This is a genomic window from Streptomyces sp. NPDC088116 (assembly GCF_044741745.1).
GTDB lineage: Bacteria > Actinomycetota > Actinomycetes > Streptomycetales > Streptomycetaceae > Streptomyces.
Map to the genome: position 1 here is coordinate 1 of NZ_JBIUTF010000015.1, position 43,722 is coordinate 43,722.

At 69.2% G+C, this 43,722-nt stretch carries 37 protein-coding genes, 1 tRNA gene and 2 pseudogenes; 17 read left to right on the top strand and 23 right to left on the bottom strand.

The features are described 5' to 3' along the window. Nucleotides 1–272 precede the first annotated feature (272 nt). The 3 genes from ACIOJD_RS34080 to ACIOJD_RS34090 form a co-directional block, all read right to left on the bottom strand. Nucleotides 273–989, bottom strand: a complete 717-nt coding sequence (locus ACIOJD_RS34080) for an NDP-sugar synthase (RefSeq protein WP_401920395.1) — start codon at nucleotides 987–989, stop codon at nucleotides 273–275. A gap of 38 nt (nucleotides 990–1,027) precedes the next feature. Further along, nucleotides 1,028–1,450: a hypothetical protein gene (locus ACIOJD_RS34085; RefSeq protein WP_401920397.1), complete on the bottom strand. Its 423-nt coding sequence runs from the start codon at nucleotides 1,448–1,450 to the stop codon at nucleotides 1,028–1,030. A gap of 327 nt (nucleotides 1,451–1,777) precedes the next feature. Next, complete coding sequence (locus tag ACIOJD_RS34090; protein ID WP_401920399.1) at nucleotides 1,778–2,902, bottom strand: ABC transporter ATP-binding protein; 1,125 nt, start codon at nucleotides 2,900–2,902, stop codon at nucleotides 1,778–1,780. A 314-nt stretch (nucleotides 2,903–3,216) separates the two neighbouring features. Between ACIOJD_RS34090 and ACIOJD_RS34095 the strand changes: the two genes are divergently transcribed. Then, nucleotides 3,217–3,290, top strand: a tRNA-Thr gene (locus ACIOJD_RS34095). Nucleotides 3,291–3,305: 15 nt separating this feature from the next. Here ACIOJD_RS34095 and ACIOJD_RS34100 read toward each other — a convergent pair. The 4 genes from ACIOJD_RS34100 to ACIOJD_RS34115 form a co-directional block, all read right to left on the bottom strand. Then, on the bottom strand, nucleotides 3,306–3,428 hold the full coding sequence (locus ACIOJD_RS34100; RefSeq protein ID WP_401920400.1) for a hypothetical protein: 123 nt from the start codon (nucleotides 3,426–3,428) through the stop codon (nucleotides 3,306–3,308). A gap of 279 nt (nucleotides 3,429–3,707) precedes the next feature. Continuing rightward, a complete protein-coding gene (locus ACIOJD_RS34105) occupies nucleotides 3,708–4,172 on the bottom strand; it encodes a hypothetical protein (RefSeq protein WP_401920403.1) in 465 nt (154 codons plus the stop codon). 491 nt (nucleotides 4,173–4,663) lie between these two features. Next, nucleotides 4,664–4,882, bottom strand: coding sequence for an Rmf/CrpP fold protein (locus ACIOJD_RS34110; protein WP_401920406.1), 219 nt, complete (start codon nucleotides 4,880–4,882; stop codon nucleotides 4,664–4,666). A gap of 122 nt (nucleotides 4,883–5,004) precedes the next feature. Next, entirely contained in the window at nucleotides 5,005–5,394 is a 390-nt protein-coding gene (locus ACIOJD_RS34115) for a hypothetical protein (protein WP_401920408.1), read from the bottom strand. Between the two features lie 70 nt (nucleotides 5,395–5,464). Here ACIOJD_RS34115 and ACIOJD_RS34120 point away from each other — a divergent pair. Further along, nucleotides 5,465–6,377: pseudogene (locus ACIOJD_RS34120) on the top strand (IS982 family transposase). Nucleotides 6,378–6,695: 318 nt separating this feature from the next. On the opposite strand, the gene ACIOJD_RS34125 reads toward ACIOJD_RS34120, so the two are convergent. Beyond that, entirely contained in the window at nucleotides 6,696–7,370 is a 675-nt protein-coding gene (locus ACIOJD_RS34125) for an HAD family hydrolase (protein ID WP_401920470.1), read from the bottom strand. Nucleotides 7,371–7,508: 138 nt separating this feature from the next. On the opposite strand from ACIOJD_RS34125, the pseudogene ACIOJD_RS34130 reads away from it, so the two are divergent. From ACIOJD_RS34130 to ACIOJD_RS34140, 3 genes and pseudogenes are all read left to right on the top strand, one after another. Beyond that, nucleotides 7,509–7,646: pseudogene (locus ACIOJD_RS34130) on the top strand (helix-turn-helix domain-containing protein); the annotation flags it as partial. A gap of 524 nt (nucleotides 7,647–8,170) precedes the next feature. Further along, nucleotides 8,171–8,722, top strand: coding sequence for a hypothetical protein (locus ACIOJD_RS34135; RefSeq protein WP_401920480.1), 552 nt, complete (start codon nucleotides 8,171–8,173; stop codon nucleotides 8,720–8,722). Between the two features lie 651 nt (nucleotides 8,723–9,373). Further along, complete coding sequence (locus ACIOJD_RS34140) at nucleotides 9,374–9,661, top strand: hypothetical protein (RefSeq protein ID WP_401920409.1); 288 nt, start codon at nucleotides 9,374–9,376, stop codon at nucleotides 9,659–9,661. Nucleotides 9,662–9,721: 60 nt separating this feature from the next. On the opposite strand, the gene ACIOJD_RS34145 is transcribed toward ACIOJD_RS34140, so the two are convergent. Next, on the bottom strand, nucleotides 9,722–10,285 hold the full coding sequence (locus ACIOJD_RS34145) for a Uma2 family endonuclease (protein WP_401920410.1): 564 nt from the start codon (nucleotides 10,283–10,285) through the stop codon (nucleotides 9,722–9,724). A 272-nt stretch (nucleotides 10,286–10,557) separates the two neighbouring features. On the opposite strand from ACIOJD_RS34145, the gene ACIOJD_RS34150 reads away from it, so the two are divergent. The 3 genes from ACIOJD_RS34150 to ACIOJD_RS34160 are packed head-to-tail and all read left to right on the top strand — an operon-like array spanning nucleotide 10,558 to nucleotide 13,756. After that, on the top strand, nucleotides 10,558–11,703 hold the full coding sequence (locus ACIOJD_RS34150) for a nucleotide disphospho-sugar-binding domain-containing protein (protein ID WP_401920413.1): 1,146 nt from the start codon (nucleotides 10,558–10,560) through the stop codon (nucleotides 11,701–11,703). After that, nucleotides 11,700–12,752, top strand: a complete 1,053-nt coding sequence (locus ACIOJD_RS34155) for an NAD-dependent epimerase/dehydratase family protein (protein ID WP_401920416.1) — start codon at nucleotides 11,700–11,702, stop codon at nucleotides 12,750–12,752. Before ACIOJD_RS34150 ends, ACIOJD_RS34155 begins: the two co-directional genes overlap by 4 nt. Beyond that, nucleotides 12,749–13,756, top strand: coding sequence for an aldo/keto reductase (locus ACIOJD_RS34160; protein ID WP_401920417.1), 1,008 nt, complete (start codon nucleotides 12,749–12,751; stop codon nucleotides 13,754–13,756). The genes ACIOJD_RS34155 and ACIOJD_RS34160 overlap by 4 nt, the downstream gene beginning before the upstream one ends. A gap of 166 nt (nucleotides 13,757–13,922) precedes the next feature. Here the strand turns inward: ACIOJD_RS34160 and ACIOJD_RS34165 are convergent, their stop codons facing one another. The 5 genes from ACIOJD_RS34165 to ACIOJD_RS34185 all read right to left on the bottom strand — a co-directional run bounded on the left by ACIOJD_RS34165 (nucleotide 13,923) and on the right by ACIOJD_RS34185 (nucleotide 18,639). Beyond that, entirely contained in the window at nucleotides 13,923–15,155 is a 1,233-nt protein-coding gene (locus ACIOJD_RS34165; RefSeq protein WP_401920420.1) for a class I SAM-dependent methyltransferase, read from the bottom strand. After that, nucleotides 15,152–16,225 carry an HAD-IIIC family phosphatase gene (locus ACIOJD_RS34170; protein WP_401920473.1) on the bottom strand — a complete coding sequence of 358 codons (1,074 nt, stop codon included), beginning with the start codon at nucleotides 16,223–16,225 and terminating at the stop codon, nucleotides 15,152–15,154. The genes ACIOJD_RS34165 and ACIOJD_RS34170 overlap by 4 nt, the downstream gene beginning before the upstream one ends. Before the next feature lie 113 nt (nucleotides 16,226–16,338). Next, on the bottom strand, nucleotides 16,339–17,418 hold the full coding sequence (locus ACIOJD_RS34175; protein ID WP_401920476.1) for an acyl-CoA dehydrogenase family protein: 1,080 nt from the start codon (nucleotides 17,416–17,418) through the stop codon (nucleotides 16,339–16,341). A gap of 40 nt (nucleotides 17,419–17,458) precedes the next feature. Then, on the bottom strand, nucleotides 17,459–17,776 hold the full coding sequence (locus tag ACIOJD_RS34180) for an acyl carrier protein (protein WP_401920423.1): 318 nt from the start codon (nucleotides 17,774–17,776) through the stop codon (nucleotides 17,459–17,461). Beyond that, nucleotides 17,773–18,639, bottom strand: a complete 867-nt coding sequence (locus tag ACIOJD_RS34185; RefSeq protein ID WP_401920425.1) for a 3-hydroxyacyl-CoA dehydrogenase family protein — start codon at nucleotides 18,637–18,639, stop codon at nucleotides 17,773–17,775. The genes ACIOJD_RS34180 and ACIOJD_RS34185 overlap by 4 nt, the downstream gene beginning before the upstream one ends. Nucleotides 18,640–19,080: 441 nt before the next feature. Here ACIOJD_RS34185 and ACIOJD_RS34190 point away from each other — a divergent pair, with 441 nt between their 5' ends. The 4 genes from ACIOJD_RS34190 (at nucleotide 19,081) to ACIOJD_RS34205 (ending at nucleotide 24,279) form a co-directional block, all read left to right on the top strand. After that, nucleotides 19,081–20,295 (top strand): macrolide family glycosyltransferase, encoded by a 1,215-nt coding sequence (locus ACIOJD_RS34190; protein WP_401920428.1) that lies wholly within the window; start codon nucleotides 19,081–19,083, stop codon nucleotides 20,293–20,295. Between the two features lie 30 nt (nucleotides 20,296–20,325). Further along, the gene (locus tag ACIOJD_RS34195) at nucleotides 20,326–20,934 is read left to right on the top strand and encodes a dTDP-4-dehydrorhamnose 3,5-epimerase family protein (RefSeq protein ID WP_401920431.1); all 609 of its coding nucleotides are present in this window, start codon (nucleotides 20,326–20,328) and stop codon (nucleotides 20,932–20,934) included. Nucleotides 20,935–20,942: 8 nt separating this feature from the next. Further along, entirely contained in the window at nucleotides 20,943–22,031 is a 1,089-nt protein-coding gene (locus ACIOJD_RS34200) for a transaldolase family protein (RefSeq protein WP_401920434.1), read from the top strand. 328 nt (nucleotides 22,032–22,359) lie between these two features. Beyond that, nucleotides 22,360–24,279 carry a helix-turn-helix domain-containing protein gene (locus tag ACIOJD_RS34205; protein WP_401920437.1) on the top strand — a complete coding sequence of 640 codons (1,920 nt, stop codon included), beginning with the start codon at nucleotides 22,360–22,362 and terminating at the stop codon, nucleotides 24,277–24,279. Between the two features lie 31 nt (nucleotides 24,280–24,310). On the opposite strand, the gene ACIOJD_RS34210 is transcribed toward ACIOJD_RS34205, so the two are convergent. Then, entirely contained in the window at nucleotides 24,311–25,435 is a 1,125-nt protein-coding gene (locus tag ACIOJD_RS34210) for an IS701 family transposase (protein ID WP_401920440.1), read from the bottom strand. 419 nt (nucleotides 25,436–25,854) lie between these two features. Here ACIOJD_RS34210 and ACIOJD_RS34215 point away from each other — a divergent pair, with 419 nt between their 5' ends. After that, nucleotides 25,855–27,021: an acyltransferase family protein gene (locus ACIOJD_RS34215; protein ID WP_401920443.1), complete on the top strand. Its 1,167-nt coding sequence runs from the start codon at nucleotides 25,855–25,857 to the stop codon at nucleotides 27,019–27,021. Between the two features lie 79 nt (nucleotides 27,022–27,100). Here ACIOJD_RS34215 and erm read toward each other — a convergent pair whose 3' ends face one another. The 3 genes from erm to ACIOJD_RS34230 form a co-directional block, all read right to left on the bottom strand. Beyond that, nucleotides 27,101–27,964, bottom strand: a complete 864-nt coding sequence (erm, locus tag ACIOJD_RS34220) for an ErmE/ErmH/ErmO/ErmR family 23S rRNA (adenine(2058)-N(6))-methyltransferase (protein ID WP_401920446.1) — start codon at nucleotides 27,962–27,964, stop codon at nucleotides 27,101–27,103. A gap of 155 nt (nucleotides 27,965–28,119) precedes the next feature. Then, entirely contained in the window at nucleotides 28,120–29,103 is a 984-nt protein-coding gene (locus ACIOJD_RS34225; RefSeq protein ID WP_401920448.1) for an alpha-ketoacid dehydrogenase subunit beta, read from the bottom strand. Nucleotides 29,104–29,171: 68 nt separating this feature from the next. After that, the gene (locus ACIOJD_RS34230; protein WP_401920450.1) at nucleotides 29,172–30,158 is read right to left on the bottom strand and encodes a thiamine pyrophosphate-dependent dehydrogenase E1 component subunit alpha; all 987 of its coding nucleotides are present in this window, start codon (nucleotides 30,156–30,158) and stop codon (nucleotides 29,172–29,174) included. Between the two features lie 757 nt (nucleotides 30,159–30,915). On the opposite strand from ACIOJD_RS34230, the gene hflX reads away from it, so the two are divergent. The 4 genes from hflX to ACIOJD_RS34250 all read left to right on the top strand — a co-directional run bounded on the left by hflX (nucleotide 30,916) and on the right by ACIOJD_RS34250 (nucleotide 36,445). Further along, nucleotides 30,916–32,358 carry a GTPase HflX gene (gene hflX, locus ACIOJD_RS34235; RefSeq protein ID WP_401920452.1) on the top strand — a complete coding sequence of 481 codons (1,443 nt, stop codon included), beginning with the start codon at nucleotides 30,916–30,918 and terminating at the stop codon, nucleotides 32,356–32,358. A 340-nt stretch (nucleotides 32,359–32,698) separates the two neighbouring features. Further along, nucleotides 32,699–34,354 (top strand): ABC-F type ribosomal protection protein Car(A), encoded by a 1,656-nt coding sequence (car(A), locus tag ACIOJD_RS34240; protein ID WP_401920455.1) that lies wholly within the window; start codon nucleotides 32,699–32,701, stop codon nucleotides 34,352–34,354. Nucleotides 34,355–34,588: 234 nt separating this feature from the next. Then, nucleotides 34,589–35,740: an acyltransferase family protein gene (locus ACIOJD_RS34245; RefSeq protein WP_401920457.1), complete on the top strand. Its 1,152-nt coding sequence runs from the start codon at nucleotides 34,589–34,591 to the stop codon at nucleotides 35,738–35,740. 39 nt (nucleotides 35,741–35,779) lie between these two features. Further along, complete coding sequence (locus ACIOJD_RS34250) at nucleotides 35,780–36,445, top strand: O-methyltransferase (RefSeq protein ID WP_401920459.1); 666 nt, start codon at nucleotides 35,780–35,782, stop codon at nucleotides 36,443–36,445. A gap of 64 nt (nucleotides 36,446–36,509) precedes the next feature. On the opposite strand, the gene ccrA is transcribed toward ACIOJD_RS34250, so the two are convergent. The 5 genes from ccrA to ACIOJD_RS34275 form a co-directional block, all read right to left on the bottom strand. After that, complete coding sequence (gene ccrA, locus ACIOJD_RS34255; RefSeq protein ID WP_401920478.1) at nucleotides 36,510–37,874, bottom strand: crotonyl-CoA carboxylase/reductase; 1,365 nt, start codon at nucleotides 37,872–37,874, stop codon at nucleotides 36,510–36,512. Beyond that, nucleotides 37,871–39,169, bottom strand: a complete 1,299-nt coding sequence (locus ACIOJD_RS34260; protein ID WP_401920462.1) for an activator-dependent family glycosyltransferase — start codon at nucleotides 39,167–39,169, stop codon at nucleotides 37,871–37,873. The genes ccrA and ACIOJD_RS34260 overlap by 4 nt, the downstream gene beginning before the upstream one ends. A gap of 232 nt (nucleotides 39,170–39,401) precedes the next feature. Then, complete coding sequence (locus ACIOJD_RS34265; protein WP_401920464.1) at nucleotides 39,402–40,667, bottom strand: P450-derived glycosyltransferase activator; 1,266 nt, start codon at nucleotides 40,665–40,667, stop codon at nucleotides 39,402–39,404. A gap of 15 nt (nucleotides 40,668–40,682) precedes the next feature. Then, entirely contained in the window at nucleotides 40,683–41,411 is a 729-nt protein-coding gene (locus ACIOJD_RS34270) for a class I SAM-dependent DNA methyltransferase (RefSeq protein ID WP_401920466.1), read from the bottom strand. After that, a partial coding sequence (locus ACIOJD_RS34275; RefSeq protein WP_401920468.1) for a type I polyketide synthase occupies nucleotides 41,411–43,722 on the bottom strand: 2,312 nt, incomplete at its 5' end. The genes ACIOJD_RS34270 and ACIOJD_RS34275, both read right to left, overlap by 1 nt.

A 43,722-nucleotide genomic window follows, 5' to 3' on the forward strand; every position in this document is an offset into this window, starting at 1 on the left:
CCGGCCGCGGGGGGGCTCCGGCCCGGGGGGGGGGGGGGGGGGGGGGGGGGGGGGGGCGGCCGGGGCGGGGGGGGGGGGGGGGGGGGGGGGGGGGGGCGCCGCCCGCGGGGGGGGGGGGGGGGGGCCCCCCCCCCCCCCCCCCCCCCCCCCCCCCCCCTCCTACGTCCCGCATCCCGCATCCCGCATCTTCGGTGTGCGGGAGGGCACATACGACGTCACTGAACGTACGGCGTTACCGCAGCGCATACGACGTTACCGCGGCGCGTACGGCGTCAGCGGGCCCCGCCGGACAGTTCCTTGGCCGCCTCCGTGAGGTCCTTCGCGGTGTCGATGGCGCGCCAGTACGCCCCGTTCGGCAGCGGGTAGCCGGCCAGGCTGCGCTCGCGCGCCAGCCGGGGGAACGTGGTCCGCTCGTGGTCGCCACGGTCCGGCAGCAAGGCGACGAAGGCCGCGGAGAACACGTACACACCCGCGTTGATCAGATACGGCGACGGCGGCGACTCGATGAAGTCGAGAACATGCCCGAACTCGTCCGTCTCGACGGCCCCCCACGGAATCCGGGGCCGGGCGAGAGCGAGTGTGGCGGTCGCGTCGCGCTCCGCGTGGAAGGCGGCCATGTCGCGCAGCGAGAAGCGCGTCCAGATGTCGCCGTTGGTCGCGTACCAGGGCTGCCCGGCGTCGGGCAGGTGGGCGGCGGCGTACTTGAGACCTCCGCCGCGTCCCAGCGGCTCGGGCTCCACCACGGTGGTGACACGCAGCGGAAGGTCGGCCGAGTCCAGCCATTCCTGGAGGACTTCGGCGAGATGCCCGCACGAGACGACGGCGTCGGTCACGCCCTCGGCGGCGAGCCAGGCAAGCTGATGGCCGATGATCGGGGTCCCCGTTCCGGGGATCTCGACCATCGGCTTGGGACGGTCATCGGTGTACGGGCGCAGCCGCGACCCCTGGCCGCCCGCGAGGATCACGGCCTGCGTCGGAAACGTATGCATGCCGTGAACGATAGGCGGGGCGGTCGGGGAGGCGGTGGTCAGCTCCCCGCGGTCTGCTGGGAGACCCCGAACGCGAACGAGGTGTCACACACGGGACGGGAGAAGGACTGCGCGCGCGTGGGACCGTAGGTGTCCACGGCGCTACGGCCGAGAGCCCGCGCGATCGCGATGCAGTGCTTGGCGAGCGACGGGCGCTCTTCGACCTCGCGCTGCAGGTGGGTCAGGGCGATCCCCGGATCCTTCTCCTGAAGCTCCAGGAGCAGCTTGTCGCGCAGAACGTCCTGGGGGGCACGGGATTTGGCCCGGACCGACGCGGTGTCCGAGGATGCGGTCAGGACCTGCGCCGTTGTGTTGCTGGTCGACCACGGAACACGGGCGACCGCGAGGGTCCCGGAGAGCACCAGGACGACGGGCAGTACGAGAGCGAGAGTTCGGCCGATACGGCGGGCTGTGTGGGTCACGCAGGCGAGCGTAGCGGTCAGTGATGATATGGCGACATTTAGTCACTCGCTTGAGTGATGGTTCGATAGGTTTTTTCGAATGGGCTGTTGACGCGACCGGTCCGAAATGGCCTGTGTGCCGGGGTATTTGCCGTGGGACGCGTACGGCCCCGCACCGGAGTGCGGGGCCGCGCGTGGGAATTCGGCCCGACGCGCGGTGCGGGCGCGTCAGCCGGGGCCGTATTCCGTGTCATGTCGTGTCGGGTCGTGTCGTACGGACCAGGCCGGCCCGATGAGCGGGACGACGTCGTCAGTCGGCAGTCTTCGTCAGTCGTCAGTCGTCAGTCGTCAGTCGGTCAGGCGCTCGCCGGTCGAGGTCGAGAAGACGTGCGTCTCGCCCGCGCGCGGTACGACGTGCAGCTGGGCGCCCTTCTCGGGCACGGCACGGCCGTTGACGCGGACCACGAGGTCCTTCTTCTCGCTGCCGAGGTCGGCGGTGCCGTAGACGTAACCGTCGGCGCCCAGTTCCTCGACCACGTTGACGGTGACGGCCAGACCGGCCGGTGCGTCCTTGGAGAGCGCACCGGCGGTGCCGCCCTCCTCCGCGATGTCGAAGTGCTCGGGGCGGACGCCGACCGTGACGGTCTTGTCGCCCTTCTCGGACGCGGCGGCGAGCGCCTCGCGGGAGACCGGCACGACGCTGTTGCCGAACTTCACGCCACCGTCGGTGATCGGCACCTCGACCAGGTTCATGGCGGGGGAGCCGATGAAGCCGGCGACGAAGAGGTTGTTCGGCTTGTCGTACATGTTGCGCGGCGAGTCGACCTGCTGGAGCAGCCCGTCCTTGAGGACCGCCACCCGGTCGCCCATGGTCATGGCCTCGACCTGGTCGTGGGTCACGTAGACGGTGGTGATGCCGAGGCGCCGCTGGAGCGAGGCGATCTGCGTACGGGTGGAGACACGGAGCTTGGCGTCGAGGTTCGACAGCGGCTCGTCCATGAGGAACACCTGCGGCTCACGCACAATGGCGCGCCCCATCGCGACACGCTGCCGCTGACCACCGGAGAGCGCCTTCGGCTTGCGGTCCAGGTACTCGGTGAGGTCGAGGATCTTCGCGGCCTCTTCGACCTTCGCGCGGATCTCCGTCTTGTTCACACCGGCGATCTTGAGTGCGAAGCCCATGTTGTCGGCGACGGACATGTGCGGGTACAGCGCGTAGTTCTGGAACACCATGGCGATGTCCCGGTCCTTCGGCGGCAGATGCGTGACATCGCGCTCACCGATGCGAATGGAGCCGCCGTTGACGTCCTCGAGACCCGCGAGCATGCGCAGGGAGGTCGACTTGCCGCAGCCGGACGGACCGACGAGGACGAGGAACTCGCCGTCCTCGATCTCGATCTCCAGCTGGTCCACCGCGGGCTTCGTGGAGCCGGGGTAGACGCGGGTGGCCTTGTCGAACGAGACAGTTGCCATGGTGATGTGTCCCCTCACCGGCAGGAACGTGCCGGACGATCCGAGTAAAGGAATGGGTCCCCCGCCGGAGAGCGGGAGATGTCTAGTCCACCTGGATGGACTGTGAGGTGACACTAGCCGCGCGACGTGTGATCTGTCAGTAGGTCGTACGTGACGGAAATCCTGGCGGGACGGTGATCGGCGACGGTGATCGAGGCCGTGGTCCGGGCGGTGGTCGAGGCCGTGGTCCGGGACGGGATCCGCGCTGTGGTCCGCGCTGTGATCCAGACCGTGATCCGAGGTGGTGATCCGGGGCGGTTACACTGCTCTGGCATGCCTCCTTAGCTCAGTTGGCCAGAGCAACGCACTTGTAATGCGTAGGTCGTCGGTTCGAATCCGACAGGGGGCTCAGCTGAAGCCCAGGTCACATGGCCCGTGACCTGGGCTTTTTCTTGTGCTGGTACTCGGCGGGGGCGGCCTTGCAGGCGGCGAGCTTGGCCGGGTCCTGCTCGGCCTCGGCGCCGTCGGGGTTGAGTGCCTTGTTCACCGCGTCGAGGGCGGCGCGCAACTCGTCACGCGCGGAGGCGGCTTGGTCGGCTCTCCGCGTTGCATCGGTGAATTACTGATCGGTGGCTTTTTCGACCCCTGCGATTGTCGCGGCATTGATCGCACTCATGGTGTCGGAAGTGGTGATTGCGTCGTCGTGCGACGTGGCTTCACTGGTAGGTTCGGGCATTACTGATCTAACTCTCTAGTACGTGGTTTGGGGCATGAAAAAGAGTCTGTCATTCGACGGGCTCTGATGGGATTTTGTGGAGGCGCGACGCTACGTGAAGGGCGATTCTGCCTCTTGAGGTGTTTGAGTGATGCGGGCAGTACCCACTGAAGCCGATCGAGCGTTGCAAATAACCGATCCACTATCGCCATTCAAGTGAATGATCGCCGTGTCGGCTGACCGGGTCTTTCTTATTTCTCTAAGGAGTGCACGAGTGGTGGCCGGAAGGAAGGCGAGCAGAACAGCAAGAATCATGACTCGTATGGCTGCCCCGGCCTCTGAGTCGAGCCCTTCAGGTGTAAAAGTCGATATGGCCGAGGGGAGGGTCGGCAATGCCAGCGCCAATGCCAGGAACGAGGTTATGAGCTGAAAATCGCTGGTAGTACGCTCTGCTGATTTTTCACGGAACTGCACATCTCCCTCTTTGTTGTGGGAATGCGCTTTCCAATCCTTCGCCTCGTTCCCTGCTGCAAGAATCTCGAAGGAAACCTCCTGCTCAGATTCAAAGTTGCCCAATGAAACAGGTTAGTTCCGTGATTTTTTCGTCCGTCTCTGTCTCCAGTAGTGACGCTTTGAGTTCTTCTCGGGGTCTTGTGAAAAGCGAGACTCTAGGATCTCGGAATCGCCGGAGAAGTGGAATCGATTTTTGTGATCTTTAATGACCCTGTTCCCGGTGTTCCTTAGTTTGTACTTGATAGCGCAGAAATCGCTGACACTTCGCCCTGCATAGGAAATTCCCACCTGCTGTTGGAACTCTCGGTCAATTGATACGATGCTGGATTGAGTGCGAGCTTCCCAAGTGATGCGTTTCACTGGTTCGCGGCGCGTATTGAGGTACCAGAGCAGCACCGCGACACAGGCGCTGATCACTGCACCTATGAGTGCCGGAGGTGCCCACCCCGGTAGGGTCGTGGAACTCTGATCCGCAAGGTACGCAGTCCGCATCTCTTGCATCCCGTCCTGTTGAAGCATGCTGAACAGGCCAACTGTAACTATGGAGTTGGGAGCTAGAGAGATAGTTGATGTAACGCCCGGGTCGGGTAGGCTGGCGCTCTAGCCCCCTTCATTGATCGGAAAGGGGCTCGCTTGCTGTAGCCGCGAATCCACGAGGTGCGCCGCAGGTCGCCGCGCGGGTAGGGGCACGAGGTGATCGGTGCGGCGTTGCGGTCGGCCTTGATGCCGGCGAGCAGGACCCGGACGAAGTCGCCTCGACGTCCCACTGCCATCCCCTAGATGATCTATTCCAAGGGATGCCTGCGGAGGGTGTGGGGTGGGCGGCGGCCGAAGCCACCGCGAGACGGTCAGGCGGCGGGCTGCCGGCCCTGGTTGTCGAGGTGGCAGCGGGCGGTCAGGCGTCAGGGTCGACTTCGGGGTGCGTGAACCGCACGGGCTTGCCCAGCGACCGGGCGTAGGCGATTTCGGCTCGGGTGCTGTCTCCGATGTAGTCGCCGACTACGAGCACCTCATCAGCGAGCCGGATCTTCGCCCGGTGCAGATCGTCGAGTCGAATCTTCAGCGCCTCGGCCTCGACAGGATCGGACCAAAGTTCGTGCGGTGACTTCATGTCACAGCCCGGTTTGACGACAACCTTTCCGGCTTTGGTCTCCCGCAGATCGGCCTCGTTCATCTCGGTCATGAAGCGGGTGGAGCCGCAGATCACGACGATACGCGGGAGGCTCAACAGCTTCTTCGCGTCGGCGAGCTTCTCGTCAGGGGTGAGCAGTTGCGGGTATGACACTGGTTCCTCCTGGTGGTGTGGTCCAAGGCGTGCCTGCGGAGACGAGAACGAGGGTGTCCAAGATCGTTTTGTGACGAACGACGTGGACACCCTCGCGACAGCACTCTAGCGACGACCGACGACATGCTGAAGGAGCATCCGGACCTGGCGCCGTGGCGCCCGCCGGTCGGCATTACGCCCGCCTGAGCGATGCCGAACTGGTCACCCTCGCCACGATGCAGGCCATACCCGGCACACCTCCGAGGCCACATGGCTCCGCCATGCCCGTGCCCACCTGAGCCCCCTCTTCCCCTACCTGCCCCAGCAGCCCGGCTACAACAAGCGGCTGCGCAAGGCCGCCGGTCTGATGCGAAGCGTCAACCGGATTCTGGCCACCACCACCTCGGTGTGGAGCGACGACGTATGGGTCGTGAACTCCACCCCGGTGGAATGCGGCCGCTCCCGCGAGACCGTCAAACGCTCCGACCTGGCAGGTTGGGCCGAATACGGCTACTGCGCCAGCCACAGCCCGCTTCTTCTGGGGCCTGCGCCGGCGCCTGGTCTGCACCCCTCAGGGCCTGCCCACCGCCTTCGCCCTGACCGGGGCCAAGGCCGACGAACGCGAGACCCTCCTTGACCTCCTGGCAGCCGAATGCGAGCTTCTGCGAGAGCGCCCCCGACGGACTCTCATCGGCGACAAGAACTACTTCGGCCGTGGTTTCGAACGCGAACTGTCAGAGCGTGGAGTCCAGTTGCTGCGGGCTGCCCGTAAAGGTGAACGGGAACGGCCTGGCGCAGCCCTGTTCAAGCCGCTGCGACAGGTCATCGAATCGATCAACGAGACCTTCAAGGGACAGCTTGACCTCGAACGGCACCGAGGGCGCACACACGGAGGTGTCATAGCCCGCGTCATGCAACGCATCCTCGCGCTGACCGCCGCGATCTGGCACAACGACGCCACCGGACAAACCGTCCTACGCTCACTGATCGCCTACACTCACTGACCCCTTGCACTAGATCATCTAGAGCCGGTTCTGTTGTGCGGTGCCGGAGCGGCGGGCGGTCTCGGCGGTGCTACTGCGCTGCCCAGTGACCATCTCCTCGTGCTGCGCCAACGTTCGTCGTCGCTGAACGTGGCGACGTTGTCGACGAGCCGGCCGTTCGGACGGATGCGGTCGAGCAGGGCTTGCTCGTCGCACCGGTCGCCCTCGCCGCGGATGCTGCCGACACTCAACTCGAAGCCTTAAGGGCAAGCGTCTCTCCGCTTGGTTCCGTCAAGGGCCGGGCGGAGGGGCGCTCTCGTCATGTCTGGACTCGGATTCTCAGATGTGGTCACGGACCAGGCGGAGCAGGGCGTTGGTATCCCGCAGGTCTGTCAGCACGCTCCCCGCACCGGCCTCGTGGAGGTCCGCCTCAGTGCTCCGCCCCGTCGCCACGGCGATCACACGTACGCCGACAGTGAGCCCGCCTTCCACGTCCGCCGGCGTATCGCCGATCAGTACCGCGTCGCCGGAGGGGCATTCGGCTCGGGTGAGAGACAGCCTGACCAGGTCGGGCCTTTCATCGGCGTCTTCGCCGTAGGCGCCCAGTTCCCAGGCGATGTGGCGGTCCAGGCCGAATACCTGCAGCTTGATCTCCGCGACGGGCCTTACGTTCCCGGTCACCACTGTCTGAATGACGCCTTGAGCGGCGAGCGCGTCCAGGGCGGTCGCCGCACCAGGCAGAGCATGGCCCCGCTCACGGAGTTCCGCCGACCGTTTCAGGTGCTCCTCGGCCAAGGCCTCGGCGAACCGCTCGAAGTCGTTGCGATCACTCACCAGACCGTGCAGCTTCGCTGTCTCCCGGAAGATCACCGGTTCGGTGATGCCATCGATCTTCGCCTGTTCGCGCAACTCGATCCCGGTGGTCCGGTGAAACGCGGCAGCCGACAGCTCGCGTCCTACGCCTCGCGTCGAGATCAGCGTGTGGTCGACGTCCCACAGCACGAGCCGCACCATGCCGCCTCCAATGAACTGCCGAACTGGCCTGTCCTGGTTACAAGTTCTCACACGATCGAGCACGGAACGTGGCTGAATCCTGCCCGCTCGCCCTACCCTGACCACACACCGCCCAGCAATGGGAAGGGGACGAATGGTATGAGCACGCCGAGACTCCGTGTGGGCGACCGGGTCAAACACTTCCGCAGGACCAACGGCAATCGCAGCCAAGCCGCTGTCGCCGGACTGTGTGGCATCAGCGAGCGCTACCCGTCGCTGATCGAGAACGGCAAGAAGACGCCATCGGCTGACGTGCTCTCCCGTCTGGCCGCCGAACTGGGCGTACCGATCTCCGCACTCCTCAGCGGAGACACCACTTCCGAGCCGGCCGCAGCCGACACCGCGGCGCCGGACGTGGCACGCGCCGTCATGGCGTACGGTCCACCACGCAGCGCGGAACCAGCCGCGCCGGCAGACCTCCGCGAGCGGGTCGCGCAGGCGTGGCGGATCTGGCAGTCAGCTCCGGACCGGTTCACCAAGGTGGCAGAAGTGCTGCCCGCACTGATCGGTGATGTCGAGCATGCGGTCCGCGCGCACCGCCGTGCCGCAGACGTGCCGGCCCGGCGCGAGGTGCTACGAACTGCCGCAGATCTGTACGGGCTTCTGCGGTCGTATTGCCGTCGCACTGGACGTCTGACCTTGCGCTCCTGGTCGCCGATCGTGCGATCCGTGCCGCCGAGGACGCCGACGACCCTCTCCGCCTGGCCACCGCCCAGTGGAATATGGGGCATGTTTTCCTCTCCGACGACCGGTAAGGGGCAGTGGATGAAGCAAAGGAGCTCGCGCTCACCGCCGGTGAGCAGATCCGGCACGAGAGCGTCACGCCCGAGCTCACAGCCAAGCAGGGTGCTCTGGAACTGGTGGCGGTCGTCGCCGACGCACGGCAACACCGCTGGTGGGACGCCCGCGATCGACTGGACAAAAAGGCCGGCCCGCTCAGCGAACGGGTAGGAGAGGGGAACGTCGGCAGAACGGTGTTCGGGCTGGCCAACATCAAACTGCACGCGAAGAGTATCGAGATGCTCGCCGGTGAAGCCGCCGAGGGCCTACGCGTGGCGGACCGGCTCGATACGCCCCGAATGCCTTCGAGCAAGAGGCGGTTCACCTTCGGTCTGGACGTGGCCCGCTGCTACGACCTGCGGCGTGAGGACGCGTCCGTGTACGTCCACCTTCTCGGGTTGGAGGAACTCGCCCCCGAGGACCTGGCGCGCAGTCCTCAAGGTCTCGCCCTGGTTGCCGGCCTGTTGAAACGGGTCCGGCCCACGTATCAGCGCCAGGTCACCGACCTGGCCGGACGGCTGGGCCTCGTCTGAGCTAGCCGAACTGAGAGTTCACCCGAACTGAGAGTTCGGGTGGGAAACTCGCCGTCTCCGTACGGTCGCGGAACTACACAGCGACCGCCTGGAGGCGACCTGATGAGCGCGTCCGCCCATGCACACCCCAATCAGGCAGCGGACTCAATCGCGCGTTGGCTGACGTCCACCACTCGACATCCAGAGATCGCCGAACAGGACTGGGCGGCCGGACGCCCGGCCGTCCTGCGGACCGGCATCATCTACGACGCCATCCGCATGCCCATGGAGTTGGTCCACGCTGCAGTGAGGAGACTGTCCCGGACGTCGTCAGCGGCGCGCTGGCGGAGGTGCTTGACGGGCCCGTGGTGTGTCATCCGGGGCTGTGGTATTACGCGTTGGTGCCGCCTGCGACGTGCGAGGTGTGGCGGTCCGGGGTGGCTGTGGCTCGTGGCCGGGGTGGGTGGCTCGGTATCCCGGAGGTGGGGTGTACGGAGCCGGCACCGGTGGACCCGTACTGGGCTGTGCCTGTGGAGCGGATCGGCCGGCTGTGCTTGCCGGCGGCCGTGAACGGGTTGCTGCGCGACGGACGCGATCGACGTGAACGGGCGTCGGTGGGGTTCACCCAGCGGCGTATGTCGCGGTGCTGGAGCACACGGAAGAGTGCACCGCGTGCGCCACGGCCACCTCGCCCTGCGCCGTCGGCGCCCGACTACGCGCAGCGGAACGGGCGGCTCGCCGGTGAACAGCAGCCTGCCCGTCGCCGAAGTACCACTGTGCGACTACTGCGGGCACGCCCGCGACGCGCTCATCGTCGTCGGCGTCGTCCACTCGGCGAGCGGCCCTGGGCGGGCCATGCGCGCCTGCCCGTCGTGCCGTACCGCGCGCCGTCTCCTGCCCCTGGCCGACCACCCTGACGGCAGCCTCGGGCTCGTACTCTCGGCGAGGCCGCGCGCGTGACGGGACCGGGCGGGGGACCGGGCGGGCGAAGGCCGACGCCCGGGGGTCGCGGGCCTCGCCTCACGCCGGTGACAGGCCGCTGGTGTCCAGGTCCAGGTTGAACGGGTCCGGCAGGCGCAGCGCTGTTCCGAACGGGTGCGGGCCGTCGACGCGTGTGTAGCCCAGGTGGCCGGGTTCGGAGAACAGGGTGATGCTGCCCTCGATGCGGTCGACGAGCAGGTAGAGCGGGGCCTTGTACTCGGCGTACCGGCGTCGTTTCACGCTTCGGTCGGTTTCCGCGTTCGACCCCGAGGTCACTTCCACCACGAGGAGCGTCTGATCGGGGAGCAGGGCCCCGCCGCCCTTGGCGAGTTCCTCGGGGACCACGGCGATGTCGGGGACGTACCAGTTCGACGATCCGGGCAGGTCCAGGTTTCCCGAACCCTCGACGCATCCGAGTTCGTCGACGCGGTCCTCGAGCTGCCGGCGCACCAGTCGGGCGGCACGTTCGTGGTCCCAGGTCGGTGACACGGACTCGATGATCCCCTCGATGATCTGCACGCGGTCCCCGCGGATGTGCTGCACAGCGAACTTGAGGGCGCGTTCGGAGTCGATGCCCTGGCTGTAGTCGGGCGCACTGGTCATCACGCGTCTCCTCCTGTTCAGCCGGATCTCATACTCAGAGTAGGGGGCGGGCGTAGCCTCGGCGCCGGACGCGGGCCGGTCCGCTTGCCGTGGTCTCGATTCTGGTCTCGGTCCGGGTCTCAGTCCTGGTCTCGGCGGAGGGGCCGCGAGGCTCCGTCAAGTTGAGGCTGTGCCGGTGGGGATCTGCTGCCAGACTCCGGTCGTCATACGCCTCATCGGTGTGACGACCATGCACTGGTTCGGCTGAGCTGTCATTGACACTGGAGACGCACATGCGGGTCCTGTTCACCACCGCGCCTCTGGCCGGTCACCTGTTTCCCCTCGTGCCGATGGCCTGGGCCCTGCGCGCGGCCGGGCATGAGGTGCTGATGGCGACCCGGGACAATTTCGTCCCGGTCGCGCTGCGGACCGGGTTGCCGGTCGCCTCGTGCGGGCCGGCCGCCGAGTTCGCCGATCTGGTGGACGACGAGCCGGGCTCGCTTCCGGAGGGTATGAACGGGAAGCGTTATGTGCACGGTCGGGCGTTGGCGCGTATCGCGGGCGGAAGCCTGGCCGGGGTCAGGAAGCTCGCCGACTCGTGGCAGCCGGATCTGATCGTGAGCGAGCGGGCCGAGTCCGCCGGGCCGTTGGCCGCGATGACTCTCGGTGTCCCCTGGGTGCGGTATCACTGGTCGGTCTCGGATCTGCCCGAGTACCAGTACGCGGCCGACGAGGAGTTCGCGCCGGAGCTGGCCTCGCTGGGGGTTGCCGGGTTCGCCCGTCCCGCGCGGGTATTCGATCCGTGGCCGGAGTGCCTGCGGCTGTCGCACGCGGCCGATCACGACGGCATCCGTCATGTTCCGGCCAATGGCGAAGCCCCCATGCCGGACTGGTTGTCCGTACGCGGTGACCGGCCCCGGATCTGCGTGACGCTCGGCACCCTGCTGCCCCGGTACGGGGAGACCGGGACGCCCGATTTCATGGTGGACCTGGTGCGGGAGCTGGCCGGGCTGGATGTCGAGCTGCTGATCGCGGTCGACGACGACATCGCCGCGGGATGGCCGCCGCTGCCCTCCGCCGTACTGCACGCCGGCCGGTTGCCGCTCGCCGATGTGCTGCCCACCTGCGACGCCGTGGTGCATCACGGAGGCCAGGGCACCGCCCTGACGGCCGTACTCGCCGGCCGTCCCCAGCTGATCACCCCGCGCTTCGACGACCAGTTCGACAATGCGCAAGCCCTGTCGGCGTCGGGCGCGGCCCTGCTCTCCCCGCCGCTGGCCGACCCCGCGGCGGTGGCCGCCGGCTGCGGCGAACTGCTGGAGAACGCCCTGTACGCCAAGGCGGCGGCGCGGCTCGCCGACGAGGTGGCGCTGCTGCCCTCGCCCTCGGTGGCCGTGGCCGCGCTGGAGCAACTGCCGGTCGCCGGGGGTGTGGTGTGAGCCGTACGACGGGGTCGCCGATCCGGTCGGACGATCCACGCGGGCCGCTGATCACGGTCCTCGGCGGATCGGGATTCATCGGGTCCGCCGTGGTCGGCGAACTCGCCCGGCAGCCGGTGCGGCTGCGGACGGTGTCGCGCGGCCCCGGCCGTACTCCCGCGCGTGCGGTGGCCGCCGTCGAGGTGCGCCAGGCGGATCTCGCCCGTCCGGGCGCGGTTCACGACGCCGTCCAGGGAGCGGACGCGGTGATCCATCTCGCCGCTCATATCGGCGGCGCGCAGTCGTGGCGGGCGGCCGACGAGCGTGCGGAACGGGTGAACGTCGGCGTGATGCGGGATCTGGTCGACTCGCTGCGTGGCCGCGCGGGCACCGGCCTCCCACCGGCCGTGATCTTCGCCAGCACACTCCAGGCCGGGACGGGCGAGGACGCCGGGCAGGGGGCGTACGCACGGCAGAAGACCACCGCCGAGAACCTGTTGCGCGAGGCCACCTCGGAGGCTGTCGTCCGGGGTGTTGTGCTGCGGCTCGCCACGGTGTTCGGGCACAGTCCGCTCGCCGGCACCACGGGACCCGGCAGCACGGGACGCGGGGTGATCGCGGCGATGACCCGGCGAGCCATCGACGGCGACCCGATCACGATGTGGCACGACGGCTCGGTCCGACGGGATTTCCTGCATGTGCGTGACGCGGGCCTGGCCTTCGTGGCCGCGCTGCGGCACGTGGAGGAGTTGCGGGGCGAGCCCTGGGTGGTCGGTACGGGCCGACTGGAGCCGCTCGGTGACGTGTTCTCCGCCGTCGCCGCCCTCGTGGCGGAACACACCGGGCGGCCACCGGTTCCGGTCGTCTCCGTGGAGCCTCCCGATCATGCCGAAGCGGGCGACTTCCACACGCCGGACTCCGACCCCGCCGCCTTCCGCGCGGTGACCGGCTGGCAGCCGGGCGTACCGCTGGGCGACGGGCTGAACGCCGTGGTGACGGCGATGGTGGCGGAACGGGAGGAAGGGAAAATGGGACGGACGGATGAGACCGGAGGAGGTGGGCTTGCGTGAGCGACGACCTTGAGCGAGGGCCGTACGTACGGCTCGGCCGCAGCGCCACGCTGGTGAGCCGGCTCTGGCTGGGTACGGTGAACTTCAGCGGGCGGGTCGAGGACGCCGACGCCATGCGGCTGATGGACGAGGCGCTCGACCGTGGCATCAACTGTGTCGACACCGCGGACATCTACGGCTGGCGGGTGCACAAGGGGCACACCGAGGAGCTGGTGGGGCGGTGGCTGGCCAGGAGCGGGGTGCGGCGGGAGGACGTCCTGCTCGCGACCAAGGTCGGCGAGGAGATGAGCGAGCGGCTCAATGACGGTGGCCTGTCCGCCCGGCACATCGTCGCGGCGTGCGAGCGGTCGCTGCGGCGCCTGAACGTGGACCACGTCGACCTTTACCAGATGCACCGGGTGGACCGTGCCGCCCCGTGGGACGAGATCTGGCAGGCGATGGACCAGCTGGTGGCCGCCGGGAAGGTCTCCTACGTGGGGTCGTCGAACTTCGCCGGCTGGAACATCGCCGCCGCACAGGAGTGTGCGGCGCGGCGGCAGTCCTTCGGGCTGGTGTCGGAACAGTGTCTCTACAACCTGGCCGTCCGCCATGCCGACTTGGAGGTGCTCCCCGCCGCCGGGGCCTACGGTCTCGGCGTGTTCGCGTGGTCGCCGCTGCACGGTGGCCTGCTCAGCGGGGCGTTGCGGAAGCTGGCGGCGGGCACGGCGGTGAAATCCGCGCAGGGGCGGGCTCAGCAGCTGCTGCCCGGAATGCGCTCCGCCGTCGAGGCGTACGAGCGGTTCTGCGGCCGGATCGGCGAGGATCCCGCCGAGGTCGGCCTGGCCTGGGTGCTGTCCCGGCCGGGGATCAGCGGCGCGGTGATCGGGCCGCGTACCACGGAGCAGCTCGACTCGGCGTTGCGTGCGCGCGAACTCGTGCTGGGCGAGGCCGAGCTGGCCGAACTCGACGCGATCTTCCCGGCCGTCGGCAGCGGTGGCCGGGCACCGGAGGCGTGGACCACCTGAGCCCGGCCGGGGCCGCTGTCGGGCCTTGAAGCCGTTGTCGGGTGTTGAAGCTGCTGTTGGGCTCGGGGTCGTTGTCGGGTGTTGAAGCTGCTGTTGGGCTCGGGGTCGTTGTCGGGTGTTCAAGCCGCTGTCGGCTCCGGGGCCGCCGCCGACCCCGGAGCCGCCGTCAGACGGTGTCGAGCACGGGCAGCGGGAAGACCAGCTTGCCGCCCGCTTCGAGGAAGTGCCGCTCGCGCTCGATGAAGCCGTCCCGGTAGATCCAGGGCAGCACCAGCAGCTGGTCGGGCTTGAGGGCCTTGGCGTTCTCCTCGGAGACGATGGGGATGCCGGTGCCGGGTGTGAAGCGGTTGGCCTTCTCCTCGCTGACCTCGCCGATGCAGGGCAGGTCCTGTTCGGTGAGCCCGCAGTACTGGAGGATCACATTGCCCTTGGTGGACGCGCCGTATCCGAGGGTCAGCCGTCCCGACTCGCGTGAGCGGGCGAGGAATTCGAGCAGGGCGTCCCGCTGGTCCTGGACGCGCCGCGCGAACGCCTCGAAGGGTGCCATCGTGTCCAGCTCGGCCTTGGCCTCCCGGGCGCGTATCCGGGCCAGGCCGGCTTCGTCCTTCGGGTGGAGGGCCGGGTTCTTGGCCAGGACCAGGCTGAGGCTGCCGCCGTACACATCGGTGAGTTCGGCCCTGATGACGGTCAGGCCGACCCGCTCCGCCATCCACTCGATCTGCCGGAGGGCGTAGTACTCCAGGTGCTCGTGGCACACGATGTCGTAGGCGTCGGCCTCCAGCATGGCGGGCAGGTAGCTCTGTTCCAGCATCCAGATGCCGTCGTCGGCGAGGATGTCGTGGATGTCCCGCATGAAGCGCATCGGGGCCGGAAGGTCGTAGAACATCGCGATCGAGGTGACCACCTTCGCGCGCCGCGAACCGAACCGGTTCACGAACACCTCGCGGGAGAAGTAGTCGGCGAGCAGTTCCACGTGCGGCGGGTACTTCTCGCGGAACTTCTCGCCCGTCGGGTCGATCCCGACCAGCTGCGGGCCGTCCTCGGGGTATCCGCGCAGCAGCGTCGAGTCATTGCTGCCGATGTCGACGACCAGGTCCCGCGGGCCGAGTTCGACCAGCTCGCGGATGGCCGCGACCTTGCCGTGCAGGTGGTTGATCATGAAGGGCCGGATGCCCGAGCGATAGCCGTAGCCCTCCCCGTACATCAGCTCGGCGTCCGGGGTGTGACGCAGCTGCACCAGGCCGCATCCGGCGGGGGAGCACTTGACGAGTTCGAGCGGGACCGACGGGACGACCTCGTCGCGGCTCGCCGGGAAGACCCCGGTGAGCGCCTGTTCGCCCAGGTCCAGTACGGGAAGCAGCTCGCGGTTGTCGCAGATACGGCACGCGGTGGCGATCATGGGGTCCTCTCGGGGAGCGCGGCCGGGGCCAGGTCGGGAGCGGTCAGGTGGAGGGTGTCGGAGGCGGGCTGGGGGGACGGCACCAGGTGCAGTCCGCTGATGTCCTCGGCGCGGTCGAGCACGGTCTGACAGGGGCAGGGCGCGTCGGTGAGGCCGGCGAACCGGTAGGCCACCTCCATCATCCGATTGCGTTCGGTGGCCTTGAAGTCGGCGTTCAGATGCACTCCGCCGCGGTACGCCTGGTCGGTCAGCCAGCGCAGGATCGCGGACCCGGCGCCGAGCGACACCACCCGGCAGGAGGTGGCGAGCAGCTTGATTCGCCACGTACCGGGGCAGCGCTGGAGCAGTACGACGCCGACCGCGCCGTAGGGGCCGAACCGGTCGGTGACCGAGACGGTCAGCACCTCGTGGCCGGGGTCGTCGATCAGGGCGCGCAGGTCGTCCTCGCCGTAATGCACGCCCGTCGCGTTCATCTGGCTGGTGCGCAGGGTGAGTTCCTCGACCCGGGAGAGTTCCTCGGGGGTGGCGCGGGTGATCCGCATCCTGATGTCCAGTGAGCGCAGGAAGTCCGCGTCGGGGCCGGTGAAGTCGGCGCGCTCGGCGTCGCGCCGGAAGGACGCCTGGTACATCGAACGGCGACGGCGCGAGTCGACGGTCACCGTGGCCGGGCTGAACTCCGGCCGGGCGGTGAGTCCGGCGGCCTGCTCCGCCGGGTAGGCGCGGATCTCCGGCAGCGAGTGCAGGACCTCGGCGCGCTCGGCCGGCTGGTCGTCGATGAAGGCGATGGTGCCGAGGGCGAAGTTGAGCTCGTCGGCGATCCGGCGGACCGACCGCGACTTCGGTCCCCAGCCGATCTGGGGGAGTACGAAGTACTCGGCGATGCCCAGGCGTTCCAGCTGTGCCCAGGCGTGGTCGTGGTCGTTCTTGCTGGCCACGGAGTTGAGGATGCCGCGCGCGTCCAGTTCGGCGAGCGTCTCGCGCAGCTCCGGGACGAACCGGACCTCGGGGTCCTCCAGCAGGGTGCCCTGCCACAGTGTGTTGTCGAGGTCCCAGACCAGGCACTTCACCAGGGTGGTGGCGGGGTTTTGCGTGGCGGGGGTTTGCGTGGTGGGTGGTTGGGCGGCGGGGGTTTCCGGGTGCACGTCACTCCTTCCTCGTCATACGGAGGGGACCGGGCGGGGCGTCATCCTGCGGCCGTCAACGCGTGCCGGGCCAGGAGGAGTTCGCAGATCTCGCTGCTTCCCTCGATGATCTCCATGAGTTTGGCGTCGCGGTGGGCCCGTGCCACCACATGCCCGTCGCGTGACCCTGCCGAGGCCAGCAGTTGCAGGGCCCGCGCGGAGCCCTGGGCGGCGCCGGTCGCCGCGACGTGTTTGGCCAGGACCGCGGCGGTCACCATGTCGGGGCTGCCCGCGTCCCACAGGTCGCTGGCGTGCTCGCACGCCCTGGTGGCGTTCTGTTCGGCGATCAGCAGTTCGGCGAGGTGCCGGGCGACGAGCTGGTGCTCGGAGAGCCGTACGCCGAACTGCTCCCTGCCGGTGGTGTGCCGCACGGCGGCGTTCAGACAGCCGCGCAGGATGCCCGCACAGCCCCAGGCCACGGACATCCGTCCGTAGCTCAGTGCCGTGGTGACCAGCAGGGTGGGGGTACGGTCCACCCCGCGCAGGAGGGCATCGGCCGGCAGCCGGACCTTCTCCAGCCGGATGTCGGCGTGGCCGGCAGCGCGGCAGCCGTGCGGGTCGGTGATCCGCTCGATGCGCACCCCGGGGGCGCGCGCCGGTACCACGACGGCTCCGGCGCCCTCCTCCGTACGACCGAACACCACCAGCAGATCCGCGTAGGCGGCGTTGGTCGTCCACACCTTGGCTCCGTCGACGACGAGGGTGTCGCCGTCACGGGTGATACGGGTGCGCAGGGCGGACAGGTCACTGCCCGCCCCGGCCTCGCTGAAGGCCACGGCCGCGAGGTCCCCGCCGGTGAGCCGGGGGACGAGGGCGGCCTGCTGCTCGGCGTCGGCGAGGCGGCGCAGTGTCCAGGCGGCCATCCCCTGAGAGGTCATGACGCTCCGCAGGGAGCTGCACAACGAGCCCACGTGGGCGGTGAGTTCGCCGTTGCGCCTGCTGGAGTAGGCGAGACCGCCGTGGGCGGCGGGCGCCTGTGCGCACAGCAGACCCTTGGCGCCGAGCCCGCGCAGCACGTCCTGCGGGATCTCGCCGCTGCGGTCCCACCCGGCGGCGCGGTCGCCGACCAGATCGGTGAACAGCTCCTCGGCCGTCGGATCGGTCCCGGTGGCGGCGGCCGCCTCATTCACCGGTACGTCCCGTGGGACCGGTGCTCGCGCCGGTACTCAGCCTGTTCACCAGCCGCACCATCGCGTCGACGGTGCGGAAGTTGTCGAGCATCAGATCGGCGCCGCTGATGACGATCCCGTAGGTCTTCTCCAGGTGGACGACGAGCTGCATGGCGAACAGTGACGACATGCCACCGACGGCGAACAGGTCCTGGTCGCGCTCCCAGTTCGCCTTGGTCCTGGCCGTCAGGAAGCCGAGCAGCTCGGCGGCGATGTCGTTCACGGTCGGTGCGTCGCCGGCGGGGTTCGCCTGGCCGGAGGGCGCGGTCATCGCATGGTCTCCTCGTAGTCGTAGAATCCCCGGCCGCTCTTGCGACCGAGTTCTCCGCGCCGGACCTTGTCCAGCAGCAGTTCGCTCGGGCGGAAGGCCGCGTCGCCGGTCTTGTCGTGCAGCACCCGCAGCGAGTCGGCCAGGTTGTCGAGGCCGATCAGGTCGGCGGTGGCCAGTGGTCCGGTGCGGTGGCCGAGGCAGTCGCGCATGAGCGCGTCCACGGTCCCGGGCGTGGCCCGGTCCTCGTGCACCACCTCGATCGCGTCGTTGAGCATCCGGTGCAGGAGGCGGCTGGTCACGAAGCCGGGGCCGTCGCCGACGACGATGCCTTCGCGGCCCAGCCCGGCCAGGAGTGTGCGTACGGCCACCGCGGCGGCGTCTGCGCTGCGCGGTCCGAGGATCACCTCGACCGTCCGGATCAGGTAGGCGGGGTTCATGAAATGCACCCCGACGAGATCCTCGGGGTGCGGCACCGCGAGGCTCAGCTCCCCGATGGGGACGCCCGAGGTGTTGCTGACCAGCAGTGTGCCGGCGGGCACCACGGCCGCCAGTTGGGCCAGCACCGCCGCCTTCTCCTCGGGGTCCTCGGTGACCGCCTCGATGACGGCTGTCGTCCCCGCGGCGGCGTCCGCGGTGGCCGCGGTGGTGAGTTCGCCGGCCGGCCGCCCGTCGGGCAGTGTGCCCAGCATCCGGGCGGTCCGCAGGTGGAGTTCGACCCTGCCGGGGGCGGCGGAGCGTGCGTCCGGGGCGCTGTCGATCAGCCTCACCGGGTATCCGTGACCGATGGCGAGTGCGGCGATGGCCGTGCCCATGACGCCCGCCCCCACCACGGCGAGCGGGCCGGCTGCGGTGTTCTCGGGCACAGAACCTCCAGGTTCCTTTTACGGCAACGGGAAAAGGCAGGAGCGCCCATGGTGGGAACTTCCGCCGGACGCTATTCACAGCGACAATTCGAGAGTGTCTCCCGAATGACGCAGGTGAACCACAGAAGGAACGGGACTTTGTCATCTAGTGGCAGCCGAATGCGCCCCGGGTGTTCGGCCGCCGCGTGTTCCGAGGCGGGTTCCCGGCCCGGTACGGGGCCCTGAACCTGCCCAGGCCAGGCCCGTACACCGCACCACCGGCCGCACGCGGCAGCCCGCGCGAGGCGGCGGGAATTTCCGTGCGGCGGTTGCGGGAAGTATGTCACCTCGGCCTTGATCTCCTCGGTGAGCCCCATTTAAGGTGCGCTCTTCGGCGGTGATCCAGGTGATGATTCCGCGGCCCAGAGTTCCGTACCCAGAGTTGCGCACGAAGGGTTTCACATGGCTCATATCGCATTCTTCATCCTCCCCGTCCCCGGACATGTGAATCCGACGCTGGGAGTGGCCGAGGAACTGGTGGCCCGAGGCCACCGGGTGACCTACGCGCTGTCCGAGGACCTCGCCGGGCGAGCCCGCCTGGTCGGCGCCGGGACGGTCACCTATCCGATGGACAAGGAGCGGTTCCTCGCCCAGATGGTGCCGCGGCAGGATTCCGACGAGTACACGGACGAGGGCGAGTACGTCCGGGTGCTGGAGTGGCTGCTGGACATGACGCGTCGGACGCTCCCGCTGCTGGAGGCGCGCTTCTCGGAGGACCGCCCCGATGTGATCGTGAACGATCCGTCCTCGCACTGGTCCGGGCGGCTGCTGGCCGACAGGTGGGACATCCCGGTCATCCGCAGCACCCCCACCTACGCGGCCAACGAACACTGGTCCCTGCACCCCGCCGTCGACTCCGCCGTACCGCCGGATGATCCCGGGCTGCACGAACTGCTCGCACGGATCGAGGGGCTGCTCGACGAGGAGGGCGCCAAGGGGGATCTCGCCGCCTTCACCAAGGTGCTCCACGGCGGTCCGGCCCTGCTCTACATGCCGCGTTCCTTCCAGTACGCGGGCGACACCTTCGACGACCAGCACCACTTCGTCGGCCCGTGCCCGCCCCGTGTCTCGCTGCACGGCGCGTGGCAGCCGCCGGCCGACGGCAGGCCGCTGGTCATGGTGAGCCTGGGCACGCTGTACAACGAGCGGCCTCAGTTCTTCCGGACCTGCCTGGATGCCTTCGCCGACGAGCCCTGGCACATCGTCCTGGTGCTCGGCGGCGGCCTGACCCCGCGGGAGCTGGGGCCGGTGCCCGACAACGTCGAGGTGCACGACTTCGTCCCGCACCACGATGTGCTGCCGCACGCGAGTCTCGTGGTGAACCACGGCGGGATGAGCACGGCCATGGAGGTGTTCTCCCACGAAGTCCCGGTTGTGGCGGTGCCGGTGATGCCCGAGCCCCGGGCCACCGCGCGACGGATCGCCGAACTCGGCCTGGGCGCCCAGCTCCTCAGCTCCGAACTCACCGCCGAGACCCTCGGCGCCACCGCCCGGCAGGTGCTGGCCGACACCGGGATCCGGGACCGGCTGCGCGAGATGCGCGCCCGGATCGACGCGGCCGGCGGCCCGGGGGCCGCCGCCGACGCCGTCGAAGGACTGCTGTCCGCCCGGAACTGACCCGTACTCATCCTCCGAACCCGGGACACCATGATCATCAACGAGATGGCCGTGCGCGACGCGTACCGGATCGAGCCGGCCCCGATCCCCGACGGCCGGGGCCGGTTCTACGAGGCCCTGCGCCATGACACGCTGCTCGCGGCCACCGGGCACTCGATCGAGGTCCGCCAGGTCAACTTCACCGTTTCCCGGCGGAACGCGCTGCGTGGCATCCACAGCACCACACTGCCGCCGGGCCAGGGCAAGATCGTCACCTGTGTGCGCGGCGCCGCGCTGACCATGGTCGTCGACCTGAGACCGGGCTCGCCCACCTTCGGCGGGCATGACGTCATCCGGCAGGACCCGGACTCCGCCGTCGCCGTGTATCTCCCCGACGGGCTCGGTCTCGGCTATCTCGCACTCGCCGACGACACGTGCATGAACTACCTCTGCACACGGGAGTACGTGCACGGCACCATCATCGACATCGACGCGCTCGACCCCGAGCTGCGCCTGCCGTGGAACCTGACGGAGCCCCCGATCCGGTCCGCCAGGGACGCCGCCGCCCCCACCCTCGGCGCCGCCCTGGCCGAGGGGGTGCTGCCCACCTACGAGGAATGTCTGGGCAGTTACCCCACCGCCCTCTCCTCCGGCGACTGAACGCGGGCATGAAGGACCGGACCCGGCCCGCCTCCGTACTGGCGGCCGAAGGCGTGTCCCTCTGTCTGGACGCGCTCACCCGGGAGCTGCTGTGTCCCGGTCAACTGCGGGTGCTGATCGGGAAGATCGGCGTACGCGGTGTCTCCTGCCGTCCCGCCGCTGTCCGCGACGCCGTCCGGGACGGCGAGGCGTACCGGGCTCACCTGTCCGACCTGGCCGCCCGTCAGGTGTCGGGCCAAGAGGCCGTACGCGATCTGCTGTACCGGGACGCGCGCACCGCGTGCGACATCCTGCTGCCGCTCCACCGGCAGAGCGCCGGCCGCTACGGATACGTGGGCGTACCCCTGGATCCGTACGCCGACGGCCGCCGCGCGGTGGCGGAGGCCACGGCGATCCGGTGGGCGGTGGACCGGCCCAATGTGGTGGTCGCCGTACAGGCCGGGGCCGGCGCGCCGAGTCCGGTCGGCGATCTGCTGGCCCGCGGGATCAGCGTCGAGGTGAAATCGCTGTTCTCGCCGGAACAACTCGACACGCTCTTCGAGGTGTTCCTCGTCGGCCTGGAGCAGGCGTGGGACGCCGGGTGCGATCTGTCGGAGATCCGCTGCGCCGCCTCCTTCCCGCTGTGGGTGCTGGACGAGACGATCGCCGCCCGGCTCGGCGGGCCGGCGCGGCGGCAGGGGTGGGCGGTGGCGGTCGCCCGGCTGGCGCACCACCGCCGTGAGCAGCTGATGGACGGGGCCCGCTGGCGCTCCCTGGTCCGGGCGGGCGCCCGGCCCTTGCACCTCGTGTGGTCCTCCCACGGCGCCTCGGTGCGGGAAGGCGTCCACTACATAAGGGAGTTGGTGGCCTGGAACAGCGATTCCTCGGCCGACGCCGACGTACTGCGGGCACTGGGTGACGCCGAACTGCGGGGTGACACCGTCAGCGGCTCGGAGGCCGCCTCCCGGCGGTCGCTGTCGCCGCTGAGCGGTCAGGGAGTCGACCTGTGCGCACTGGGCGCCGAACTGAGGGACGCGCAGCTCGGCGCCGCCCGTGCCGAATGGACGGAGCTGCGCCGCGCCGTCGGGGCCGCGCTGGATCGCGCGGGACGGAGGTGAACACCGCAATGGGATATAGCGCCATACCGACTGGTATCGGGCCCGAATCGACCCTCAATCGGATAAACCATGTGATTCTGCTGGATGCTGCGCGATCTCTGCTATCTCCGAGATCTCCGCTATCTCCGCATTGCGGAGGGAATGGTGCGGCGGATTGGTGTCGCGCGGTCCGGAGTGAAGTGCCCGCATATTGTGGGCCATATGTGAATCGATTCACTATACTGGAGTGGGGCTTGGATCTCTTCCATGCTCGCGCAATGAATGTCAAAGGACTTGCAAAAGCGTAGAGATGGGGGGTGTCACCATGGGCTTTTCGGGCTCTGGCGACATGGGGGACGCAGAGGGTATATCGGACGATGCGCTCGCCCTGCTTGAGTTAGTGGCCCGCTCCGCTCCGCGGATTGAATACGACCGATTCATCACGCAAGCGGAACGCGAGGGCGCGAGCGAGGCGCGGATGCGGCGGCTGGAGCGCTTCAACCGCCTCGCCCTCACCGCCCACTCGATGATCGAATACCGCCGGGACCGCGAAGCCGAACTGCTCGCGCTGGTCGACGCCGCGCTCGAATTCGGCAGTGTCCAGCACTCCAGGGATCTGCTGGAATCGGTGACCCGCAAGGCGCGGCTGCTGCTCAGGCTGGGCGTGGCCTACGTCATGGTGCACGAGGACGGCGACCCCGACGCCGTGGTGCGCAGCGCGGACGGCAACGCGACGCCCTGGTTCGTCGGATTACGGCTGCCCGCCGGGCACGGGCTGGGCAGCATGGTGCGCGCCCGCCACGCCCCCTTCTGGACCTCCGACTTCCTGGCCGACCAGAGCATCCCGCACCACGCCGCCGTTGACGACGCCATCCGGGCGGAGGGCCTGCACGCGATCCTGGGGGTGCCGATGCCCCTGGGCGACGGCCGTATGGGGGTGCTGTTCGCCGCCGACCGGCAGGTCCGGCATCTGACCCCCAACGAGGTCACCCTGCTGTGCGCCCTCGCCGATCTCGCCTCCGCCGCGATGCAGCGGATCGGCCTGGTCGAGAGGCTGCGGAACGACATCCACGCGCTCCGCGACGACGCCGCGGACGCCGGAGCCGCCCTTGAGGCCACCCGCGAGGCGGCGGATCTCCAGTCGCGCCTGATCGGTATCGTCCTCGACGGCCGCGAACTCGACGCCCTGCTGGCCGCGAGCAGCGCCACGCTGAGCGGTGGGACGCGCATCAGCGGACCGTTCGGTGAGCCGCTGGCCGCACACGGACAACTGCGCCGGATCCCGGACGCCGACCTGCGTACCGCCTGCCGCAAGGCGGCCGACTCCGGACGCCCGGTCCGTGTCGACGACGGTTTCTGGGTGGTCTCCCTGCACCCCGGTGCGCCGGACGCCGGATTCCTGACGGTGGACGCCGGGTGCGCGGCGGACCACACCGTCCTGCCGCTCCTGTGCGTCATCTCCCGTACTGTCGCGCTGCACTTGCAGATGCAGCGCGACAGCCCCGCGAAGGAGCAGGAGAGCCAGAAGTTCTTCGACGAGCTGGTCGGGGCGCGGCCCTCACCCGAACTCCTGCGGGAGCGCGCTCTGTTGTTCTCCCTCGACATCAGACGCGCGCACGTCGTGCTGGTCACCTCCGGACCCAAGCCGCTGGCCGACCGGTTCGAGGCCTGTGCCGCGGCCTACGCGCGACGGCTCGGCGGACTGTGCAGCGTCCGCGACAACTCCGTCGCCGTGCTGCTGCTGCCCGGCGAGGACCCGATGCCCGTGGCGCAGACCGCGGCGCGTGAACTCTCGGCGGAGCTGAAGAGCCCGGTCACCGTGGGCGCCGCCGGCCCCGCCTCGACCGCCGAGACGATCGGGGATGCCTACCGCGAGGCCACCCAGTGCCTGGAGACACTCCGCGCACTCGGTGGTGACGGCGGTACCGCCTGCGCGTCCGATCTGGGCTTCCTCGGCATGCTCCTGGCCGAGGACAACGACATCCCCGGTTATATCGACCAGACCATCGGGCCGCTGGTCGACTACGACACCAACCGCTTCACCGACCTGCTCCTCACCCTGAGGGTGTATCTGGAGTCCGGCCGGAGCCCCACGCGCGCCGCCGAGATCCTGCGGGTGCACCCGAACACCGTGTCCCGCCGTCTGGAGCGCATCACCCAACTGATGGGGGAGGACTGGCAGAGCCCGGAGCGGGCGCTGGACATCCAGCTGGCTCTACGGCTGTACCAGGTCCGCTCGGTGTTGTCCGCGCGGGGCGGTGCCGCCTGAGCGGTCGTCGGCGTCCGTATGTACGCCGGTGTCATGAGGCCCGTTGTGTCCGGGGAGCCGCACACCAGTCGGCTCCCTGTGACAGCCGTAGCGCGTGGGCGATCGACGCCAGCGTCACATGCCGGTGCCAGCCCTGGAACGAGCGTCCCTCGAAATCGCGGATGCCCACGCCCACACTCACCTCGGCGAAATCCGCGTCCACCCGCCCCACCAGCATGGCCAGTTGTCCCAACGCGCCGTGTTCCCCCGAGGTGAGGTCGGTCAGCCACAGGTCCGCGGGGCGCCGGCGGTTGGCTCGCCACACCCCCATCAGCATCAGGGTGCGCTGCGGGAGCAGACCGGGGAGCACCACGGCATGCCGTGCCACGAGGCTGATCGAGCCTTGCCACTGCAAGGGGCGGCCCAGCCGCTGCACCTGTTCCATGATGTGCTGGGCCGGGCGCGTGCGGGGGCGCCGGTCCGCCTGGACGCGGCCGCCGGCCGGGGCCAGTGGCAGGTCACCGGCGATCCGTAACATGAACGGAAGACCGGCCAGGGAGAGCGAGCGCACCAGCCGGGGCAGCCCGGCGATGCGCGCGTCCATCACCAGCGGACGGGCCGACGCCCTGTTCACCTGCGCGAGTTCCTTCACCAGGTACGTCAGGTCCTCCTTCTCCTCGTAGGCACTGACGTGCCGGTCCCGGTCGGGCCGGTCGGGACCGCCGCCAGGACCGCCGCCCAGCGTCAGGTGCCAGTTCACCGGCGCCGACATCGTCTCGGAGGCGAGCCAGAGCCCGTGGCTCTGCTGGCAGTTGACCACCCGGCCGAGGTCGGGGATGAAGCGCCGGTGCACACCGACCGAGCGCTCGCCCGCCTTGGAGACCACCATCGGGCGGATCACCCACGCCTTCGGGCGAAGCCCCTCGTCGACATAACGCGCCAGTGAGCTGCGTACGACGCGCCAGTCCCACGTCGACCCGGCCACGAAGTGGTGCAGGCTCTGCTCGGCGGCGCCCTCGCCCACGAAGGCGGCGAGGTTCCGTGCGGTCTTGCGCCCGCGGGCGGTGAGCAGGCCACGTATGTACTGTTCGCCCCTTCTTCGCTGGTCCGTGCGGCGGAGCGACCCGAGCAGCTCCGGGGACATCGCGGTGACGAGCGAATCCACATCGTTGTTCATGGCGGAACTCGGCAAAGAGTTCAGTGGTTTTGATCCAAACGAAGCAGCTTTCATCGCGACCCCCGCAAGATGCTCGATTTCCGGTGAGAAACGGCTGCGGACCACCCTTGCGAAACTCCCTGCGCGATCCCAGGTATGCGGGGCACACACTTTTTGATCATTCGGGGCCCATCGCGCCCTCGGGGAAGTCCGCCCGCTCCGCCCCGCGAAACACGGTGACATGAGCACCGGAAGTGACGGGCGGGTGGTGCTATGACACCCAACGGGCCGCGCCAAGAAGGAATTTCATGACGCTGTGTGACGTCGGGAGCCGTCGATCGGCATGCCGGTCGCCACTGTGTCAGATTCCCCTTGTCCGCGGTGTGGCGTGTGCCTTAGTAACCCCTTTGTCTCACTCGCCCACTGCCACGAGGTATCCCGTGTCCCTTCCGAAAACCCTTCCCGCTCTCGGCGGGATGCGTTTCGTCGCCGCCATCCTGGTGTTCACCTCCCACATAGCGTCCCAGCCTTTCTTTCGGAACACCGACATCAATTCGACCCTGCAGATGCCCATGGACCGGCTGGGGCCGCTCGCGGTCACGTTCTTCTTCATGCTCAGCGGGTTCGTGCTCACTTGGGCAGGAATTCCCGACAAGTCCAGAACCACCTTCTGGCGGCGCCGGGCGGTCCGTGTCTACTCGCTGCACCTGCCGGTGTTCCTGCTGGCGCTCGTGCTGGTGGTGTGGCTCCAGGAGCCGACCATGGGCCGGTCGGTGTGGGACGGCGCGCTCAGCAATCTCTTCCTGGTGCAGTCGTGGATCCCCGATTACCACGAGTACGGGAGCATCAACCCGGTGGCGTGGTCACTGTCCTGCGAGATGCTGTTCTACGCCACGTTCCCGTTCCTGTTCGCCTTCTTCTCCCGCGTCAGGGAGGACCTGCTGTGGAGATGGGTCATCGGCGTGTCCGTCGCCGCCATGGCCATTCCCTCGATCGGGCTCCTGCTGCCCGCCCATTCCCCGCTGCCCTGGGATCCGGAGATGCCGGAGCTGCGGTACTGGTTCATCTCCATGTTCCCGCCGGTACGGCTTCTGGAGTTCGTACTCGGCATCCTCATGGCGCAGATCGTGATGCGCGGGCGCTGGGCGGGGCCGAAGCCCCTCGTGTGCGTCGCGCTGTTCGCCGGGACGTTCGCGGTGTCCTTCCTGCTGCCCGCCCGGCTGTGGCCGGGAGTGCTGACCATCCCGCTGATCGCGCTGCTGCTCGGCTCGGTGGCGGCCCGCGATGTCCGGGGCACCGGCTCATGGCTGGGTACGCGGGCGATGGTGCGGCTCGGCGAACTCACCTTCGCCTTCTACGTCATCCACTACCTGGTCATCCAGTACGGCCACCGCTTCCTCGGCGGCGACCAGGGCTACTACCGGCAGTGGGACACCCCGGCCGCCGTCGGCCTCACCGTGCTCGCCTTCGCGGTGGGGCTGGGGCTCGCGGCTCTGCTCCACTTCTACGTGGAGAAGCCCGTCATGCGGACGTTCGGCCGGCCGCGCCGGGCGCCCGTGACCGATCCGGCGACACAGGCCGATCCCGTCGGGCCCGCCAAGTCCTAGAAGCGGTGGGGGTGTTCGGGCCGGCATGGCCGCATGCCTGCGGGGGCGCGCTACCGGCGCGCCCCCGCAGGCATGCGGCTCAGCGGCCGAGGAGTTCGTCGTAGAGGGTGATCCACTGGTCCGGCGAGACGAAGGCGACGACCACTCCCCGGTCCAGACGGGCCGTCCGGAACGCGGCGTTCACCTGCCTGACCGGGAAGTGCCGGCGCAACGAGGCGTCGAGGGAGCCCCCTTTACCGGTGAATCCGATGTCCACGATGTCCCGGAACTCGCGCATCCGGTCACGGGAGAGCAGCGGTACGGGGCGTCGCTCCAGGCGCAGCATCGCGGAGTCGACGGCGGGCACCGGGCGGAACTTGTGCCGGCTGATCCGCTCGCCCATCCGCCAGGTCACCTCGGGCCAGCTGGCGACGGTCAGCTTGGACCAGCGTCCGTATCCCCCCGTGCGCTTGCGCGCGTATTCGAGCTGGGTGATCAGGGTGGCGGTGCGCGGCTGCCGGGTGTCCAGATACCAGTCGATGATTTCCGACGTGTTCCCGAACGGAATGTTGCCGACCACGGAGAAATCCTCATCGGGTTTCCGGGCCTTGAGGAAATCACCGGTGACGACGGTGATCTTCGGATCCTGTGCGGTGGCCGTCTTTAACTCTCCGGCGATCCGCTGATCAATCTCATAGGCGACCACCCGCTTACATAAGCGCGCCACCTCCCGGGTGATACCACCCCGTCCGGCGCCGACCTCCAGAAGGGTCTCGTCCGGGTGCGGATCCGCGAAACGCGCGAAGCACCGTACGGTTTCGTGGTCGACCAGGAAATTCTGTCCGTAGATTCTTCTCCTGACGTCCGCTCCGCTCTGCGGTCCGCGCTGTGCCGGGGGGCGCCGCCCTGTCCCGGGCGGATGTGTTTCTCCCGGGCGCCCGCTGTATCGTCCCTTATTAGCCATGCATTTCCCCAGTGCTCCCGGCTCGACAGGTCATTCGAGGCCGAAAGGGATCGCGGAAACATGGGCGCCCCCTTGCGGCCCTTGTTGCGGAAATCAACAACGCGCCGGAGCTTACCCTTCCTTTACTTTCGGTGTCTCCTTTTTGTTCTTCTTGGCTAGTACGGACCGATGAAGTCGGACATGACACCGCGCATCCTGGGTGCCGAGTTCCGGTCGGCGCCCAGAACTTCCACACAGGCTCGCGCCACGGTCTCCGCATTCGGATGGAACGCTTCCTCCAGCGGCCATGAAACGGGGGCCGGGCAGTCGGGCGGGGTCACCCGGCGGACCGGGGCGCGCAGACAGTCGTGCACGTTCTCCGCGACGACCGCGGCGACCTCGGAGGAGAAGCCGTAGCGGGCCCAGCTGGTGTCGGCCACGACCAGGCGTCCTGTCTTGGCCACCGATTCGCAGATGAGCCGCTCGTCCAGGGGCCGAATGCTGCGTACATCGATCACCTCGACTCCGATTCCCCGGCTCCTGAGCGCGTCGGACGCCCGCTCGGCCTCATGGACCATCAGGGAAGCGGCGACCACGGTGACGTCGTCCCCGGAGCGGGCGACCCGTCCCCGGCCGAAGGGGATGGCCACGGCTTCCTCGTCGGCCTCGCCCTCGATCCCGTACAGACCGCGGTTCTCCAGGAGGACGACCGGGGTGTCCGCCCGCAGCGCGCCGACCAGCAGTCCCTTCGCGTCGGACGGTGACGCGGGAGTGGCGACGTACAGTCCTGGAAAGTGGCCGAAAAGTGACTGAAGGCTCTGTGAGTGGGTGGCGCCCTGCCCCCAGCCACGGCCGACGATCCCCCGCATGACGACGGGCGCGCTCCCCTTGTTTCCGTACATGTAGCGCCATTTGGCGGCCAGGTTGAAGATGCCGTCCATTGCCAGGAACATAAAGTCGTCACGGGTGTGGACGACGAGGGGCCGCAGTCCCATCGAGGCGGCCCCGACGGCTATGCCCGCGAACGCGTTCTCGCCATTCGGTATGTCCACAACCCGGTCGGATCCGAACTTCGCGAACGCTTCACCGGTGGTTCCGTAGACCCCTTTGTAGTCGTCGACACCCTGTCCCGCGAGAATGATCCCGGAGTCGGCTTCCATACACTGGACGGTGGCTTCGCTGATCGCCTGACAGTATGTGATCCGTCGCATGCCGCTGTTTTCTCCCGTCAGCTCTCGTAGGTTCCGGCCAGCAGGTGCTCGACCGCCGGGAACGGACTGGCCCTGGCTTCCGCTACGGCTTCATGGACCTCGGCGCGGAACGTACGCTCCCAGTCGGACACATCCGCCTCGATATCCGAATCCGATGTGCTGAGGAAATCCACGGCACGGCGGATCGGGCAGCGCGCGATCCAGGAGTCGATCTCGTTCTTCGAGCGCGGACTCACGTCGTAGTCCCAGTCGGGGCCGACGTGTTCGCGCCACCGGTAGGTGTCGAATTCCAGAAACCATGGCCCCTTTCCGTCCCGGCAATCCGCCACCGCTTCGCGCGCGGCCTCGAAGACGGCACCGACATCGTTTCCGTCGAGGCGCCGGGCGGGTATTCCATAGCCCCGGGCGCGCCCGCTGATGCTGCCGGCGGAGGGCTGGCGGGCGGTCAGCGGGGAGGAAAGGGAATACTGATTGTTCTCGCAGACGAAGACGACGGGGAGGCGGTGGACGGCGGCGAAGTTCAGGGATTCGTGAAATACGCCTTCTTCCGAGGCGCCGTCCCCGAAGAAGGTGACGGCGACACGGGACTCGCCGCGCCGCGCGAAGGCCCAGGCGGCGCCCGTGGCCACCGAGATCATCTCGCCGAGAATCGCCGAGGAGGCGCCGAACCCGGCCGCCTGGTCGGCGAGGTGGACGGACCCGCCGCGGCCCGCGGAGCAGCCGTTCTCCCTGCCGTGCAGTTCGGCGACCATCCCCAGCAGGTCACCGCCCTTCGCGAGGAACTGGGCGTGACACCGGTGGCCGCTGTAGATCACGTCCGTACGACGCAGGGCGGCGCACACGCCGACCGCCGTCGCCTCCTGGCCGATGGAGAAGTGGACGGGGGTCCGCATCTCCTGCTCTTCGCGGTAGACGGTGGCGAGTTCCTCCTCCACGCACCGGATACGCACCATGTCGCGGACCATGTCGCGGATGAGGGGAAGGGGCGAATGCCGTTGTTTCATCTCTCCTCCGAGTGGGCTGTCAGGGCTCGACCGAAGAACGAGGAAAAAGGACGAGAAAAGGAGAACGGGAACCGGCCCGATACGCTACGGGCCGGTAATTGCCCTTCGCAAGACCAGAGTTGACACAGTGTCAGCTCAATGGATCTCCCTCCGGAATCTGAGACGGTCTCGCGGACGCCGGGTCAATCCACTCCGCCCGGTGCCCGACCGGAATCCGGAGGGCGGCGGAGCGAAAAGCCGGACGCGGAACGCGGCCCGGGAATTGAGGGCGATCCGGGCCGGTCCCGCACTGCCCGGAGGGCGGACCGGCCCGCCCCGGGAGCCGGCCGAGCCCGCCGCCGGACGCGGCCCGCGCCCGGCACGAGGTGGAACTCCCGTACACCGGGCGGCTCTCGGACCGGAGCAGCACACTGCCGACCGGTGGTCCCGTCACCCGGCGCGAACCGGCCTCGACATGGCCGGTTCGCGTAACTCCCATGCGTCCGGCGGGAGAATCGACTACGGTTGTCGACGTGTGAAATACGGCATAGGCCTTCTGTGATGCGGCGCCGGGCGCAACGCCCGTAGCGCCTGCTTATCGAGCCCGGGTTGCCCTCCCTTCAGTGGGTTGGCAAGGCGACCCGCCCCCTCGTCACGCCTGTACGCCTTGGTTCCCCCCTCTTTCACCTTCTTCGCCGTGCACCGACCCGGTCGCTCCCGCCCCGCGCGGAGCGGACCGCTGTTCGGGGGCTTCGGTTTTCCTTGAGAAAGGACCTAGATGACCCATCCCCACAGTTCCTCAACCCCCCAGCGGCGTGCGGATTCCTTGATGGAGGATCACCTCGCGTCGGCCAGTGAGTTCGACGGCGAGCAGTACGAGCGTGAGGAACGCGCGTCACTGCGCCGCGTCGCCGGTCTCTCCACCGAGCTGGCCGATGTCGGCGAGGTCGAGTACCGCCAACTGCGCCTGGAGCGCGTCATTCTCGTCGGGGTATGGACGTCGGGGACGGCCGCCGAGGCGGACAGCTCCCTCGCCGAACTGGCCGCGCTGGCCGAGACGGCCGGTGCCCTGGTGCTCGACGGGGTCGTCCAGCGCAGGCAGAAGCCGGATCCGGCGACGTACATCGGATCGGGCAAGGCCTCGGAGCTGCGCGAGATCGTCGAGGAGACGGGCGCCGACACGGTGGTCTGCGACGGGGAGCTCAGCCCCGGACAGCTGGTCCACCTCGAACAGGTCGTGGGCGTCAAGGTCGTCGACCGTACGGCCCTGATCCTGGACATCTTCGCGCAGCACGCCAAGTCCCGTGAGGGCAAGGCCCAGGTGGCGCTGGCCCAGATGCAGTACATGCTGCCGAGGCTGCGTGGCTGGGGCCAGTCGATGTCCCGGCAGATGGGCGGCGGCGGTGGCGGTGGGATGGCCACCCGCGGCCCCGGCGAGACGAAGATCGAGACCGACCGGCGGCAGATCCACGAGAGGATGGCCAAACTCCGGCGTCAGATCGACCAGTTGACGACGGGACGGGAGGCCAAGCGGGAGGGACGACGGCGCAACAGTGTGCTGTCGGTCGCTCTCGCGGGCTACACCAACGCCGGGAAGTCCTCGCTGCTGAACCGGCTCACGGGGGCCGGAGTCCTGGTGGAGAACGCCCTGTTCGCCACCTTGGACACCACCGTGCGCCGGGCCACCACCCCGAGCGGCCGGAACTACACGATCGCCGACACCGTCGGCTTCGTACGGCACCTGCCGCACCAGCTCGTGGAGGCGTTCCGCTCCACGATCGACGAGGTCGCCGACGCGCATCTGGTCCTGCACGTGGTGGACGGATCCCACCCGGATCCGGAGGCGCAGCTCGCCTCCGTGCGTGAGGTGCTCCGTGAGGTCGGCGCCGCCGGCAGCACGGAGGTCGTGGTGATCAACAAGGCCGATGCCGCCGATCCCGAGGTGCTCTCCCGGCTCCTGGAAGAGGAGCCGGAGGCGATCGTCGTCTCCGCGCGCACCGGGCAGGGCATCGAGGAGTTGCGGGCCCTGGTCGACGACCGGCTGCCGCACCCCGCCGTGGAGGTCGAGGCCATGGTTCCGTACAGCCAGGGAGGTCTCCTCTCGCGGGCACACAGCGAGGGTGAGGTGCTGTCCGTGGAGCACACACCGCAGGGCACCGTGCTCAAGGCACGGGTGAACCCCGAACTCGCGTCCGCGCTGAAGGAACATCTGCGGCCGTGAACCGGGCGGGAGAGCCGGCCGGTGGACCGGCTCTCCCGCCTCCGCCCCGCCCCGTGCCGCTCAGGCCGGGTCCGAATCACACTTGCCGGGTTGCTCGTTGAGCACTTATGATGGGCGTCATGGGTTCCCTGTGATTAATGAGGATGCGGGGCGTTGAGTTCGACTCCGCCGCCGCTTCCGACCGCGCACTCCTGAAGCACTGCCACACCGGTGTCATCCGCTGTGTTGGTGTGTTCGCCGGATACCCCCATGTCCTTACGGTCCTGTGGCCTGTCCCGGTGGTCTGCTGTGTGCGCGGTGCCATCTCTCATCCTCAGTGGCGAACCAGGAGGGCCCCTGCGTGCACACATCGCAACTCGCACTGCATGACATCACCAAGCGCTATGGCGACCAAGTCGTTCTCGACCGGGTCGGTTTCAACGTCAGGCCGGGCGAGAAGGTCGGCGTCATCGGAGACAACGGATCCGGCAAGTCCACACTGCTCAAGCTCATCGCGGGACGCGAGCAGGCCGACAACGGGGCATTGACGGTGGTGGCGCCCGGAGGCGTCGGATATCTGCCGCAGACGCTGGCACTCCCGCCCGAGGCGACCGTTCAGGACGCGGTCGATCTCGCCCTGGCCGACCTGCGTGAGCTGGAGGCGGGGATGCGCGAGGCCGAGGCCGAACTGGCCGAGCGGCCCTACCAGGCGGGGCAGGATCCCGGGCTCGACGCCATCCTCAAGCGTTACGCCGCTCTGGTCGAGCGGTACCAGGCCCGTGACGGCTACGAGGCCGACGCCCGGGTGGAGATCGCGCTGCACGGGCTGGGGCTGCCGAAGCTGAGCCGGGACCGGTCACTGGGCACCCTGTCCGGCGGCGAGCGGTCCCGGCTGGCCCTGGCGGCGACGCTGGCCTCGGCGCCCGAACTGCTGCTGCTGGACGAGCCGACCAACGACCTCGACGACCGGGCGGTCGGCTGGCTGGAGGAGCACTTGCGCAAACACCACGGCACGGTGCTCGCGGTCACCCACGACCGGTTGTTCCTCGAACGGCTCACCAGCACGATCCTGGAGGTGGACGCGGGGCAGGTGTCCCGCTACGGGAACGGCTACGAGGGCTACCTCGCCGCCAAGGCCGCGGAGCGGCAGCGGCGGCTGCGGGAGTACGAGGAGTGGCGGGCCGAGATGGACCGGAGCCGGGACCTGATCGCCTCCAACGTGGCGCGGCTGGACAACATCCCGCGCAAGCTGCCGTTCGCCGTCTTCGGGGCCGGTCAGTTCCGCTCGCGCGGACGAGGGCACGGCGCCATGGTGCGTATCCGCAACGCCAAGGAGCGGGTCGCGCGGCTGAACGAGAACCCGGTCGCCGCGCCGGCCGACCCGCTCTCCTTCACCGCGCGGATCAGCACCGCGGACGCGGAGACGCCGGAGGCGGTGGCCGAGATCACCGACGCCCGCGTCGGGGACCGGCTCGGCATCGCGTCCCTGTGCCTGAAGCGCGGTGAGCGGCTGCTGGTCACCGGTCCCAACGGGGCGGGCAAGACCACGCTCCTGCGGCTGCTCTCCGGAGAGCTGTCACCGGACGAGGGATCGGTGCGGGTGTCGGGCCGGGTGGGACACCTGCGGCAGGAGGAGACACCGTGGCCGCGCGGGCTGACCGTACCGCAGGCGTTCGCCCATGGACGGCCGGGCGATCTGGACGAGCAGACCGAAGAACTGCTCTCGCTCGGCCTGTTCACCCCCGACGACCTCCGGCAGCGGGTGGAGGAACTGTCGTACGGACAGCGCCGGCGGATCGAACTCGCCCGGCTGGTGAGCGATCCGGTGGATCTGCTGTTGCTGGACGAGCCCACCAACCACCTCTCGCCGGTGCTCGTCGAGGAACTGGAGCAGGCACTGACGGGCTATCAGGGCACGGTGGTCGTCGTCACGCACGACCGTCGGATGCGGTCCCGGTTCACCGGTTCCCATCTGACGCTGCGCGACGGCCGTATCGCCGAATTCAGTGAGGCCTGACCGGCCCCCGGGCGCGCGCGTCCGGGGCCACCACCGGAGGGACGGCACTGGAGGGAGGGATCAGCTCCGCCCCGTCCCTCCGGTGCCGCGCCGGTAATTCGGACTGGTGCCGCGCTGGAAATTGGGACTGTGTCATCTCTCCGTTGCCGCATGAATTCTTCCTGATCCAGGATGAGGCCGCCATCTCTAGGAAATTCAGGCCGTCCTGGCCCATCAGGAAGGAGCGGGAGGCCGATGCTCCAGAGTTATGACCGGCTGCCGTCACTGACCGGACTGCGCTGGTTCGCAGCGTTCGCCGTGTTCGTCTGCCACATCGTCCAGCGGGGTCTCTTCGCCGACCAGGGCGTGGCATCCGCGCTGGCCAGGCTCACCCCGATGGGCTCGATCGCGGTCTCGCTCTTCTTCACGCTCAGCGGGTTCGTACTGACCTGGTCGGTGCGGGAAGGCGGCTCCACGCGGAATTTCTGGCGGCGCAGGTTCGCCAAGATCTATCCGTTGCACTTTGTCACCTTCCTCATCGCGGCGGTGATCATCCTGTCGCTCGCGGAGCCGGTTCTGCCGGGCGGTTCCGTCTGGGACGGCCTGGTGCCCAACCTGCTGTTGGTGCATTCCTGGCTGCCCGACGCGTATATCGTTTCCGGATTCAATACGCCGAGCTGGTCGCTCTCCTGCGAATTCGCCTTCTACCTCTCGTTTCCGCTCTGGTACCGGCTGCTGCGGCGCGTTCCGGCGCACCGGCTGTGGTGGTGCGCCGCCGGGCTGGCCACGGCGGTGATCTGTGTGCCGTTCGTGGCGCGGCTGTTCCCGGCCGGCGCCGAGGCCGCCCCCGGGATGCCGCTGACGGAGATGTGGTTCACGTACTGGTTCCCGCCGGTGCGGGTGCTGGAGTTCGCACTCGGCATCGTGATGGCGCTGATCCTGCGTGCGGGCGTGTGGCGGGGCCCCGGTGTGGGAAGCGCCGCTCTGCTGCTCGGCGCCGGGTTCGGTCTCAGTCTCGTGGTGCCGCCGATGTTCACCCTCGCCGCCACCACCGTCGTACCGGTCGCGCTGCTGATCACCGCCGCGGCGGACGCCGATCTGCGGGGCCGCCGCACGGGACTGCGCTCGGCGGTGCTGGTCCGCCTCGGCGAGTGGTCCTTCGCCTTCTACCTGCTCCACTTCCTCGTCATCCGCTACGGGCAGCGGCTGCTGGGCGGCGAGCAGGGATACGCCCGGCAGTGGGACACCCCCGCGGTGTTCGGCCTCGCGCTGCTGGCGCTGGTGGTCACGCTCGGTGCGAGCGCGCTGCTGCACATCTTCGTGGAACGGCCCTGCATGAGACTGCTGGGCGGCCGCCGACCCGAGGCGCGCGAGCCCGCTCCCGCGCCGAGCGCCCTGTCCGCCTGACCCGACCTCGCGACCCGGCTTCCCGGAAAGGACCCGAGCGTGGCAGACCAGACCGCTCTCAGCCCCGTACTGCTCGACTACGCCCGCGAGGTTTCCCTGCGGGACGACGACCTGCTGCGTGAACTGCACGAACTGACCGCGCGCCTGCCGGCGGGAAGCGCCATGCAGATCATGCCCGAGGAGGCGCAGTTCCTCGCCCTGCTCGTCCGGCTCATCGGCGCCGGACAGGTGCTGGAGATCGGGACGTTCACCGGATACAGCACGCTGTGCATGGCCCGCGCGCTGCCGTCCGGCGGCCGGATCGTCACCTGCGACATCAACGACCGATGGCCCGGCGTCGGAGCCCCGTTCTGGCGGCGGGCCGGGGTGGAGGACCGTATCGACCTGCGCGTCGGTGACGCCGGCAAGACCCTGGCCGAACTCCGCGAACACGAGGGCGAAGGGGTGTTCGACCTGGTGTTCATCGACGCCGACAAGGCCGGGTACCCGCACTACTACGAGGAGGCGCTGGCGCTGGTCCGGCCGGGCGGACTCGTGGCGATCGACAACACACTGTTCTTCGGTCGGGTGGCCGACCCGGAGTGCGACGACCCCGACACCGTGGCGGTGCGCCGGCTCAACGAGCGGCTGCGCGACGACGAGCGGGTGGACATCTCCCTGCTGACGGTGGCGGACGGGGTCACCCTGGCGCGCAAGCGGGGCTGACCGGACGGCAGTTGGGGCCCACCGCCTTCGAGGAGGCGGTGGGCCCCAACTGCCGTCCGGCCTGTCAGTGTGTTGTGTCCCGGTCGGCGCCACCGTCGGTACGGAACCGGTTGATCGCGGGCAGATGGCGCTCGCGGAACTCGTCGTCGCGCACCCCGAGCCCCTCCTCCGGCGCCAGGCAGAGCACCCCGACCTTGCCCTGGTGGACGTTGTCGTGCACGTCCTTGACCGCGAACGCGGTCTCGGCCAAGGGATAGGTACGGGACAGCGTCGGATGGATCCGGCCCTTGGAGATCAGCCGGTTCGCCTCCCACGCCTCGCGGTAGTTCGCGAAGTGCGTGCCGATGATCCGCTTGAGGTTCATCCACAGATAGCGGTTGTCGAACTCGTGCTTGAAACCGGAGGTCGACGCGCAGGTGACGACGGTGCCGCCGCGCCTCGCGACGTACACCGAGGCGCCGAAGGTCTCACGGCCCGGGTGTTCGAAGACGATGTCGGGATCCTCACCGCCGGTCAGCTCCCTGATACGGGCGCCGAACCGCTTCCACTCCCGCGGATCCTGGGTGTGCTCGTCGGACCAGAAACGGTAGCCCTCGGCGGAGCGGTCGATGATGGCCTCCGCGCCCATCGCACGGCAGACCCCGGCCTTGCGCGCACTGGAGACCACACAGATGGGGTTGGCCCCGCCGGCGAGGGCCAGTTGGGTGGCGTACGACCCCAACCCCCCACTGGCGCCCCAGATCAGGACGTTGTCGCCCTGCTTCATCCCCGCTCCGTTGCGGGACACGAGCTGCCGGTACGCGGTGGAGTTGACCAGGCCGGGCGCGGCGGACTCCTCCCACGTGAGGTGATCCGGTTTCGGCATCAGCTGGTTCGACTTGACCAGGGCGATCTCGGCCAGCCCGCCGAAGTTCGTCTCGAACCCCCAGATGCGCTGCGCCGGGTCGAGCATGGTGTCGTCGTGCCCGTCGGCGCTCTCCAGCTCGACGGAGAGACAGTGGGCGACGACCTCGTCGCCGGGCTTCCAGAGGTTCACCCCCTGGCCGGTGCGGAGCACCACACCGGCCAGGTCGGAGCCCAGCACGTGGTAGGGCAGGTCGTGACGGGCGGCCAGGGGCGAGGTGCGGCCGTAACGCTCCAGGAAACCGAACGTGGGCAGCGGTTCGAAGATCGACGACCAGACGGTGTTGTAGTTGATCGAACTGGCCATCACCGCGACCAGCGCCTCCCCGGGCCCCGGCTCGGGGAGCGGCACCTCCTCGACGCGCAGCGACTTGCGTGGATCCTTGTCCGCGCTGCTCATACCGGAGAACATGCCGATGTCCTCCTTGCGGACGGTCACGGCCCGGCAGAACTCGGGCAACGGCAGTGCCGCGATGTCCTCGACGGTCCGGTCGGGCGCGGTGATCGCGGCGAGCAGCTCGGTCATGTCATGACTGACGGGCATGGGCGATGGACTCCGTTCGATCGGTTCAGGGCGGTGAGGCGTTCCAGGGCCGGGACGATCCCGGCGGGCGTGGGCTCGGCGAGCATCTCCTCGCGCAGCCGCCGCGCACCCGCCCGGATGGCGGGGTCCTCCACGGTCGCGCGTACCGCCTCGGTCAGGCTCCGCGCCGTGAGGTCAGCGGGCGGCAGATGGAACCCGGCGGACAGACGGTGCAACTGCTGCGCCTTGAGCGGCGCGTCCCACAGCGACGGCACCATGATCTGCGGGACCCCGTGCAGCATGGCGGTGGAACAGGTGCCGGCCCCGCCGTGATGGATGATCCCGGCGCAGCTCGGCAGCAGCGCGTCCAGCGGGACGAAATCCACCGGCACGACGTTGTCGGGGATGCTGTCGAGCCGTTCCCGCTGGGAGGAGTCGAGCGTGGCCACCACCTCGATGTCGAGCCGGCCGAGCGCCTCCAGCAGCACCGGGTAGGAGACCGCGTCGGGGCCGTAGGTCTCGCGGGCGGAGATGCCGAGGGTGAGACAGATCCGCGGGCGGTCGGGTTCCCGGGAGAGCCAGGGCTCGATCACCGAGCGCCCGTTGTACGGGACGTAGCGCATGGGCACCGTGGTCTGCCCCAGGTCCAGCCGGGTGCTGCGCGGGCCGGGGTCGATCACCCAGTGGCCGAGCACATCACGCTCCTCGAACGCGCACCCGTACCGCTGAAGTGTCCAGCCGAGCCATTCGGCGACGGGGTCCTCGCGCAGTTCCTCCGGCACCCGGCGCAGCGCTTCGAGGAACCGCTGCCGCGAACGCCCGATGACATCGGGTCCCCAGAGGATGCGCGCGTGCGCGGCGCCGCAGGCGCGCGCCGCGACCGGCCCGGCGTAGGTCCAGGGCTCCCAGATGACCAGGTCGGGGCGCCAGTCGCGGGCGAAGTCGACGATGGCGTCCATGGTCGCCGCGCCGTTGAACGGGGCGAAGCACAGGGCGGCCATCAGCGTCTGCCGGCCGAGCAGATACTCCCAGTCGCTCTCCTGCGCGGACTCGTCCTCGGCGAACTCCAGCCCCCTCTGGTACGGAACGAGGTCGCTGCCCATCTCGGCCAGCAGCTCCATGGCGGCCTGGTCGTCGCCGACCGGGACCGCGGTCAGCCCGGTGGAGGTGATGACGTCGGTGAGCGACGGCGGACTGGCGATACGGACCTCGTGCCCGGCCGCGCGCAGCGCCCAGGCCAGCGGCACGAGGCTGTAGAAGTGGGTGTTGTGGGCGAGGGAGGTCATCAGGACGCGCACGGCGACTCCGGTCTCTGCGGTCTCTGTGGTGTCGGGGGTCTCTGTGGTCTCTGTGGTCGCTGTGGTCGCTGTGGTTTTGGGGGTCTGTGTGTTCGCGGTGAAATGCGCACGGTGACTCCGGCTCGCTGCGCGTCTGGACGCGTCATGCCTGGATCGGTCATGCCTGGACCGGTCACGCCTCGACCGGTCATGCCTGGACCGGTCATGCCTGGATCGGTCACGCCTCGACCGGTCATGCCTGGACCGGGAAGCGGGCGTAGGCGCGTACCACCGGGGAACGCGGTCGCATCAGCACCTCTCCGGCTGTCCGCAGGCCGGGCAGGGCTTCTGCCATGGCCTGTACGGCGGTCGTGGCGGCCAGTCGGACGAGCGGCAGGGCGAGAGCGAAGTGCGGTCCGTCCGGGCCACCCAGAGGTCCCGTACCAGGGGCGTCCCGCCCGGCGGTGGCCAGCACCACGACGTGATCGTCGGCGGAAAGGTGATGGCCGCCGAGGTCGGCATCCTCGTGCGCGACTCTGCTCTCCAGCCGGGCCGGGGGCAGATCGCGCAGCGTCCGGTCGACGGCCGCCGCCGCGGCCGGGTGTCGGCGGACGGCCGCCCACTGCCCCGGCCGCTCCAGCAGTCGGCGCACCGTGTTCGCGATGACGGTCGTGGCGGGCTCGGGCGTGCCGATGGCGAGGACGAGCGCGATGCGTTCGACGTCCCCGGGGGCGACGCCGTGGTTCAGCAGGAGCCCCGGGACGTCGTCCGGCCGGGGCCCGGAACGCCGTGCCGTCCGTGCCGCGGCGGCGACCCGTTCGCGGACGAGGCCGGCCACGGTGTGGACGGCGGCGGCGGAATCCTGGGCGACGGTGAGCGTCTGCGGGGTGAACCTGCTGTCGAGCTGCGGCGCGCACCTGCCGAGTGTCCGGGCCGCCTCCTCCCGGTCGCGGTCCGGGACGCCGAGCAGGCGCGCGACGAGCGCGCCGACGTACGGCCGGGCGGCATCGGCGACCAGGTCGAATCCGGCGGCGCCGGCCGGGACCGTAAAGGGGTGTACGGGGTCGGCGGGTTGGGCGTCGGCGAGTACCGGATCGGCCAGTCCCGGATCTGCCAGCACTGGATCTGCCAGCACTGGATCCGCCGACGCGCGCAGCCGGGCGAGTTCGGCCCGCTCGTACTCGGGGAAGGCGTCGCAGACGGGCAGCAGTTCGGCCCCCGGGCGGCGGCCCGCGCGGTCGAGAGCGCCGAAGCGCGGATCGGCCAGCACCGCTTCCGCGATCCTGGGGTCCGCGGTGACCCAGGTGTCGAGCAGGTCGCTGCGGAACCACGGGCCGTGCCCCCGGATCCGTTCCTCGTACGGAGCCGGGTGGTCGTCCGCGGAGCGCAGGATCAGCGCGTAGGGGTCGCCCTGATTTCCGGCGAACCAGATCCCGGCGCGGGTCAGTTGCAGCCGACGGCCGAGTTCGCGGGTGCCGTCGTCCGGGGGAGCGGGCGCCGTCGCTGTGGTGGTGGGCATGGCTTCCTCTCGTCGTCAGGCAGGGCGGGCTTGGCGGTACGTACCGATGAACAGCCCACGGCCCGAGCGGCCGCCCTCCTGGTAGCGCACCTCGCAGCCGGCGGTCTTGAAGGCACGTTCGTAGTCGGCCTGGGGGAACAGGGTGATCCGGTGACTTTCGGCGAGGTCGCGAATGCCCTCCCCGGGCCGGGCGATCAGGTAGCGCACCTCGATCCGGGTCGCGTCGCCCTCCAGGACCGAGTGCGACATCCGGCAGATGGTGCGGTCACCGGCCTCGGTGATGCTCGCGCCGACGTAGCCGGGGGTGAAGGACTCCGGGAACCACCAGGGCTCGACGATGATCACGCCGCCGGGGGTGAGGTGCTGGGCGAAACAACCTAGTGTGGCGTCGAGTTCGGCGGTGTCGCGAACGTGGCCGATGGAACTGAACATGCAGATCACGGCGTCGAACCGGCGGCCGAGGTCGAACACGCGCATGTCGCCTTCGTACAATGCGAGGTTCGGGTTGCGGCGCGCCGCGATGTCGAGCATGTCGTGGGAGAGTTCGAGGCCCTCGGCGCGCTCGAAGAGGTCGCCGAGGTGCCGCAGGTGCTGCCCGGTCCCGCAGGCGACATCGAGCAGCGACGTGGCGTCCGGACGGTGCGTGCGCACCAGCGCGGCGATTTCCTCGGCCTCGGCGCGGTAATCCTTGCCCTTCCCCTCGTGAACCAGGTCGTAGACGGCCGCTATCTCGTCGGCGTACATCAGCGTTCTCCTCCGGCGGACTTGGTGGACTTGGTGAACTCGGTGAACTCGGTGGTCTGGCTGGGCTGGTTGGGCTGGGTGAGTTCGACGGGCTCGGTGGGCTGGCTGGGCCGGCTGGACTGGGTGAGTTCGGCGGGCTCGGTGGGATCGGCGGGCTCGGCGCGGCTGATGGTGCTCAGCCAGTCGTGCACCACCGAGGCGGTGTGTTCCGCGTGTTCGGTGAGCATGGTGAAGTGGTTTCCCGGCACATCGGCGACGGTCCGGGCGAACGGGACGGCGGACCTCCAGTCGCCCCGGTCCCCGCCCTCGGGCCACTCGCGCAGCGGTTCGCCGGCACGGACCAGCAGTACGGGAGCGCGCAGCGCGGTGAGCCGATTGCCGAGCAGCAGCCGGTGGTAGCCGGCCATGGCGGTGAGCCGGTGGTCCTCCAGCGGTACGGGGCTCCGCTCCAGCGACCAGCGGAGCAGATCGTCACGCCACACGCCCATGGCGCCCGGATCGTCCGGCGGGTAGACGTCCATCAGCACGACCGCCGCCGGGCCGGCGCCGCGCGCCTCCAGGTGCGCGGCGAGGGCATGGGCGATGTTCGCACCGGCCGAGTGGCCGGCGAGCGCGAACGGTTCGCCCGCGCAGTCCTCCAGCAGCGCGTCGGCCTGGGCCGCGAGCAGGTTGGGGAGCGAAGCGGGCAGCGGCTGCGCCGGGCTGTCGAACCCGGGCAGCGGCAGAACCGTCAGCCCACGGCCGCCGCGCAGCCCGGCCGCGAAGCGCGCGTACTCCAGCGGACTCGACGTGGGCGCGGTGCCGGCGCAGCAGTACAGCCTCGGGCGGGCCGGGCCGCTGGCAAGGTTCACCGGTGCCGGGAGCCCGGTGCCGCCTTCGGCACCGGTGAACACGGGGCGGAACCCGGCCAGCGACGCCAGCAGTTCCATCGCCTCGGCGGACCTTTCCTGGGCCACGGCGGTACGGAAGGTGGCGAGCAGCGTGCCCTCCGCCTGTGGGGCGCGACCGACGTGACCGGCGGCCTTGTCCTGGACCAGCCCGGCCAGGTGATCCGCCAGCTCGGCCGGGTCGGTGTGGTCGAAGACGAGGGTGGTGGGCAGCTCCAGCCCGGTGGTCTCGGCCAGCCGGCCGCGCAGCCGCACGGCGGCGAGCGAGTCGAAGCCGAGCTCCCGGAACGGGGTGTGCGGGTCGATCCGCGCGGCGCTCGGGTGGCCGAGCACCTCGGCGATGTGCTCGCGCACCAACTCCAGGGCATGTGCGGGACGGTCCTCGGGCCGCCCCTGTACGAGGTCGGATCCGGCTTGACCTGCCGGTACATAACCTCCCGTGGCATTGGTGCGGGTGGCGGCGATCGCGGCGGCGGCCTGAGGGATGTTGGAGATCAGCGGGCTGGGCCGGGACGCGGTGAACGTCGGCACGAACCGCTCCCAGTCGAGATCGGCGACCGTCAGGTTGACCTCGGAGTCGTCCAGGGCCTGCTGGAGCGCCGCGAGCGCTGTCTCCGGCCGTAGCGGGTTCAGCCCGCGCTGCTCCAGGTAGCCCTCCGGGGCGAGTTCGACCATGCCCGTTCCGCCCCAGACACCCCAGGCGATGGAGGTGGCGGGTTGGTGGTGGGTGTGGCGTTGTTGGGCGAGTGCGTCGAGGTGGGCGTTGGCGGCGGCGTAGAGGGATTGTCCGCCGCTTCCCCAGGTGGCGGCGCCGCTGGAGAAGAGGATGAAGGTGTCGAGGGGGGTGTGTTGGGTGAGTTGGTGGAGGAGGTCGGCGCCGGTTGTTTTGGCGTGGAGGATGTGGGTGGCTTGGGTGGGTGTGAGGTGGGTGAGTGGGGTGGTTTGTGGTGTTCCGGCGGTGTGGATGATGTTGCGGAGTGGGGGGTGGTGGGTGGTGATGTGGTTGATGAGGTTGGTGGTTTGGGTGGGGTTGGTGATGTCGCAGGGGGTGATGGTGGTGTGGGTGCCGAGGGCTTGGAGTTCTTGTTGGAGTTGGGTTGCGCCGGGGGCGTGGGGGCCTTGGCGGCTGGTGAGGATGAGGTGTTTGGCTCCGTTGTGGGCGAGCCAGCGGGCGATGTGGGTGCCGAGGGCTCCGGTGCCGCCGGTGATGAGGGTGGTTCCTTGGGGTTTCCAGGGTGTGGTGGGTGTGGTGGGGGGTGGTGCGGGGGTCATGCGGCGGGCGTGGGTGGTGTGGGTGCGGATGGCGAGTTGGTCTTCGTGAGTGTTGTTGTGAGTGTCGTGGGTGGTGATGTTGTGGGTGAGGTGGTGGGTGAGTTGTTGCCAGTGGTGGGGTTGGGGGTGTGGGGGTAGGTCGATGAGGCCGC

Coding starts and splice junctions, on each gene's coding strand:
- ACIOJD_RS34080 (WP_401920395.1), bottom strand. CDS start 989: ATGCATACGTTTCCGACGCAGGCCGTGATCCTCGCGGGCGGCCAGGGG.
- ACIOJD_RS34090 (WP_401920399.1), bottom strand. CDS start 2,902: ATGGCAACTGTCTCGTTCGACAAGGCCACCCGCGTCTACCCCGGCTCC.
- ACIOJD_RS34110 (WP_401920406.1), bottom strand. CDS start 4,882: ATGGCAGTGGGACGTCGAGGCGACTTCGTCCGGGTCCTGCTCGCCGGC.
- ACIOJD_RS34125 (WP_401920470.1), bottom strand. CDS start 7,370: ATGGTGCGGCTCGTGCTGTGGGACGTCGACCACACGCTGATCTCGACG.
- ACIOJD_RS34145 (WP_401920410.1), bottom strand. CDS start 10,285: ATGACCAGTGCGCCCGACTACAGCCAGGGCATCGACTCCGAACGCGCC.
- ACIOJD_RS34150 (WP_401920413.1), top strand. CDS start 10,558: ATGCGGGTCCTGTTCACCACCGCGCCTCTGGCCGGTCACCTGTTTCCC.
- ACIOJD_RS34165 (WP_401920420.1), bottom strand. CDS start 15,155: ATGATCGCCACCGCGTGCCGTATCTGCGACAACCGCGAGCTGCTTCCC.
- ACIOJD_RS34180 (WP_401920423.1), bottom strand. CDS start 17,776: ATGACCGCGCCCTCCGGCCAGGCGAACCCCGCCGGCGACGCACCGACC.
- ACIOJD_RS34190 (WP_401920428.1), top strand. CDS start 19,081: ATGGCTCATATCGCATTCTTCATCCTCCCCGTCCCCGGACATGTGAAT.
- ACIOJD_RS34195 (WP_401920431.1), top strand. CDS start 20,326: ATGATCATCAACGAGATGGCCGTGCGCGACGCGTACCGGATCGAGCCG.
- ACIOJD_RS34200 (WP_401920434.1), top strand. CDS start 20,943: ATGAAGGACCGGACCCGGCCCGCCTCCGTACTGGCGGCCGAAGGCGTG.
- ACIOJD_RS34205 (WP_401920437.1), top strand. CDS start 22,360: ATGGGGGACGCAGAGGGTATATCGGACGATGCGCTCGCCCTGCTTGAG.
- ACIOJD_RS34210 (WP_401920440.1), bottom strand. CDS start 25,435: ATGAACAACGATGTGGATTCGCTCGTCACCGCGATGTCCCCGGAGCTG.
- erm (WP_401920446.1), bottom strand. CDS start 27,964: ATGGCTAATAAGGGACGATACAGCGGGCGCCCGGGAGAAACACATCCG.
- ACIOJD_RS34225 (WP_401920448.1), bottom strand. CDS start 29,103: ATGGAAGCCGACTCCGGGATCATTCTCGCGGGACAGGGTGTCGACGAC.
- ACIOJD_RS34230 (WP_401920450.1), bottom strand. CDS start 30,158: ATGAAACAACGGCATTCGCCCCTTCCCCTCATCCGCGACATGGTCCGC.
- hflX (WP_401920452.1), top strand. CDS start 30,916: ATGACCCATCCCCACAGTTCCTCAACCCCCCAGCGGCGTGCGGATTCC.
- ACIOJD_RS34245 (WP_401920457.1), top strand. CDS start 34,589: ATGCTCCAGAGTTATGACCGGCTGCCGTCACTGACCGGACTGCGCTGG.
- ccrA (WP_401920478.1), bottom strand. CDS start 37,874: ATGACCGAGCTGCTCGCCGCGATCACCGCGCCCGACCGGACCGTCGAG.
- ACIOJD_RS34265 (WP_401920464.1), bottom strand. CDS start 40,667: ATGCCCACCACCACAGCGACGGCGCCCGCTCCCCCGGACGACGGCACC.
- ACIOJD_RS34270 (WP_401920466.1), bottom strand. CDS start 41,411: ATGTACGCCGACGAGATAGCGGCCGTCTACGACCTGGTTCACGAGGGG.